The organism is Brevibacillus sp. NRS-1366, assembly GCF_050467985.1.
Genome location: NZ_JBITPN010000029.1, coordinates 57,154 through 103,305, shown reverse-complemented (window position 1 = coordinate 103,305; position 46,152 = coordinate 57,154). Strand labels below are relative to the sequence as shown.

Genomic DNA, 46,152 nt, shown 5'->3' with positions numbered 1-46,152 from the left:
CAACAATTTGAAACCGTTTCTGGGGTCACCACAAGAACGAAACTTTTCTACTTCCTTTAAGACTGAGGAACGAATTCGTTTACCATACTTCTTAACGAATGGATCCCAGTTCTTGTTTTCATCAAAGAAAATGAACGTAAGAATGTTCGTCTCCATGTCCTCATTTTACCAGCAATAAATGGGATGACTCCCCTCAGATTTTATACTTTCCGATATTATAAAAAAACCTCTATCGAGGCCTGCTCACGGAGGAGCGACCGCGTTTTAGCGGAAGGCTTTTATGCGCTCCTGAAAGTTTAAACAAGATTGCTTCCACACGGGAAGCACTTAAACTTTCCTACACGTTAACAGAAAAGGACAGCAAATTTGCTGACCTTTTTTGCTATTCTACAAGCCGTACGATCAAGGATAAAAATGCTGTGTGACCAATCCCTTCCCGTCCGCCACCTCGATCTCGGCGTAGGCTCCATTGATGAAAGTCATTTGAGGAGGTACATGACCACAATCGATATCGCAGACGATCGGCACCTGCAGCTCGCCGGCCAGCTCATAATAGACGTCCCGGGCTGTGTACCCGTCCACCGGAGTATTTGCAGGGCTTCGGCCAAACATGATGCCTGAGCAATGATCAAACCATCCAGCCAGCTTCATTTGAAGCAGCGAGCGACGTAAATCTGTCGTGCTTAGCTCACAGTTTTCTAAATACCAGACAATCGGCTGTCCCTGGATATGCCGCTCTTGAAAATGACGGATATCCCCATACGGTGTACCAATGATATGTCTGATTACATCTATGCAACCGCCAAGCAAGCGCCCTTCGATTTTCACATGATTCGGTGTAGTCGTTTTCCACTCGGTTTGTTCTGTTAAATGGAATACGCAAGGCGACGGATTATGATGCTGCCATTCCTTCTGATAGGATGCAGATGACCGCTGCACGATAGAAGCTCCCGTTTTCGTAGACAACACCTCCTGCCACATAGCGGTGGTGTCATCTGCGTACTCGCCTCGCAGATCAATCAGATTGGTTCCATGAGCGGTCGCTATCCCTGTTTTCAGCGTGATGGCAAGCAGCAAGAGGCTCGTATCTGAGTATCCGAGAATCCATTTGTTCTTGATCTTTTCAAAATCTACTTTTTCCAGCATCTCAATTAAAAGTTCTCCACCCCAAGGAGGGAAGATCATCGAAATGTGGTCATCGTTCATCATTTCCTGGAATTCATCCGTCCGCTTTGCAGCTGAGGCCGACCTGGCTTTTTCCTGCGTCCACACTGTATCTCCACACAGGACACGATAGCCTTGATCCTCCATCCGCCTGCAAGCACCCTTGAGTATATCATGCAGGGCCGTCTCCACCCCCGACGATGGCGCCGTCACTCCTATGGTTGCTCCCTTTTCTAAATACGGATATGTAATCATCTCTGCCCTCCCGACTATTCTCTCCTGGCTTGAATCATGAACGCTACTTTAGATGCACTCTTTTCTTAAGAAACATCATATCAATCGGGTTAGGAAAAAGCAGGTTTTTCAGCAAAAAAAAACTGATATCCACATGGGACATCAGTATTACAAAGAGATGACGGACTTTCTTCAATTACAACAAAACAGGGACAAAAACAAATGGGCGACATCAAGCCGCCCAAAATATGTTAACCGGGAGGGAAGTAGAGGAGTTCAAACGAACAAACGCGTTACCTGTTGCTTTTGCTAACTGCTTATTGCTTACTTGCGTCAGTCGATGTGGACTGGTCTTTAGCGCCTGCATCAGACTTGGTGTCTGTGCTGCTGTCGCCAGATGATGCATCAGTTGATGATCCGGTGCTATCAGAAGAACCTGCTGCTGGTGTCCCAGAATCAGCTTTTGAAGCATCAGATGTAGATTGGTCTTGCGAAACCGAGCTATCGGTCGATTGGCCATTGTCAGTGGAGGAGGTCCCCGGTGTGGTTGCGCTTCCCCCTTCTTGTTGTGTCGCTGGTTCAGGCGTGCCCGTTGTGCTCGAGCAGGCGACCAAGCTTCCTGATAGGAGCAATGCGACAGCTGCAATGGAGATCCATTTTTTATTCATGTTCATTCCCCTTTCGTTCCTTGGCATCGTGACCTTCTCGCTGTCACATATATATCGTAACTGCGAAAGATAACCATTCTGTGAGGAAAGTGGGAAAAAACCATGATCAAACTATGAAAAATGTATGTCCATCATCGCCATTATGGTTTCAAGCACGATCAGGTCGCTTGACGCGAAGCTGTCGTAGTCGGAATCCAAACCGTGAACGTGCTTCCATGCCCTGGCATACTTTCTACATTCCATTCTCCATCATGAAGCTCTACCAGCTCTTTGACGATCGCCAATCCCAAGCCAGTACCTTTATTGTTTTTCGAACGCCCGCGATCCACCTTGAAAAATCGCTCCCAAATCCGATTCAGATCATCTGCGGCGATTCCAATACCAGTATCAACTACCTGAATACGAACCCACTTTTCTTCGCTTTTGGCGGTTAACCGAATTTCACCTTTTTCCGTGAACTTCACGGCGTTTTTCACCAGATTCTTCAGAATTTGAGCAATCCGGTCCTTATCAGCGTAAATCCGTGGCAGCTCATCCACCACATCAACCACCATCTGAATTCCTTTTTCTTCTGCCTCCGCCCGAAAAGAAAAAGCGACCTTGTTTATGACTTCTCCAACATCGACAGGGAATTTTGCGAGATTCACTTCATTATTCTCCAGCTTCATCAGGTCCATCAAGTCATCGACGAGCCGATTCACTTGCATCGTCTCGGTGTACATCACGGCATAGTATTTTTGCCGGGCTTCTTCTTCCTCTACCAAACCGTCTTGCAATGCCTCCAAAAATCCTTGCATGGCTGTCAGAGGCGTTCGCAGTTCATGGGAGACATTGGCGAGAAAATCATTTCGTACCTGCTCCAAATGATGTCGCTCCTGCTCCACCTTTTCCAGCTTCTCTGCCATCGTGTTAATCGTGTGGGCCAGATCACCGATTTCATCCGAAGTATCTACCTGGACTCGCTCGGCGTAGTTCCCCCTTCCAATCTCTGCAGCTGTCCGCTCAATGGTTCGAAGCGGCCTGGAGATCGACCAGGATAGATAAGACACCATCGCTGTTGTGATTACTATGCCAAACAACGTCGCCCACAGAATAGATTCCCGCATCTGTCCAAAGGTACGCTCTATACCTTCGATCGGCGCATGCAGAATAATTCCGCCGTACACTTTCTCGCCTTTACCCCATGGAACAGAAACCGAGAGCATCGGGTCTTCCAAGCCTTCGATCTGCAATTCTGTCACCGCGCTCTTGCCTCTTAACACACTATCTGCGATAGACACCGCCACTGATTTTCCGGTAAACACTTCATCTTTCATGGAGGTGGCTACGATTTTTCCGTTTTCATTAAAGAGCCAGATCCTCGTATCGAAGGATTCATCCAGCATCGCGAGCTTGTCCAACAGCTCCTTGTTGATCTCATTGCTATCATAAATCTGGGTGTTCACCTTTTTCGCCAGACGCAACAACTCTTCTTGCTTGGTGTTGTAAATGTATTCCCGTGCGAAAAAAGAAAGCAAAATCCCCGATATCCCAAGTCCAACCAGTACCGTGGCTAAAAAGCTAAATAAGAGGCGACGGAAGATGCTTTTGGACATTCCGAGCATCAGTTATTCACCCCGAATTTGTAGCCGATCCCCCAAACGGTGTGAATACATTCATAAGGGAGCTTTTCCAAGCGCTGCCTAATCTTTTTGATGTGTACATCAATCGTGCGGACATCGCCAAAATAGTCAAAACCCCACACCTGTTCCAGCAATTGCTCTCTGGATAAGACACTGCCTGGTGACTTTGCCAAATGGACGAGCAAATCAAACTCTTTGGGCCGAAAACTCACTTTTTCTCCAGCAGCGACTACTTCCCGCTTGTCCACATCAATCGTTAGCTGGTCAAAAGCAAGAGGACGAAGCACTTCCTCCTCCACCTTTCCTTTTGGTTGCAAGCGGCGTAAAATAGCTCGAATCCGTGCAACCAGCTCTCGCGGACTAAACGGTTTGGTCACATAATCATCTGCTCCCAATTCCAATCCGAGCACACGATCAAACTCTTCATCTTTTGCCGTCAGCATGATGATCGGCGTATCCCATTTTTTGCGGATTTCTCGGCATGCGTCAAATCCATCCATTTGCGGCATCATGACATCCAAAATCACGACGTCCGGTGATTCCTTTTCCATCAGCTCGATGGCTTCCCGTCCATCGGTGGCGACAACTAGGTCGATTTGTTGTTTTTCAAAATAGAGGCGAATAATTTCGCGAACATTCGGATCGTCATCAGCTACCAAAACTTTTGTTTGGGCCACAGCTAATAACCTCCCTTCATTTGGAACGGCATCTGAATGTGCAGTCCATTCGGCTCAACTTTTTCCTATGGTAACATAGATCGCATGGCTTGTGGACGGATAGAAGTCCTATCCAACTGGAACTAGATGGAAAACTGGATGGAGACTTGTCCACGCGATCAACAAAAAGGCGTGCCAGAACCCAGTTGAGTTCGCACGCCCTCTTGATATTGTTTCATCATGAGTTACAGATTGCTTGTCTTTTCCTGATAAACCTCTCGCTTGCCGCTTTTTTTGCCCGGGCGCATACTGCCCCACAAAAAACCTAGTAATGCACCTGCGACAGCAGGAAGGAGCCAGCCGATTCCCTCTTTATGCAGCGGCAAATGCTTGAAAATGGAATGAATCGCCTCTACCGAAAGTCCCATGGAAGAAAATCCATCCATCAAGCTGACGATGGCAGTGGCTACGATTGCACCGATGTAAACCGCCTTGTGGCCTTTAAACAGCTTGTGGAAGAACGAGAGCAGCATCAAAACAATAGCCAATGGATAAATAGCCATCAGAACAGGAACAGAAATCGCGATTAATTGCGTGAGTCCGATGTTGGCTACACCCGCACTGAACAGGCAGAGGATCGCTGCCATCACTGGATACGAAATAGCCGGAATCCGATCTGAAAAGAAACGGCTGCACGCTGTGACCAATCCTACTGATGTTGTGAGGCAAGCAAGTGTGACGGCGGCACCCAAAAGCATTGAACCGAGCGGGCCGAACAACTGTTGAACGACCGCAGTCAATATTTGTCCCCCATTTTCTGACTGTCCAAGCGAAAAACTAGTTGCTCCCATATAGGCGAGAGCCAAATAGACAAGCCCTAAGCCGCACGCGGCAATGATGGCAGCTTTGATGGTCGACCAGGTCACTTTTTTCCGATCCGTTACTCCCTGGTTCTGGATAGCCGAGGTCACTACAATCCCGAATACCATGGCTGCCAGAGCATCTAAGGTCAAATATCCTTCCAAAAACCCTTTAAAAAACGCTGTTTCCTGGTAAGCACCTGTCGGTTGTCCCATTCCGCCAATTGGGTGGAAGAGAGACTGTACGAACATCAGGCCAATAATCAAGAGCAGGGCTGGCGTCAACACTTTTCCGATCCGATCTACCAGCTTGGTAGGATTCAGACAGAGCCAAAATGTAATCGCAAAATAAACAATCGTCGTGATAAAGAGTGGCAGCCAGCTTTCTTTCATCGACTCCGGTAAAAATGGCAAGACCCCCATTTCGAAGGTAACGGTTCCTGTTCGAGGAATTGCCAGAAACGGCCCAATTGCCAGATAAACAACAAAAGTAAAGATAACAGCAAAGACAGGATGCACCCGCCCCGCCAATGTTTGCAAGTTTCCTCCACTTAAACTGACAGCAATAACTCCTAATAAAGGCAAACCCACACCCGTTATAATAAAACCGAGCATAGCCAACCATACATTCGAACCCGCTGCTTGTCCCAAAGCAGGTGGAAAAATCATATTGCCTGCACCAAAAAACAGGGCGAATAGCATGAGGCCCACAGTGATGGTTTGTCGCGTTGATAATTCTCTCATGTTGCTCCCCTTAATATTATTTATTTTAATAAAATTTGTATAAGTATAACTTAAAATTTTATCAATCTTCAACCTTAACTTTTTTCAAAATAAATTAATAATTGGAAAGAAAGTGCCTGCATTAAAGTTGTACATTTGGTTTTTCGCGGATAATTCTTCTAATGCTATGCTCAGTCAAAAAGTACTCCTTCGCGAGGGTCTTGACCGAGATTCCTAAGCCATAAGCTTGCACAATCCTAGCATTGCGCTCTTGAAGCACCTGCTTGGACCCCGTGTACGCGCCCCATTCTTTCCTGCACTCTTCTTGAACAGGAATGTACAGATAGGTTCCTTGAACATATTTTTGAATGTCACGAAGCAGCTCTTGTGGCAGCGTCGTTTGTGCATTTTGATATTTCATTTGCTTTGCTCCTAACTATATAGCGTGATTTGCGTATATAGGGAAGCAAAGAGTTCCAGCTTTAGTATGGGATAGGCTCTAAACAAAGATCAGTCGGAACTCTTTGCCCAGAGCCATGGTCAGCTTTTCGTACAAGCACAGATATCATGCCTATCAACTCCTACTTTGTTCGGTACGATTACACCACTACAGTAACACGTTTTGTGCAAAATAAAAACACCTCCGGATCTCATCCGAAGGTGTCTGGTGAAGCGATCACGCATCAATTTTATTTTGTAAACATGCCTTTCAGGACGAACTTCACGTTAGCTGGACTTTCCGCCAGGCGGCGCATGAAGTATCCGTACCAGTCATTGCCGTATGGAACGTAGACGCGCATTTTGTAGCCTTCTCGTGCGAGGTCAATTTGGGACTGGGTACGAATTCCGTACAGCATTTGGAATTCAAACTGGGTACGAGGAATGTTGTATTCCTTTTCCAGCTGTTTCACGTATGCGATGATATTGTCATCATGGGTAGCAACCGCTGCATAGCCGCCATTTAAGAGATGCTGCTTGATAATTTTCTTGTAGTTCTCATCGACATCCGGCTTATTCGGGTAAGCTACCTCAGGCGACTCTTTGTACGCACCTTTTACCAGACGGAAGTTTACTTTTTTGTCCTTCAGGCTGTCGATGTCATCCGCAGCTTTGTACAGGTACGCCTGAATCACCGTTCCTACGTTATCGTACTCTTCCAACAGCTCGTTTAAAATCTCCATGGTTACTTGATTATGAGCATAATCCTCCATGTCGATACGTACAAAAATGTTGCCGAGTCTCTTTGCGGCATCCAATGTGCGTCTCATGTTGCTCATGCACAGTTCACGACTGATGTCGAGACCCATGGATGTCATTTTCAACGACAGGTTGCAGTCTACTTTGGACTCGTGAATCGCTTCCAATGTTTTGATGCAGTAATCAGCAGATTCATTCGCTTCTTCCACACTAAAAACGAATTCGCCCAGGTGATCCAGCGTGCACACGAGACCTTGCTGGTTCAGCTTGCGCACTGCACTGATCGCCTCAGTAATCGTTGCACCGGATACAAAGCGGCTAGCACCAAAGCGCAGGCCCCATTTTTTAGCTGCTGCGTTCAAGGTTTGGTTTTTGGATAAGAATAGAAAAAAATCCTTCATTGCTTGTTCCATCGTTGACTGTCTCCTCCTCAACGTACTCTGCTCCTTTATTCCTAGCATGAACCATGCCAACACATTTAAGTACCTATTTCGCAAGTCTTTTGGGGTTTTTACGCATTCAAGTGGCAAAACATTTCATTTTACACATGTGTACATTTCTTGTCTATTCTTGTACACTTTTGATTAAGAACTGTTGATTAAGCAACGAGAAAGAGCATTCTATCCTCTTTCTTGTTAGTTTGTATAGGAAGTGATGTTTTGAAACCGTTATTTTCACTGGATAGTGTTGTCTCTTCGATTGCGGCTCCTGTCAATCCTGCTGCTGTCAGAATACGCACTGGAGAAAAAGAAGGTGTGTGGGTGGACGGGGAACGTACGGTGAAGGTAATCGCCGTTCGTGAAACGGCTACATTAGAAGAATCCACTAGACAGATCCGTTCCTTCCTAAATGACGCGACAATGCCTGCCTTGGTTACGCTCGACGAAAATGGAGTTCCCACTGGCATCATTGATTCTCACGAACTATTCGCTTCCTTTCTCACTCTGGTTCAGAACCAGTCTGTACTGCTCGGCACCCTGATGGACACAATGAGCGAAGCGGTTACCATCGTCGATTCACGAAACGTGGTGCAGCACTGGAACCGGGCCGCCCAAACGATTTACAAAATAGATCGCACCGAGGTCATTGGAACCTCTCTGGATGAACATTTCGCCAGTGAATCGATCCGACTCTTGGACGCCCTGCGGCAAGGAACCTCTGTTCAGCGCGTGTACCATATTCCGCGACCAGACAGTCATGTGTTGATCAATGCGGCACCCATTCGGCTAGAAGGACAGATTATCGGCGCCATCTCTATCGAGCAGGATATTACCGAGCTGGTCAGACTCAACGAAGAATTGGCTCACACCACTGCCCATCTGCATAACTTGCAGCAAGAGATGAGTCGTTTCCAAGCAGCAGACGACCCTTTTTATGCAATCAAAGGTCACTCTGCTTCGATTCAGTCCGCTATCAGTTCTGCCAAAAAAGTAGCGCAGACCGATGCGACTGTGCTGATTTATGGTGAGAGCGGGGTAGGAAAAGAGCTGTTCGCCCAAGCTATCCATCAAGCCAGTCGCCGCCGGGAAAAGCCGTTCATTGCCATTAACTGTGGGGCCATTCCTGCCGCCTTGTTCGAAAGCGAGCTGTTCGGGTATCAAGGCGGAGCCTTCACGGGTGCCGAGAAAAAAGGCAAGCCAGGCAAACTTGAGCTTGCTCACGGTGGCACACTGTTTCTCGATGAAATCGGTGAGTTGCCGTTGGAGCTGCAGGTTAAGCTTCTCCGCGCCTTGCAGGAAAGGCAATTTTACCGTGTCGGAGGGACCGAGCCCATTTCTGTGAATACACGCATCGTAGCGGCGACCAACCGCCAATTGGAGCAGATGGTGTTTGACGGTCGGTTCCGCGAAGACCTCTACTATCGGCTCAATGTATTTTCGCTTGAAGTACCTCCGTTGCGTGAGAGAAGGGAGGATTTACCCGAGCTGGTACAAATTTTTATCCATGAGTATTCGGTTGCCCATGAGCATTCCGTTCCGCGTATCGCTTCCGAGGTGATGCAAGCCTTGTTCGATTACAGTTGGCCCGGCAACATCAGACAATTGCGCAATGTCATCGAGCGCCTGTCTATTCTTCAAGAAAAGGGCGTCATCCTGACTGAGCATTTGCCATCCGTGATCCGTTCCCACACAGCTGATCCACTGCCATCATCGGCGATTTCACTGGGGAGTACCTTCTCCTCTGCAATCCCGGCTCGTCCCTTAGCGCACGCTCTCTATGCCCCCGAGCCGGCCTCGTCGGAGCGAGAGCGAATTGTGGCAGCACTGGAGCGTACCTACGGCAACAAAAAGGCGGCGGCAGAACTGCTCGGTATTTCACGCGGCACTCTTTACAATAAAATGAAGAAACACAATATAAACGAGGGGTCATTCGGATGGGGCTGATCACTTGGTCTGATGAAACGTACGAAGTTCAATACGCTGGGGAGACCATCACGCTGTTACCAAAGGAATACGCATTGTTCCAATATTTATATACGTGGAAAAATCGCACCTTTTCACGGGAAAACCTGCTCGATCGCGTATGGCCGCTTGAGGATCCGACAGATCGGACAATTGATGACCACATTTATCGCCTTCGCAAAAAGCTTGCGAAATGGTCTCATTTGCTCACGATTGATACCGTCCGCAAAGTGGGGTATCGTTTGACCTGGAAGGTGCATCAGCCACCAAAGCCCTCGACCCTCAATCGTGACTTCTCGGAGAGCATTCATAAAATGCTGTCTACCTATCATGGGATGGGGATGGGCGCTGCCATGCAGACTCTTTCTAAGCATCAGGAAGTTCTCGGGTTTCAAATGGACCCTTTTTACGCGATATATCTGCGATTTATTTCGGGTGATTTCGCCTGGTTTATCGAAGACAAGACTGCTCCTATGCCAGAGAAACTGTTTTATCTCCCATCTGTATTACATGACGGAAACCGACACCCGTAAGACCATCCAGGTTTTCGAGTGGACAGTAAAGAACCAAGCACTGATGCCTCCCTCTTTCCAAGATGAGCTGCAAATCAATGCAATCGGATTGTATGCGCAGGCTGGAGAGTGGGAACGTGCAAGGCAACAGATAATAAAGGCGAGACAACTAGTAGCGAAAATGGACTCTGCGAGCTTCACTCTTTTTCTTCAAGCAGAAGAAACGATACTGGCCCTCTTTTCCGGACAGATTGAGGAGGCAGAGGAGATTATCCGTCGATCTGCAGAGGTTTTGCAACTGATCCCCATGCAGCGTGAGCTAGGCAGCTTTACTGTCATGCGGGGAATTTGTCTCTATCAGCGTCAGGAGCGTGCCAAAGCCCGGCGTATAGTGGATGAGGGTGTTGAAGTGATTCGCGCAACCAAATTTATCCCGCATTTGATTTATGCGGTGAACAACATCCTGTTATTCCTGGGGACATTTGGTTGTGATGAGGAATGGGAACGCAAATACCAAAAAATATGGGCGGCGTTATCCGAAGAATACCGGTTTGAGTATCTGAAAAAGTCAATCTTGTCACTCATTTCCCGCCCCATTTGATATGCCTCTGACAAATCCCTCTTATCATCGGTTGTAACAGAGCCGATGGAGGGATTTTTTTGCTAAAAGAAAATAGAACGTTTCGCATGCTTTTTTTCGCCTATGGACTTTCTACACTGGGAGACTGGTTTGATTTCATTGCGGTATCGATCCTTCTCGGGTTTGTCTGGCAGGCTGATCCGATGACAATGGCCCTGTTGCCGATTGCCTATGCTGCCCCCGGAATCGTGCTTGGGCAATTCGCCGGGGTTCTTGCTGATCGGGTCAACAAGGTACGGATGATGATCATCATGGATCTGATACAGGCAAGTCTTACCCTGCTTTTGCTTGCCATGCCCAATCCTTTTTGGTTCCTGGCAGTCATCGCGCTGCGCTCATGCGCCTCCGTATTCAATGATCCTGCCCAGCAAACATTGACGCGTCAAATTGTCACCCCAGAGCAGCTATTGAAAGCAACCTCCTTAAATGGAGCCGTTTTTCAATCGGGAAAGCTGATTGGTCCGCTTCTAGGCGGGATGGTGGCAGCCTTTTTTGCGCCAGCGATTTGCCTTGTCATCAACGCAGGAAGCTACCTTCTTTCAACCGCTTTTCTTTTAACCATTCGCCACGTGGAAAATTCGATTCCACGCCTTTCCTCCCGTGAAAAAGCGCAGCCGTTTCGGCAAGCTTGGCAAGAGGGCTGGAGCGTCTTCTTGCAAAACCGCGTCTTGCTCTACAGTACTCTCTTTGGGCTGGCTGCCATGACGGCGATCCAATTGGCTGACGCACAGTTTGCTGTCGTTTTCCGAGAAAAAGTACCGAACAATCCGGAAATGGTCGGATACTCAGTCAGTACCATCGGATTAGGGGCACTCCTCACAATAACCTGGCTGCATCGCCTGAAGGAAATTCGCTCGTACGGTTGGGTGTTGGGCGGCGGCGTTCTCCTGATCGGGGTTTGCTTTTCATGGATTGGGTTTTTCCAGCCAGGTGATGGGATGTACTGGATACTCGTTGCATCCCTGTTGGCAGGAGTTGGAACCGGACTGACATCAGTCGGTACGAACTACCTGGTCCAAAAAGAAACCCCTCCACAAGCTCTAGGAAGGGTCCGAGGAATTATTGATTCGCTGACGAGTGCCACCTTTATCATCGCTCCGCTCTTGGGAGGATTTTTGATGACGATTTTGGGGCCTAGTGTCGCCTTTTTACGGGTCGGTCTGTTAATTTCTATCGTCGGTGCAGGTGCGATTGTTCTCCAGAGACTGATCTGGGGCAAATCAAAACCTACAGCTACGGTTGTCTCGGAACAAGCCGGATGATTTTATCATCACCTTCTCTTGGCTCCCCGCGACTATCGCGATTGTTCGTCAACAAATAAAGGGAGCCGTCAGCCGCTTCAACCACATTTCGCAGTCGTCCGTACTCCTGTTGAAACGAGGCCGTAGCCTCACGAACCGTATCTGGCTCACTCGGGTCAATGGTGACTCGCTGCATCTGCTCTCCTCGCAGATTGGCAACGAGCAATTGGCCCGCCCACGGCCCTTTGGAAACGAACGTCATGCCAGAAGGTGCCCAAGTAATCTCCCCGCTTTGCAGGATTGGGGCTTTCATTCCTGCTCGCTGCTGATCTCCTTGAATGACAGGCCAGCCATAGTTGGCTCCCGGCTCAATACGGTTGATTTCATCATGCGCGGATTGCCCATGCTCAGAGCTGTACAGGATCCTTGTCTGCGGATTCCAGGCGATTCCCTGCGGGTTGCGGTGTCCCAAGCTGTATACCGGAGAAGCTGGGAATGGATTGTCCGCTGGAATGGTTCCATCTAGATTGATGCGCAAAATTTTTCCGGCGAGACTGGTGCGATCTTGGGCGAGCTCAGGCTTACGAGCATCCCCTGTCGTGATGTAGAGTCGCTGGTCTGGACCGATTTTTATTCGTCCCCCATTGTGAATAGCACTGCCTGGAATTTTGTCAAACAGCACCTTGTCGATCTTTGCCTGATTGTTATTTTCCCGCAGACGTAATACGCGATTGTAGACGTTTTGACCTTCTTTGTACGTATGATAGACGTACAAGTAATGATTTTGTGCAAATTCAGGGTCAAGGACAAGCCCGAGTAATCCTCCCTCTCCCTCACTGATGAAAGGCGCGGGAAAGGATATCAATGGCTCTGGCAACAGCCTGCCCGCTTGAATGACTCGTACTCTGCCTGGTCTTTCTGTAAAGAAAATGCGACCATCGTCTGCAAAATCCATTTCCCACGGTACATCGAGTTCTTGCGCCACCACTTCAACCGTGTACGGAATCATTTGCTGACTAGGCTTTGATTCGGTCACGCCACTTGCATCACAGGCCGCTGCCGGCAAGCTTAGGGCGAGCACCAATAGGCATGCCAACCATTTGTTCCACATATCATCCCTTCCTCTCCTCACGATCTGTCCAATACGTCGAAGGCAACATCTTTCTGCCAAAGAACTGTTCCATCTCTGGCAAAATCCAATTGTCCAATTGCTCCTGGCTCCCTGCTTCCACCAGACGGTTGACGAGCACGTCATGCCAAATATAATCCTCCAACAAAAAAATATGGACAGGATCATCGGTGTAATACGCGTTTCCTTTTCGCTCCGCTGAGTGCCCATACAACAATTCTTTGCCATCTATCGAGAGGACAAACCAACGCTCTTCTGTCATTTTGTTGATGTATTCATTAATCCTGTGCTTGTATAGGCCCGGCAGCGGATTTTCCACATCAAACAAGATGCCTTTGATGGAGCACCCTTCCTTTTCCTTCGCGATAAGCTCGTATTGCAGCTGGTCGTACATGGGTTCCCACATGGACAAAAGCACCTGCTCTTTTGCTCGGCGGATCATGATTCGGCAAAAAGAAAGCACGTTGTCCTCTCCTCTGACGGTTGTGAGTGAAACTTCGCTTTTCGGGTCGCGCTTTTCCATCGATCGCAATTCTTCGCCGACCTTGTTCCAGCTCTCCTCAAAAGATTGCCTAGCCTGATCAAGAAAGACGTCAACAGGCAGCGGCGAGTAGCTTTTTCCCCCGTCCTTTGCTTCTTCCATCATGACAATACCTCGTTTGACCAGTGTATCGAGTGTGTCATAGACGCGCGCCCGCGGAATACCTGACTCTTTGCTAATCTGATACGCATTGGTCGTTCCCAGGCTGACCAGGGCCATGTAAGCTTTGGCTTCGTATTGGTTGAATCCGAAAAATTGGATTTGCTCCAGTAATGTACTCACATCATCTTCTCTCCTTTTTTGCTTACGGCAAATGGTTCATCACGAACATCAGGGTAAACGGGCTCATTACCGTTGTCAGTAAAATGATCATTGCCAAACTGGTTGTATCCCGCTCCTGATCTTTTGCCAAAAGCAATAGATTCAAGGAAGTGGGCATCCCGAACATCAGGATCATCACACTTTGCTCAACTCTGTCATCTGTCATCCAAAGAGCCAGCGGCCACGCTACGAGTACAGGCAATACCAGCTTTAACAGGCTTACTTTTGCCGCATCCCAAAGACCGTCTTGTCTGTAGCGGTTCTTGCGCATCTCAGCACCAGTCAAAAGCAAGGTCAGCGGGAGCGTTGCGCTGGCAGCGAGATTGAGAAAAGCATCCAGTGACTCAGGCATGGTCAAGTCGAATCCTCTCCATAGCAATCCAGCCATCACCGCATACAAATAAGGATTTTGAAAGACACGACGAATTTTCCCTTTCCACTCGCGCTCGCCGCCCACCTGAGAAAATCCAAAGAGTGCCATATACAGGTTAAAAGCGAGAGATACCGCGACAGCATACGGTACTGCATGCTCCCCCACCGCATAGCGAATGACTGCAAGGCCAAAGTATCCTACATTCGCGAGCGTAGCAGCAAGCGCATTCCACTTCAGCGTCTCCTGTTTCCAACCGAATAACCGTCCCACCACCAACATCAACAAGATATATACCAATAAGGTCGTCACGAAAAAGTGAAGCACAATCATCGCAAGTGAATGAACGGATACCCCCGTATGTACAAATGATTGAAAAATTAAAATCGGAATAAGGTAATAAAGACAAAGCTTCGCCAGCGAACGATTTTGTTCCTCTCTTCGCTGCGCAAAAAATCCTAAAGCCATAAAGCCAAAAACGACAACCATCGCTTGCAGCATAAAAAACCCTCCTCGTAGTCACTACTCTAATAGTAACTAACAGAAGGGCTTGTTATCAATTAGAAAACCTGGCTGCGCCATGCCTTTTGGCGGAGCCGCGGTTGCACTTATACTGGATAAGAATTTTATTAATTCTTATCTGTACAAAAAAAATTGGTCCATACTGAACCAATTCTTGGATACGGTTTATTCAATTCGGACTTGCCTGCGTTCTTCAATTTGGCGATGAAGGATGTACTTGCGCAGATTGTGAAAGTGCCGTGCATTTATTCCTTTGATCGTACATCCATACAAATAGTGAGGGCCTTCAATACGCTCATGAATAATTTGAAGCTCCGCCTTGACGACTCCATCGGGACGATTCCGTCCATATAATTCAATGGAGAAAATAAGTGCTTGCTGCTCAGGAATTGATTTGTCCGCACGAAACGCCAGGCCTCCCAAGCTCAAATTCACGAGATCCACCATGTGGCTATAAACGGAAAAGAGTGAATCTGGTTCTTGGGTAGGATATTGGATCCAGCCCTTTACTTTCATATCAAATCGTGGATAGCGTCTGCGCTGCTCTCGGAACTCGATTGCTGTCGGCGAATGAAACAAAAATAGCCGATTCTGATCTTTGGCCACGATCACCGCGTCAAAGTTACTAATCGTCTCGTAATCAACAACCAGCAGACAAGGAAGCTGATCTCCCACCGTCACGTCCAGCAGAGAAGAAAAGACTACCTCAATCAAATCTCCTTCTTCATACGTCACTTGACCTTCAAACATTCGATTATTCTTTTTAAATTGTAAAATGCTTTCCATCTGCGGTCTCCACCACTTCGCACAATATTTTACCGGGTTTTCCGGAATCTTTCGCTTGATGTTTTTCGCGGAAAATAAGGTATAATGGGAACATTGACAGATAGGAGGTTACAGACCGATGAATCGTTATCAATTGGTAACACTGGCTTTAGCATTTTGCGTAACCGCCTGTCTCATCGGAGTTGGCATTGCCATCGGGGAGAAAAGCCCCCTCGGTATCCTTGGCTGTATCGTAGTTGCCTTCTCATTGATGGGATTTGGCTTTTCGTACAAGCGCAAGCATATGCGCTAACCTCTTCTCCGTTATCGCCTTACTAATAAGCTGTTCACATAAAACAGAACGGAAGGCATGCCCTTCGCCTGTTTCAGCAGTTGTTTGGCAATGGTATAAATGCGTGGCTGACTGCGATTTACCTTGCGATCTGCCAGATAAAATGCAACTAGCCCGTCCACGATCATACGGTGAAATGCAGGGTTTGGCAAGCGTCTGACGCTTGCCTTTGCTTGCTGGATGAAATACTGCAAACGCTCTGTCGCTTCTCGCTCCGATTGATAGTAACTGACGAAGTTTAAATCTCCGCCCAGCCTGTCCTCTTCTAAGTCAATCAAATAATCAAGCAAAATATGTAAACCACACATCCACGGGAAATAAGCCTCACTTACGGTTGCAATCTCCTCTTCACGCACTTGTGGATCAGTTGCCAGGCAAAACAGCGCAAAAATGCCGATCGTAGAGCCTGTGACAGCGGAAAATTCCTGCCATTGCAGATGACTGTATCGTTCCTTGTGCGTGTCCCACCATGCCAGCAACTCCCCTTCACGCAGCTGTGGCGCTATATGCTTATACACTTGCAAATCACTGTAGAGATTGGAGTATTCCAAGACCTTGGACTGAATCTTTTCGTAGGCAGGCAATTGTGCCGCATACTTTTGACAGGTCTGCACAAGTCCAGCCAAAAATCCGCCGTCATCCTTGTCTTCCCGATAAAGGTAGTAATCACGCAGAGGAGCCCCGGGTGTCAAAGCATCCTGCATGGAAACATGCAGCTGCCTAAAATCTTGCGGGTCCAGCGACGTGCTGCGATCGCACAGATTGTCCAAGTAATCACTGATTGTCTGATAGGCCACAATAAGAGGCACAATCGTTTCTACGAAAGAAACGACCTGAGCTGCGTAGACAGATCCTCCCTGACAGTGAAACTTTTTGGAGTCCATGCTGTCTTGCGCTTGCTTTCTAAGCTCCGGGTTGGGAATCGCCTGTGCCTTTTTGTACCAGGCTGCAAACTCCCGCTCCAGAACAGGTTGAACATGGCGATATACACGGTATAGTAACTGCCACGGATTACGTAGTTCGCTCACGAGCTTCCCTCCCAACACAACAATAGTGATATCTTACCACATTTAGAGGCGCGCTCCAAAAGTCAGCCTTCCATTACCCAATCCGTCTTTTGGATTCCATATAGAGCACGAAAATGAATTTCTTCGTGTTAATTCGCACCTGGGAAAGAGCCGTTCCCACTTGCCCTTCCAGCTCCCGCATCCGCTTTCGCACCTCTGTAAAATCAAAAAAGGTAGATGCGTATGTTTCAAACTTTGGATTGCCAAAGTCGGTTAGCCCAAGTGAAGCCAAGTGCGTCAAGGCCTGATAGATCGCGCGCCGTACCCGTTGCTCCGCTGCCTTCATTTCCTTTTGCGCCATAGAGCCTGCTCCCACCTTGTGGGCTGCTACCCGCAGGAAGATTTCCCTGAGCGAAGGAAATCTGGCATCTCCTGCACTCTCCTTCTCCCAGCGATATAAATATTCCATCATGTCGAGCAGGTCCTTGCTCCCATTTTCACTGATCAAGCCCAGCTCTGTGAGCAAGTATTTGGCAGCTGACACAATGGTTTTTTGCGAGTACGATTGCTCGACCCTTGCCCCGGGAGCACAGGCAGTGAGAACGCTGAGCGAACGCTGAATTCCCTCGATGGACTGCTGCAAAAGCACTCGCTCTTTGACCTTTTGCAGCACGCTGATGACTTCCAGCCGATTCACTGGCTTGGTCACATAATACTCGATTCCATACGAGTACGCTTCTGCAATCAGCTCTTTCGTTTCGATTTGGGAGATCATGACGATTTTGCCTGAGTACCCTCCCAGCTGACGCACTGTCTCAATCCCATCTCGATTGGGCATCAACAGATCAATGAGAAGTATTTCAGCCCTTTTCCACTCCAAAAAATCACGGTCAATCTGTGAGCCATCCTCCGCTTCCCCACACACTTCTCCCAAGTCGGCATCCTCAATAATCTGGGCCAGCATGAGCCGAACAGCCGGATCGTCATCCGTAATGAAAAAGCGCATATGCTCACCCTTTCTGTATTAAACTTGCGATCGGCAAGCGAATATCAAATACAGTGGTGTATCCTTGTGCCGTTTCAGAGATGTTGATGTATCCTTGTAGATTATCAATGACTTCTTTTACATAAGACAAGCCGATTCCAGTAGAGGGGTTCCCCCGCTCATCGTATTTTGTGGTGAACCCCGGAATAAACAACAGCTCCACGTCTTTTACCGAGATCCCCGGTCCATCGTCAGATACACAAAATTGAATCCACTCTTTGGTTTCATCCACAGTTACGACGAGAGCCACCATACCGTGACCTTGGATTGCTTCGACGCTGTTGGCCACCAGATTGTTCACAAGCGACAGCGTCGTGTAAATATGACAAGCCAGATAAGGCACCTCGACGTTAGTGACAAAGTGAATGTCTTTTCCGAGCAAGCGCGCGTATTTTTCGTGGGCGTGGACCACGATTGTTACCAGCTCTCCTAAAGGCATGTAATCACGCGCGTTTTCATCGGAGATCAGCTTCGAGAGACCCGCATAAATCCGCTGGTTATCCTTTTTCACCTCATGTACCTGCCCTGCGATGAGCAGCATCCTTTTGGCGTACTTATCACTGCTTCCGCTATTTGGTGGCTGGCCCTTCATTTCGCGATACAGCTCGTAGCACTCCCTCGTGATCTCCTCTACTTGATGCAGTGTTTTCTTCAAATGAATCGATTCCTCATACAAATTGGATACGAGTATCAAGACGCGTTCATTGCGAGTCCGCTGCTGCAGCTCCATCCATTTGGCCTGGCGCAACTGAATCATATTGAAGAAGCTCAGGACAAAAAAACTACGAATCAAGGCAATGACCGCAATTGGGCCGACTACCGATAAATGCCAGACACCATCCCATGTCTGTAAACGAAAAGAAAGCTCAACTAAATTCGCTGAGATTTCAGCGACTGTCCCCAATAAACCGACCAACAACGGCCGATGATGCAGCGTGTTCACACGGAAGAAGGAGAACAGGCTGGCAAATGTAGCGTAAAAAAAGAAGGCTGGCAGATGCATACGAAAGGAATACAGCCAAGAAAAGGTGTCGAGATATACCCAGTCCAAGATAATTCGAAATAGAACGACAATTACGCCCGTTAATATTCCAGCTAAAAACGAAGGGCGCAGCCACAACAAAAAAAAGAAAAAAGCGGTGGTGCCAAAGCTGATCCGAAATTCATCCTGAAACGGGTGAAACTTCAGTTCCCCTACAATCGGTACGGCAATGAGCATAAGCAAAAGAATAGATATACTTTCTCTCATGGGAACATAAGCCCGCTCTCTATCAGTTATATTCCTATTTTACTATATTTTTCTATAGATTTTTGTAGTTTTTTATAGGCAGACGCGTACAATTCAAAGGAAAGGAAAAGTACTGAACATTTAGATAAGGGGGACTCCTTTTGAAAAAACGCAGTTTGCTTCTCTCGCTTACTCTTCTCTTGACCATGTCACTGGTCACGGCATGTGGCGGCAATAATACCCAGAGCAGCGGAAATACCCAGAGCAGCGGCAACAATACGCAGAGCAGCGGCAACAATACGCAGAGCAGCAACAACAATGCGCCGACCGAAAGCAACACCCCTTCGCAGTTAGTTATTGCGACCGGCGGAACAGGCGGAACCTACTACCCGCTAGGAGGAGGTATGGCCGACCACATTACCAAAAACGCCGGAATCACTGCAACTGCAACAGCAACAGGCGCATCTGCTGAGAACATTCGTTTATTACGTGACAAGCAGGCTGATATTGCCTTTACGCAAAACGATATTGCTGAATACGCTTCAAAGGGAACCAACATGTTCCAGCAAGATGGAAAGATCGAGGCATTCCAGGCACTAGGGGCACTCTACAATGAAACCATCCAGATTGTCGTTTCCGCTGACAGCAATATCAAGAACGTAGCCGACCTGAAAGGAAAACGCGTTTCTGTTGGCGCTCCGGGCAGCGGTACCGAGGTCAATGCCCAGCAAATTCTGGAGGCATACGGCCTGACATTTGAGGATACCAAGCTGCAGCGACTATCCTTTGCTGATTCAGCCAAAGCCATTCAAAACGGTCAGCTCGATGCCGCTTTCCAGACAGCCGGTACCCCGACTGCTGCCATCACTGAGCTGGCAGCGACAAAGGGCGTGAAAATTATTCCGGTTGACGCAGATAAAATTGATGCGATCATCGCCAAGTATCCATTTTATGTAAAAACAACAATTCCTGCAAATACGTATCAGACCGTTCCTGAAGAAGTGACAACGGTTGCCGTTAAGTCTATGCTCTTGATCCGCTCCGATTTAAGTGAAGATTTGGTGTACAAGGTGACGAAAGCGATTTTTGAAAATACCGACAAGCTTGGTCACGCCAAAGCCAAGGAAATCAAGCTGGACAGTGTACTTGCTGGGGTAAGCATCCCGATCCACCCTGGCGCAAAGAAATACTTCGACGAAAAAGGCGTGAAGTAACGAGGCATGCATGTAAACACGAGGAAAGGGCGGACCGCGTTCCGCCTTTTCTCCATCCTCCTGCTGGCTGCAGTCATCTGTTTCCTCACCCTCCCCCTGTACACCGCACTGGTTATTCGGGATACGAAGACCAATCAGATCATTTGGAGCCGCAGACTTGTGGAGGATGAGGCATTTGGGATTCGCTGGACCCACTCCATACATCGCTCAGCGATTGAAGAGCATTACCACATAGTCAAAGACCAAATCATCCTATCGGAAATGACCTTTCATGACTACGGCATCGGGATGGAAAATGAACTTGCCCCCGGTGAAGAGCTGGTTATCGAAAATGGCCACTTCCTGATTCGCAACATGCATCGCGCGTTCCCTGCCCTCCACCTGTTTATTGGACAGATCCGGGCGAATCACACCTTGCTTTTCTCTGGAACGGAAATCCCCCTAGGCTCGATCGAAAAGCCAGGAGAAGCCATCACGATTCAGTCAGAAAAGCGATCCATATTGAGCGAGTTAGGAGGATACTAGATGAGTACACCCACCATGAATCAGCAAGAAATGGATAAGCTGATTGCCCAATACGACAAAGAATCTGCCGTACGCCAGCTCGCAGGTCCGATGAAGTGGATCACTTTTTGCCTTTTGGTTCTCTTTTCCCTTTACCAGCTATCCAGCACTCTCTTTTTAATGCTTCCTCCGCAAATTCATCGACCGATCCATTTGGCGTTTGGCCTTTGCCTAGTCTATCTGCTTTACGCCGGGAGAACCAAAGGGGATAAAAAGAAAGTCGGAATCATCAACATCATTCTTTCCTTGTTAGGGGTAGCCGTCTCCATGTATTGGGTCTTCGATTACGAGGGACTGGTTATTCGCACAGGCAATTACACCACGATGGATATGATCGTCGGGGGGATGGCTATTGTACTTGTGCTAGAGGCAGCTCGTCGTGTTGTTGGTATCCCCATTACCATGATTGCTACCTTATTTCTCCTTTACACGTATTTGGGACCGTACATGCCCGGTTTTTTGGAGCATAGGGGAAGTGATTTTGCCCGAATAATCGGTCACAGCTACTACACGCTGGAGGGCATCCTCGGCACACCGCTGGCCGTCTCCTCTACCTTCATCTTCCTATTTGTTTTGTTCGGTGCCTTTCTCGAAAAGACAGGGGTAGGCGAATACTTCAATGACTTGTCCTTGGTCGTTGCAGGTAGACGAATAGGGGGACCTGCCAAGGTAGCTGTCTTTTCCAGCGCCCTGCAAGGCACGATCAGCGGCAGCTCGGTTGCGAATGTCGTCACCTCTGGTGCGTTTACGATCCCAATGATGAAACGGCTCGGGTACCGCTCGGAATTTGCCGCTGCAGTAGAAGCCTCCTCCTCAACGGGGGGACAAATCATGCCTCCTGTCATGGGGGCAGCCGCCTTTTTGATGGCGGAGTTTATCGGTGTCCCCTACCTGGAAATCGCCAAATCAGCTGTGCTCCCAGCCATCCTGTTTTTTGTCGGCATCTGGATTATGACTCACTTCGAGGCCAAGCGTCTTGGATTACGAGGACTTACGAAGGAAGAGATGCCGAACAAAAAAGAAGTTCTGAAAAAAATATACTTGCTTCTGCCCATCCTCATCATTATTACAGCTTTGATGATGGATATTTCGCCAGAGTATTCCGCAATCATCGGTATTGTTTCCACGGTTGTGGTTGGAGCTTTTCGCAAAGAAACGCGCATGTCTGTCGTTGACATTTTGCAGGCACTCGCTTCTGGGGCACGTATGGCGCTGGGTGTCGTGGCAGCCACGGCATGTGCCGGAATTATCGTCGGCACGATCACGTTGACAGGAATCGGGCTGAAGCTCGCTAACGGACTTATTGACCTGGCAGGCGGACAGCTTTTCCTCACGCTGTTTTTTACGATGATTGCTTCCTTGATTTTAGGTATGGGGACGCCGACTACCGCCAACTACATCATAACGTCAACAATTGCAGCGCCAGCGCTCGTACAGTTAGGGGTTCCCGTCATCGCAGCCCATATGTTTACGTTTTATTTTGGGATCGTGGCGGATATTACCCCTCCGGTCGCGTTGGCTGCCTTTGCCGCCTCAGGCATAGCCAAGTCAAAACCGATGCAAACAGGCGTGGAGTCTACTCGCTTATCCATTGCCGCTTTCATGGCCCCTTACATCTTTGTCGTTTCCCCAGCTTTGCTCTTGATTGATACCACGTTTACCGAATCCCTCTGGGTCATGCTAACTTCCATACTCGGAATGATCGGGGTGGGAGCTGGGCTGATCGGTTTTTGGATGGCAAAGCTGAATGTGGTGGAGCGTATCCTGGCAATCGCTGGCGGGGTGCTTGCCGTCATCCCCGGATTTGAAACGGACATCGCCGGTTTTATTCTGCTCGCTGCCGTATTTACCCTGTCGTACTTCAAAAGCCGCAAACAGAAGCAGCATATACAGACAACCATGTAAACATTTCCTGCTGGATTTGTAATGAAAATCCCTCCTATGCTCAAGTTCCTGATGAAGGAACTTAAAAGCGCCCAGGAGGGATTTTTGGTTTATTGCGGGTTGCTATTGCTGTCGATTACTTTTGTCCAGCCATCTACTTGCTCTACTCGACGCTCTTTCATCAGCTTGCCGAGCGCTCGTTTGAAGCTGGACTTGCTCATTTGGAACTTGTCTCGAATGATATCGGCGTCCGTACTGTCTGTATACGGCATCGCACCGTTTCGGTTGTTCATGTACTGGAGCAGCTTATCCGCATCTTCTCCGTATTTTACTTCTTTACGTTCCTTCATGGAGCCATTCAGTCGCCCATCTTCACGAACGTAACTGACGCGGCAAGTCACCGTTTGACCCAGCCTCATGCGCCCTTCCATTTCGTCACGGTGGATAAACAAGATGTGCTCGTCCTCGGTCAATAAAAAGGCCCCTGCTTGAATAACCTTGTAGACGGTGCCTTCCACCTGCTTGTTTTTCATACTGGCATCTGCCGGAACGGCGATTTTCGTTACCTCATTTTCCGTCACCGGCTTTGCCAACAGTCTTCCGAGCTTGTCCCGCTTCAAAGCGACCAGAATACGGTCTTTTGGATGGGGCCATTCATCACTTAGCTTGGGCAGGTCATCAATGAATAAAAGCAGGTCCTTGTTAATGCCATTGTCCAAAAATACGCCCATGCGAGGAGAGATATCTACTACCTCCAGCCAGCCGTACTCACCCATGGCCACATGCGGCATATCCATCGTCGCAGCCAAGCGATTTTCATGATCGTGGTACAAAAACACTTCTACCTCTTCGTCCATATGCAAACGTCCGCGAGCCTCATTCGCATGAAGAAATACTTCATCCTTGCCCGAACGTAAAAAATATCCGATTTCCGTTTGACGTGCTACTGTCATTTCCAGGGTCATACCCGCCATCAGATTGCTTTCGGCTGCGACTTTTCGTTCCTGATTTTTTCCTTTGTACATGTTTCCTTTTCCTCGCTCTCTTCCTCTATGCACCCTAACTATACCCATCAGACAGAAGAAAATACCACAACTTTTTTCTGAAGGGCAGCAAAGTAGGCAAGTCTCTTCTCGCGGGACATACATATGTCAATAAGGGCCTTGGCTAGACCCCATGACCTGGAATTTACGATCTTGATGAAGATAGGAGTGACCTTTGACGATGCTGCTTTTGCTTGAGTATATTTTTCTAGGCATTGTGCAAGGCTTGACTGAGTTTTTACCGATTTCCAGTACAGGTCATCTTGTCTTGTTCAGGAGGCTATTCGGCCTGCAGGAAGTCGGCCTCCTGTTTGATACGATGCTCCACTTTGGGACTCTAATTGCCGTGATAATCGTCTTTTGGCCACAGATCCGTTACATTTTGACGAACCCGCTTTGCAAGCTGACCAAATTACTGGTAGTGGGTACCATTCCTACCGCTGTCATCGGGCTTGCCTTTGAAGATTATTTTGAGGAAATCTCACGGACAGGTGTAACGATCGGCTGGGAATTCCTCGCGACGGGTGTCATCCTTTGGGGTGTAGAGTCCATGCGCCGGGGACAGCGCAAATTTGATCAGATCAGCTACACGGATGCGCTCATTATCGGCACCTTGCAAGGAGCAGCGATCCTGCCTGCCATTTCTCGATCCGGCCTCACCATTGCGGGAGCCCTCATGCGGGGAATCGACCGTGCCGATGCTGCTCGTTTTTCTTTTCTGCTTTCCTTGCCTGCTATCCTGGGTGCTTGTCTCCTGCAAACCGTCAAGCTGGTAAAGGCCCCGATCGAGACTTCCTTGCTTGCACCCATGCTAGTCGGAACGATGTTTGCAGGATTAGCCGGTTATGTGGCGATTCGTTGGATGATGAAAATAATCAGTACAGGCTCCATGAAAGGCTTCGCCATTTACGTTTGGATACTGGGATTACTCATTCTCATCCTGCCATTTTTCGGCTGGTAGTCTGTGTAAAAATGGAAAAAGCCGGCTGCACCTGAGCCGGCCTTTTATCTGCTTTCTTCCTTGTCAGGATATCGGCTTGCAATCAGTTTGCCAACCAAAAGAATGATTCCATAAAACGCAGTCGCTAAAAGGGACGTAGCTAACCATGTAGCGGTTCCCAACACCAAATAAAGCGCGGCATGAGCAATGAAAATACCCGATAGCCAGACGAAGATATTCATCCGGTTCAAAAACGTCATCAGACTGCGCAAATTGGCCTTCACCTCCACCATTCCATCTACTGGTCCTGTCGAAACAGGAGGAGGCAGTGATGCCATCCTCTACTACTGTTATAGCCGATGGAAAGGGGTTTTATCCCCTTGCCGTTACCCCATCTCTTGGTTGGGATTATTCACCGCAAAACCAGCCCGCTCCAAAATTTCAGCTAAAACATCAAGAGGGGTATTTGCCACTTCCCCAAACATTTTTTGTGTATGAAGATGGATAGCATCAGGAAAATCCTCCATTAAACAGGAACGCAATTTTTTCCCACTGAAGTCTTCATCCGTAAACAGGTAGATCTCACTCGCGGTTTGTGTCTGTGTGACGAGCTGCTCTCCTTTTTCGAAACTGTAGGAGCCGTATGTGCAAATAATCGTAACGGGCTCTGCAAGCACTTGCAAAAGCCGCTCCTTATCCGTCTTCCCTTCGACGATGATGACACACTCATCCATGTCGCCATCCTCCTTTTCGCTTAAAACCTTTCTATCTGTAAGTATACCTGCAACGCTACGTGGAAACATCTTTTCGGGAAAATGTGGATGAGTAGCATCCCTGCTTGTTTGGAATCGTAAGCTTGTAGATGAACTCATATTGAAAGAGGTGGATATTGAATGTCCAAATGGAAAAGTGCAAAAAACCTGAATCAAAAAGGATTGGCTGTTGCCGGATTGACTAGCAGCACGGTTGCCGATGACACCCACACCGAGGATAATCAAGGAGCATCCCAGCAGAACGCAAACAACAACCGTGACAATCAAATGAAACAATAAAAAGGCCTCTATCTCTACCAATGCCTATTCACGGAGGAACGACCGCGTTTTAGCGGTACCCAAAAGCCGATCTCTCGGCTTTTTTTACTACCGCTCACTTCCCCTTTACTTTCCTCTTCTACCTTGCTACGCTAAAAAATAGTTGATTGAATCCTTTGAATCGTTTGCAGGACGGAGAGATCTATCGTGGAATCATCCGCATCTTTATGGAAAAACACCTCGTTCCTGAAGCTTTGGCTCGCTCAGATGACTGCCAACATCGGGGATCAGTGCTACAGCTTCGCCCTGCTCTGGTATTTGCTGCAAGCTACCAAGTCGGGAACAGCACTGAGCCTTCTCGCTATCCCGGAGATGGTAGCCGGTTTGCTTTTTTACCTGATTGGAGGCGTTCTTGCCGACCGATATAGCCCCCGGCTGTTGATGGTTGGAGCAGACCTAGCACGAATACTCGTTGTGATTACCGTAGGCATCATGGCACTGTTTGGAATCGAACAATTTTCGTTCTTTTTGATCGCGCAGTTTTTTCTTGGGTTGTTCTCCAGTCTGTTTCAGCCCGCCCGAACGGTCGCACTGAAGGCAATTGTTCCACTCGAGCATCTCGGCAGAGCGAATGCGATACTCGACACAACCTTTCGAACAGTCCGGATCCTGGCTCCGATGACAATCGGCCTCTTTGCTTCTTCCGTGCCGCTTTCCACGTTGTTTTTTGTCAATGCAGCCAGCTATCTCTTGTCCGTCTTTTTCCTGTATGCAATTAGAGGCTCACTCCATAGCCGGACAGATACTTCCGCAAGCAAAATGACGCCCAGACAGTACATGCAAGATATCACGGTCGGGATCGGCGAGTTAAAAAGAAACCACATGCTGCTCCTGATCTTGCTGTTCAGCAATCTAGGGTTTGTCGTCTGGGTTGTATGCTACAACGTTGGCTTTCCTTTTCTCGCAGAGCGCCTAGATCAAGGAAACGGGAGCACACTGGCAATATTAATGGGCTTTTATGGGATAGGGAACTTGCTAGGCAGTCTCTACATGTCGCGAGCTTACTATACCCGCCACTTGTTCGTGATATTGATAGGCTGGGGATTTCAAGCAGGCGGTTTTTTACTGTTGACGTTGGGAAGCACTCACCATTGGATTGCCTTTTTCGCGGCCGCCATCGCAGGAGTAGGTGGACCGGTTATTGGAATTCCTACGGTGACTGCCATTCAATTAAAAGCAGCTGATGAAAATACAGGCAAAGTGTACGCTATCAACATGCTGATGTTCACGTTTTTCGGGATGCTTTCCAGCAGCTTAGGGGCAATCTGGCTTGGTGTTTTGCCTGTCGCGTACTTATTCCTCATAAGCGGTCTGTTCTTGACTGGGATATGCACCATTGGATTCTGGCTCGAACGACGCTCACACACAGAGAAACACCAATCACATTCTGCGTAAGGCAGATAGATTGGTGTTTTTTTTACGAAAAAAGAATTGCAATTCACAATTACGCGTCATATAATCTGACATAAATATAAATGATGTTAGATTATCTAACACAAAAAAGGAGTGGAAGGAATGGAACCGACTCTTGCGCAACTCTCTGCTGCCATTGATGCCACATGGGTCATGGTATCCGCAATTCTGGTCATCCTCATGCAAGTAGGATTCGCGCTTTTAGAGGCTGGATCTACGCGCATGAAAAATGCAGGTCACGTCGCAGGGAAGACTGTCCTTACTTTTGGAATTTGCTCCATTGTCTTTTGGGCCTTTGGTTTTGGGCTCACATTCGGAGATGGCACCTCTTTCATCGGACTGGCCGGATTCTTTTTTGACGGAACACAAACCGACTCTTTCTCCGCTTTTTCTGCCGCTTCTGTCCCGATCTCGATCCTCTTTTTGTTTCAACTCGCCTTTGCTGCTGTGTCACTCGCTATCGCCTGGGGCGGTTTTGCCGAACGAGCCAAGCTGTCCGTGTACTTTCTTTTTAGTGTCTTGTTTACTGTCCTCATCTACCCCGTTGTCGGGCATTGGGTCTGGGGCGGAGGCTGGTTGGCCCAGCTCGGTATGCAGGACTTCGCTGGTTCGACGGTCGTCCATTTGCAAGGCGCGATCGTCGCATTAGTGGCTACGATTATGCTGAAGCCGCGGATCGGTAAATACAACCGGGACGGCAGCTCCAACCTGATTCCAGGCCATAACCAGGTCTACTCTGTCTTGGGTGTATTATTCCTCTGGATTGGCTGGTTCGGATTTAATGCAGGTTCTACGCTGGGCAGCACCTCTGGCTTTTTCGGCTACGTCGCTGTCACGACGAATCTCGCCACTGCCGCTGGAGCTGTCGCTGCTCTCGCGATTTCCTGGATTGTGATGGGCAAAGCAGACATCCCAAGCATGCTGAATGGCGTCTTGGCCGCTCTCGTGGCAATTACTGCCTCTTGCGCCTTTGTTGATCCATGGGCTGCCGTTTTGATCGGAGCCGTGTCAGGTATATTAACATTCTACACTTCAATCTGGTTTGACCGCATGGGAATTGATGATCCTGTTTTTGCTTTCTCCGTCCATGGAATAGCTGGAATCTGGGGAACATTGTCCACTGGTCTGTTTGCGACACCTGAGCTGGCAAAAAAAGTGGGTGTGGGTGGTGCAGGGTTGTTCTACGGTGGCGGTTTTCACCAGTTGGGCGTGCAAGCGCTCGGGTTGGTAGGGTCTATGGCTTATGTTTTCGTTGTCGCCTTTATTATCTTGGCTGTTCTAAAAGCAGCGATAGGGCTTCGAGTTACTGAGGAAGAAGAGGTGATTGGTCTTGATCTTAGCGAACATGGGGGATACGGCTATCCCGAACTACTCCAGCCTGAACGCGTACAACCCCAGGCAGCTGTCAGAAGCAGCACCTCTCACACTCTCTCCTGAGCAAATCGAGAGGATTCAAAAGACGGAATCTTTTCGTGAGCTGTATCTTATCCGCCAACAATTGCTGGATCCAGCTCCCTTGCGAACAGTGACGCGCTCCAAAGAACTGGCCGCGTTCTCCATCGTCGTCAATCTGATCCATGATTGTATCATTCGCCAAGGTGTTCTTCTTTCCGTTAACGAACTGGTCAAAAGAGGAGCTGGAACACCCCCTGTTCCTTTTGCCTTTTTGCAATTTGGCAGCGGGGGCCGATCCGAGCAAGCGATCATCAGCGATCAGGACAATGGCTTGGTCTATTCCCTTCCTCCTCACTTGGAGCAAAAAGATATCGAAGCGGTGCACGGGTATTTTCATCTGTTGGCAGCCACCATCGTATCCGGTCTAGAAGAAGCGGGTTACCCGCCATGCCAAGGCAATGTCACCTGTCTCTCGCAAAAATGGCGGGGCAGTGTCGAGCAGTGGATGGAACAACTGGACAAGTGGGCTTCGCACCCGATTTGGGAACATGCCCGCTATCTCTTGCTCGCAAGTGACGTACGCGTCCTTTGGGGTGAATCGACTGTTTTCGCCCCTATTTTCGTGCGGCTTAGGCAACTGCTGGCAAATAACCCCTTTCTCCTCGTCCGCTTGGTTAGCAACACTCTTCATTATCGGGTGCCGCTCGGATTGTTTGGGAGGATTCTACCGGAAGTTACTGGGCGATTCCGTGGTGCCGTCAATGTGAAATACGGCATCTATCTCCCTATCGTCAACTGCGTCCGGCATTTCGCCCTCGCCCACGGGATTTTTGCCAGCTCAACGCTGGAACGCCTTGCTCTGCTGCGGGAGCGCGGAATTTGGAGCAGAAGCTTTTGTGATGAGATAGAAGACCACTTTAGGGAGCTGCTCGGCGTGCGCCTAATTCCTCCCTTGCACTGGGAAGATGGTCAATACACAAGCAACAGCTACGTAAAATTAAGGGAACTGTCTGCTGATACAACCGTCATGGCGAAACATGCAATGAAGCTAGCCATACGCCTGCAGCAAATGACAGCTAAACTCCCGTCCGCCTTTACTGGATAGGAGGAATCATCCATGGCACAATGGGAACTATTCCGGCGTATTTGGCACTTGAACCGGGAAGCGGCAGGAGGACCAAAAACGTGGGAAACGGGACATATCGAGGGCGATAAACATCATCTGGCTTATTTACGCTCACTCACCAAGGAACGAAAACAGACAGATTCCAGTGCGAACATTCCTCTCGCTGATATGGAGGTCGTCGTAGTCGATCTGGAGACAACCGGTTTTTACCCCGACCACGGCGACGAGATCATTTCCATCGGTGCGGTTGCCATGAAGGGCGAACGGTTATTGCTAGGGGATTCCTTTTACACACTGGTCAAGCCAGGTCGTTCCATCCCTCCCCATATCCGTTCTTTGACAGACATTACAGACGACACGGTCCATGACGCACCCGAGCTGACACATGTCTTGTCCCGGTTTTTTCGCTATGTGGGCGACCGCCCTTTGGTGGCGCACCACTCCCGTCACGAACGCGAATTTCTCCGTGCCGGACTGTGGAAAACGAGCAGGCGCCCTTTCAAGCACCGAATGCTGGACACGATGTTGTTCATCCGACTTTTGAGGCGTTCCATTGGCAATGGGTCGTTGGATGCCCTCTGCGCCATGCATGACATTCCGATTTCGCGCCGGCATCATGCGTATTGCGATGCAGTGGCGGCAGGGGCTTTATGGGGTAAGTATTTGTCCCTGGCCCAAGAAGCAGGGTACATGAATTTACGGCAGGTATACGAGGCACTTCGCTAGAATGTTGATTGACATCACCTACATTTATTAAAAAGGAGCCCATACACATGGTACAAATAAGAGACGCAGTCATTGACGATTTGCCAGCAATGCTCGAAATCTACAACTATGCCATTCAAAATACGGTCGCTACCTTTGATTTGCAAGAGCAAAGCCTGGAGCAGCGGATGGTTTGGTTTAACAAGCACGGTGGTAACTACCCGCTGCTCGTCGCTGAATCACAGGGCGAGATTCTTGGCTATAGCTGCCTATCCTCCTTTCGGGAAAAACCCGCGTATGCAAAATCGACAGAGCTTTCTGTCTACGTGTCGCAAGAAAAGCGCAGCATCGGCGTAGGTTCTGCTCTGATGGCGGTCCTTCTCCAGCGCGCTGCACAACTGGGTTATCACACCGTCATTAGCGGCATTGTAGGCGGGAACGAAGCGAGCATTGCACTCCATCACAAATTTGGATTTACGTTTGTCGGCAAGTTCCGTGAGGTCGGCTATAAGTTTGGGGAATGGCAGGATGTCCACTTTTATCAGCTTATGATAGAAAAAGAAATAGACTAGGTTGTCGGTGGGGCTGTGGTGGAGGAGAGGAAATTCCTATCCATTAAACAAAAATCCGTCCTAATCATAGGGGCGGATTCTTTTTTGTTATATTCGCTTATCTCCGTATCTCACTCGGCAGAAGCAGCGTCGATTTCCTCTGCGCCAGTCATTTGCAGTAAAGCCTCATACGTCACAGGCAAAAGCGATTCGGCTATTCCTGCCGCTGTGTAAATATGGGAAAAACGCTGCAAAGATCGATCCACAAAAATCGGGACTTCAACCTCTAAGGCAAATGGACACACTGCCCCCACGCGAAAACCAGTCACGGTTTCCACCTCTTCAGGTGATGCCATCTTTGTTTTTCCTGTACCCAGTGCTGCTTTTACCCGCTTGGAATGAATACGCACATCCCCTGCTGCTACAAACAAGGCGTATTTGTCATCTGCGCGAAACAGGATGGACTTGGCTATTTGCCCAATTTCCACACCTAGAGCATGGGCAGCCACCTCTGATGTTTCTAACGGTTCTTCAAACAAAATCGGCTCCAAATCAGGCTGATATCGCTGTACGTAGCTGCGAACCTTTTCCAAAGGACTGCTCTTCATGTATCTTCCTCCTCCTGCTTAAAAAATAGGCTTTAGAAAACCTGGCTACGCCATGCCTTTTGGCGAAGTCGCGGTTGCCCTTATACTGGATAAGAATTTTACAAATTCTGATCTGTACAAAAAAAGCGGGATGGTTCCACCAGCAACGGAACCACACCGCTTTTTCCTTGGATACAAAGGCGGTATCCCCTTACTACTACCCTTTGATAAACGACTTGCGTACCCGGCTCCAAAACGTAAGCCGCTTGTACCGGGCAAACTTCACCTTTTCTTGCCCTACTCGACATGTAATTGATTGAACGTCCTTCCATACGGCCTGTTCCCGATCCAATCCGATCATGATTTCGGGATTCATGACGATCAACTCAACTTCATGATGCTTTGGCAAAACCAGCGAGCTGTTCACGGTACGATACGCCTGGTTGTTGATCGAAGCGATTTCGGACAACTGGATCGCCTCGATAGATGGATGGACAATCGCGCCGTCAACCGCTTTGTTATAAGCCGTACTGCCGGATGGGGACGATACAATCAGTCCGTCACCCCGAAACGTTTCCAGCTCATCCCCATTGATGTAGACGCAAGTCACCAGTGTAGACAAGGACGCATTGCGCAAAACCAGCTCATTTAAGGCCCATTTTTCGTACTGTTGACCATCACGTGTCACAATTCGACACTCGACCGTTGGATATTCAGCAATCGCTGGCTCTTCTTGCTCCAGCAATCGTTCCACGAAAATATCCAGTTCATCCGGCCGCCAGTCCGCATAAAAACCGAGATGCCCCGTATGGATGCCCACATATGCCGGCTCTATTCCATACTGATGGACCGCCTCCAAAAGCGTTCCGTCTCCCCCAATGGAAATGACCATATCAGGATGATCGCCAGGGCCTTCTATAAATCGGTGGGGACTGTCGGCAGCCCGTAATTTTTCTTTCAGTTCATTTTCTACTTCCCGTGTGTAATCGTCATTTCGCAGTACAGTCGCAATCTTCATGCTGATCTGCCCTCACTTTTATCCTTCCAAGCTAAAGCTCAGCTCTTTTCGTTTTTTTCACTATACCACAAAGAAATCGGATCATGCATGTATCTCCTCTTTACCATCTATCTTCAGAAAAAGATCGGTTGCGAAATTCCTGTAATCGTCTGCGCGTGGCCGGAGATAAATCATCAGGCAATTGATCCCATGCAAAAAAACGCATCTCGGCCACCTCCATCGGATCACGCCTGGGATGGTGCGATCCTGTCAAAGCGGCATGGAAAAGAGCGATGTGATCACACTTGCCTTCCCGCTCACTATAAAAAAGATGACAGAGCGTAAGCAATTCTACCGCGATTCCACACTCTTCCCGCAATTCCCTGCGGGCTGCTTCAAAAAACGACTCCCCCTTCTCTACTCCTCCCCCTGGCAAGTACCAGCCAGCAGTGTAGGTATGACGAATCAAGAGGACTCCTTTTTGTTCTGCCGTAACGATTACTCTTGTTCCCAATGTGAGCGGCTTGCGGATTTTCCAATACCATCTCGTAAGCGAATGGAACCATCCCATGTTTTTCGACTCTCCCCGAACGCTTCTTCCTGCCTTCTATCATTCTCCGTCAGGAAATTATTTCCTGCCTTTAAAAAGAAAAAGCGGGCCTATCATCAGGCCCACCCGTTATGCGAGGCGATTTTCCAATTCCTTTACGATGGCCTCTGCCTTGCGCACCCATCTGGAATCAATCTGCGCATCTTTGTCGACCGGTTCCTGAAACTGGTTCATGACCGACGAAACCAGCGGCTCTACGTACCCGATATCTTCATCTAGACCTGTCTGATAGACATGGCGCAAAACAAATGGCTCCCCTATTTCTAGCCATGCATCAGGGCTGTCCAGTTCTCCCTGCAATACTTTGACAGGCAAGCGCAGATAGACCGTATTCCGATCATCCAGTGTGCGGTCAAAAAAGCCTTGCTCATAATCCCAGTTTGCCAATGTAAAATTCGGTTGAAGCGCTTCTCGAAAGTATCCGAAAGTCCCTCTAGTACCTTGCAAGCTGCTTTTAATCGGTTTCATCTTAATCCCTGCCTTTGTTTGTGAAAAACGTCTCATGCCCGTTTTGTTTCTTCATATAGTGTGTGACAAAAAACAAGCCTCCATTCCCAAGAAGGACAGAGGCTTGTTGACACGCATCCTTTTAGATCAATACGATTGTAAGCAGTGTGAAGAGAGCGAGCGGTATGATCTTACGCCCGCAACGCCGGCGACGTTTTTTCGGTACAACGACTGGCGGTAGCGGTTGCGGCGATATGGGAAACGGTGGGCAAGGTGGAGGTGGTGGAAAAGGTGGGAACGGCGGGTACGGCTGAAATGGCGGAAATGGAGCGGGAGCGATATATGGATTAGTCCCCATAAAAGGGCTTACTTGTGGCGGAAATGGTTTCTTCCCACTGTAAGGATTCGCCTGACTGAATGGACTCACCTGGCCATATGGATAATGGTCTCCATATGGGCTAATCGGAACGCATGGAGTGGTACTATAAGGACTTACTTGCGGATAAGGAATGTTGCTGCTGCTATACGGACTCACCTGTGGAAAAGGCCTGTTGCTGCTGCTATACGGGCTCACCTGTGGAAACGGTCTGTTGCTGCTGCTATACGGGCTCACCTGTGGAAACGGTCTGTTGCTGCTGCTGTACGGATTCACCTGTGGAAACGGTCTGTTGCTGCTGCTGTACGGACTCACCTGTGGAAACGGTCTGTTGCTGCTGCTGTACGGACTTACATTTCCACCTGGGTAAGTACCTAGATCGCCGTACGGGTCGTAATCTCCATACGGATACGGATAGTAAACGTCATACGGGGATACATAAGGATCGTCGTCCCAGCCTCCATATCCATAAGTTTGATGGCCGGCGACCTGCTCCACCTCATAATAGTCGTCCTCTTCGTATTCTTCTTCCTCCGAATCAGGATCTTCCACCTCAACGTATACATTCTGATCGTCATAATCGACGATCACACCCTCAATAATCTGTCCGTCAATGGCTTCAATGCGCACTTTTTGCTCCACGTGATCTTTGCAAATGTTGTGCACATTTTCACGCATATCCTTTAACAGGCTGACGGTCTGGATGTCAGCCTGGTATAGGTTTTTCTCATCAGACTGCATGGAAACTCCTCCCCTTCTGGTGTTTCTTTATTACCATATACAAGAGCCTATGGGGAGGTGTACCGTATTCTATAAGAGACTAGCCCAATTTACAAAAGAGATGTCGTGGATGTAGATATGAATCAGTTGTCTAGAAAGCGGGAAGGCATAAATGGCGTTAACTGTTCTGTCTTTCCCTGTTCCAAATAATCAGCCATCCACTTCGCCGTTATCGGAGAAAGCAAAATCCCGTTGCGAAAATGCCCTCCCGCAATCGAGAGTCCGGCCCAGCCAGGGATCGGCCCTAAAAGCGGTTTTCTGTCTGCTGTAGCAGGACGAAGTCCACCCCAAGCTTCTAGAAATGTAGCGGCATGCAGTGCCGGAACGTATGGCATGACCCCGTTTAAAATGCTCGCCAGACCCGCTAGCGTGACCTCCCGCTGGAAGCCGCTCTCATCCTCTGTCGCTCCAATGACGATTTTGCCATCCTTTTTTGGAGTAATATAGCCAGTCGTTCCGAAGATGACTGTACGCAGCGGAATTCCTACGGAGGATACGGCAGCGATTTGCCCGCGCACGGGACGTACAGGCACTGAAACTCCCAGCATCTCCAGCATGATCCCTGCCCATGCTCCAGAAGTAATGACTGTATGCCCGGCACGAAGTGGGCCCATGGAGCTGTCTACCCCGACGACCTTCCCTGCTTTTACGGCAATCCCGCTCACTACACACCCAGATAGCAGCTTCACACCTTGCAGTCGGCATGCCGTCACCAATGCACGCAATAGGAGCCGGTTGTTGATATGACCTTCGTCTGGGGAATAGATGGCCGCCTGAGCCTTGTCAGTGAGCATCGGCTCCACCTCGGCAATCTCTTTTCCCACCAGCCAATGTACGGAATGTCCAGACTCTTTTTGCCATTGATACTTGGCTTCCAGCAGCTCCTGTTCCTGATCATTCAGAGCAACGGTCAGCAAACCTTCCAAGCTGAGCTGCACGTCTCCCGAAGTACACTCCTCCAGATCATGTGCCCACCCTGGATAGAGCGCGAGTGACTCCATTCCCATATCAAGCATCGGTCCGGGTGCCGTAAATTCCTTCAACGGAGCCAGCATCCCTGCCGCAGCAGAAGACGCCTGCCCTCCCCACTCGCCTTGTTCTACCAATGCTACCGATATGCCGCGACGCGACAGCTCGTACGCTAAACTGAGCCCAATGATACCTCCACCCACTACCAGACAATCGCTCATACTCTCTCTCCTCAAAACTTTTTATTCACTTTTGCTAATACAAAAAGCCCACCCGTTCCCCTGCAGGAAAAGGTGGGCTCATACGCATATGACAAATTTAAGCGCACGTCGGCCGGCAACCACATCCCTGCGCCGGCATGATCCGGATCAGGTGCAATGGGTCGATGGTCTGTCGCTTCCATCCTCTCAGCCCCGCGTGAAGGACTCCCCAAGTTGCTTCTACTATTATGTCGTTTCATTCATTTTCTTTAGTCAGTATAGTCCTCCGTGCAACCTTCTGACAAGTCCAACTGACACCTAATCTTCATCTTTTACATCGTAGCTCTCCGGAATCGCCTCGTGGCGGGCTGCTTCCTCGTATTCCCGCAGCTTGCGCATTTCTTCCAGATGATGCTTGAACTGATCTTTGTTGATCAAATATTCGTTGCCATCATGAACCGCACGAATCCGCCCCTGGTTAATTCTTTCCAAAATAAATGTCTCCGGGAGATCCAGATACGCTGCTGTCTCCGCAACGGTCAAGTATGTCTTGTTCTCTCGCAATCTAGCCTCCAGTTCTGCTTTCTGCTGCTCATAGCCGGGTTTGCCGAGTAGCGCAAACATGTTGGCTTTATAGGCCTCTACCCCCGGCTGATCAAACGGGTTTACCCCCAAGAGATAGCCGCTTATCCCGCATGCCTTTTCAAAAAAGTAGATCAGGCCACCGAGATGATAAGCTGTCGCCTCTGGGATTTCTACCAACAGATTGGGTACGCCTCCATCAACGTGGGCAAGTACCGTTCCTTCGAAAGCTTTTTTATTCACAAACCCCATCCGCTTCCCAGTCAGGAAATTCAATCCATCCACGTCGTCCGGGTCTTCCTGTACGGTCATGTCGATGGCTGGTTTGGTTACGGATACCGTTGTTTCAAATAAATTCCGCATGCCGTCTTGTATGTATTGCCCCAAGGAATGTAAATCTGTTGAAAATTCAGCAGAGGCCGGAAAAATCCCTTTTCCGTCTTTGCCCTCTGACTCGCCAAAAAGCTGTTTCCACCACTCAGCAAAAAAACGAAATTGCGGCTCATAGCTGACTAACAGCTCCACCATTTTGCCTTTGCGGTACAACGCGTTGCGGATGGCAGCATACTGATAGCACGGATTCTCATGCAAATCCATGACCATGTACCTTTCTCTTGCATCTGCCGCTCCCTGCATCAAGGCATCCATGTTGGCGCCGCTCACCGCGATTGGCAGTAAACCGACGGCTGTCAGAACCGAATAACGCCCTCCGATATCATCCGGGATGACAAAAGTCTCATACCCCTCTTCATCAGCAAGCTTTTTTAAAGCTCCCCGGGCTTTGTCTGTCGTAATGTAGATTCGTTTTTTGGCTGCCTCTCGACCATACTTTTTTTCTAACCAGTCGCGAAAAAGCCGAAAAGCAATGGCTGGCTCTGTCGTCGTGCCCGATTTCGAGATGACGTTGATCGACGCGTCTTTTCCTTCCAACACGTCCATCAGGTGAGAAATGTAGACCGGGCTGATATTGTTGCCTACAAAATAAATTTCAGGAGAACGCCGTTTGGACTTCGGCAGCAAATTGTAGAAGCTGTGTCCCAATATGTCAAGCACAGCCTTCGCCCCCAAATATGAACCCCCGATTCCTATTACCAATAGCACATCGGAATCAGACGAAATACGTGCCGCCGCCTGCCGAATTCGTTCGTATTCGGTGCGGTCGTATCGGTCGGGCCAATCTACCCACCCGAGATAATCTCTACCTGGTCCGGTTCTTTTGTGCAGCATCTCATGCGCCTGTCCAATCGCCGGAGCAAGCTGCTCCCATTCATGTGGTTTGACAAAAGCGCGAGCGTTGGAGTAATCAAAACGAATCGTTTGGTTCATAGCTCCCCTCCAAGGAACGTCATCTATTCCTTATCTTATCACGCAAAATGCCCATAAAGTACTTTCCGCCAAAACATCTCAAAAAGCGATGAAATGATAAATAATTCGTCACAACTGTAACCCTTTTCCAATCTTTTCGTATAACTTTTCGAGCATCGAAATAAAAGGAGAATGATCATGAAAAAACGCTGGTGGATCATTGGTTCCGTCGTTGTCCTCCTGGGCGCCGGCTTTATAGGGATCAATATGATGGGATCACAACAAGCCATGGGTATGCCCGTAAGCATCGGAACACCAACCAAGTCAACTTTGGAAAGCAAAATTCTTACCTCCGGGGTCGTCATCGCCCAGGACAAGCAAAAGCAGTACGCCAATGTAACCGGGACCTTACGGGAGTTTGTCGTAAAGGAAGGAGACAAGGTCAAAAAGGGACAAGTCATCGCTAAAATAGACACCTCTGACGTCGATAGCAAAATTCTCGACATCGAAGCGCAAATGGAGCTGGCCAAAGCGAATTTGGCGAAAGCCCAGGCAGGTAATGAACCAGAAGAAATAGCGCAGGAGAATGAACGCGTAGCGCAAGCGCAGCGCGAGTATGATACAGCTAAAAAAGAATACGACCGGATGCATCAGCTATTCGCCTCAGGCGCTTCCACACAGCAAGAGCTGGATAAAGCCAAATCACAGGTAGACTCCACTCTATCCTCGCTGAATGTTGCCAAAGAACAACTCTCTCTCAAGAAAAAGGGACCGCGCAAGGAAGAGGTTGCCTCCCAGCAAGCACAAATCAATAAGCTGCAGGTAGAACGAGGACAACTAGAAAAGGATCGCATCCAAAGCATCCTGATCGCTCCAGCAGATGGAACCATAATTGCGGTGGCTTCCGACAACGGACAATACGTGAACAAAGGCACGGAAATTTTGACGCTTGCTAACCTCGACAACTTGTTGATCCAGGCAGATATTAATGAATCAGATGTAAACAAGCTAAAGCTCGGTCAGTCCGCTACCATTGAAGGAACTACACTCGGAAAACAAAAGCTGAATGCACAGGTGACCCGTATTGCACCGACCGCTACGACTACACAAAACAGCTCGGGTCAGGGCGAAAAAACCCGCGTCAAAGTAACGCTAAAGCCTGAGGGCGAGCTGTCAGCACTAAAACCAGGCTTCCATGTGGACATCAATATTTCTGTGGAAAAAATCGACAATGCCTTGCAGGTGCCGATTGAAGCTGTTCAACAAGACGCAGATGGCAGCACATTTGTCTGGGTAGCCGAAAGCGGTGTTGCTAAAAAGCAAAAAATCGAAACAGGCACAGAAAATGAACTCTTCTCCCACATCAAGTCGGGACTTACCGGTGACGAGCAAATCATTTTGAGCCCGATTGAATCTCTCACCGAAGGCGCACCGATCATGCCAATGGGCGGTGGCGCTGCAGCGATGGGTATGTAACCCACTCCCCGCAAGAAAGGAGGTCAGCCGACGATGCTTCAAGTAGAAGGCTTGACGAAATCATACCAGACAGGCGATTCCACACTGCCTATCTTAAAAGGTGTCTCTCTGTTGGTCGAACAAGGCGAATTCGTTGCCATCATGGGGCCATCGGGATCAGGGAAATCCACATTCATGAACATGCTAGGCTGTCTGGATCGTCCGGATACAGGGACATACATTCTGGACGGCATCGAGGTAAGCAGTCTGAAGGACCAACAGCTTGCTCATGTTCGCAACCAAAAAATCGGGTTCGTGTTTCAATCCTTTAATCTTCTGGCACGCTCCACTGCTCTGCACAATGTAGAGCTGCCGATGATGTACGCCAATGTCAGCCGCACAGAACGCCGCAATCGGGCTACCGAAGCACTCAAGCGGGTTGGTCTAGCCGAGCGCATCCACCATAAGCCAACACAGCTCTCTGGTGGGCAAAAACAGCGTGTAGCCATTGCACGCGCGCTGGTGAACCGCCCCGCTATCTTGCTGGCGGACGAACCGACAGGCAACCTCGACAGCCGATCTGGCATCGAGATCATGGCCATGTTTCAGGAATTGCATGCACAAGGTGTCACGATCATCCTCGTTACGCACGAATTGGACATTGCCCAGCATGCGGAGCGAATCGTGACATTTAAAGACGGCGTGATCATCCGGGATGAACGGGTAACAGAGCGACTTTTCGCCACTCCGTCAGATGAGGTGATCGTCACATGAATTTTTTGGAGAGCTTTTCGACCGCAGTAGAAGGTATCTGGGCCAACAAAATGCGCTCCAGTCTCACCATGCTCGGCATTATTATCGGGATTACCTCTGTGATTACCGTTACAGCACTTGGGGAGGGCGGACAAAACGCTATCAACCAGGAAATGGATAAATTTGGACAGAACACCTTTAACGTCTACATCAACTGGGAGACCAAGGAAACGATGGCCTCAGACGATATGACTGTAGAGGATGCGGATGTACTGGGCAAAATCAGTCCCGCGATCGAATACCTCGTTCCTTATAATTCCTTGACCATCGAAATGAAAGGCCCTAAAAAAGAAGAGCGGGTCAATCTCTCCGCTACCACCGCTGATTATTTTGAGATGCAAAAGACAATGAAGGTGGCAAAAGGTCGCTTCTTCAATAGTGCCGATGACAAGGAGCAGCGTGCCGTCGTCGTACTGGAGGAGGCACTCGGGCAAAAGCTGTTCGGGCAAATGAATCCGATCGGACAGCGCGTTCGGTGGGGCAATAACTCTCTCGTCGTAATCGGTACATACACGGAAGAGAAGTTCAAGTTTGACATGGGTGCACAAACCTTTGGGGCCATTGTGCCGATTCGTTTCCATCAAAGCCTGCAGGAAGAGCCTTATGTCCAAACGTTTATGGGGAAAGCCATTGATAAGGCTTCTGTAGATCCGGCCATGCAGCAGGTAAAGCAGTATTTAAGCCGCAAGCATCAAAAGAAAGATCATTATATGGCACGCAGCATGCAGGAATCCGTCGACCAGTTCAATCAATTAACGGGCACGCTGACGATGATCTTTAGTGTCATTGCGGGAATCTCGCTGGTGGTCGGTGGGGTTGGCGTCATGAACATCATGCTCGTATCCGTCACCGAGCGTACGCGTGAGATCGGTATTCGCAAAGCATTGGGTGCGAGACGCAGCGATATCTTGGTCCAATTTTTGATTGAATCGGTGATCGTCTGCCTGATTGGCGGTCTGATCGGGGTCTTATTCGGTCTCGGCATTGCCGCCATAATCGCTCACTTTGCCAATCTGCCGCCGACCCTCTCCTGGAACAGCGTCTTTATCGCATTTGGTTTTTCCAGCGCAATTGGTATCTTTTTTGGCCTCTATCCTGCCAACAAAGCAGCCAAGCTGGACCCGATCGAAGCCTTGCGCTACGAATAACATAGTACGAAAAAACATGCACCTCGCGTTTTTTACGCCAGGTGCATGTTTACGTTGGAAACGTATCTGTCATCAGCTTCAAAAGGAAAAAAAGCGCAATCCCGACGCCCGCCACTGTCCACCAAATTGTTTTGCTGTCCGTCTTGTCTGCCTTGTAGATCCCACTCAGCTTCCAGGTGCCTACAGCTACGCAGAGGAGACTGATCAGGAGCAGGATTGTCCCCATGATCTCCCTCCTTTCCCTTCCCTAGCTATATGGGATGGGACGGAAAAAAATCACTCCTTTGCTTCCTTTTTGCCCAATCGATTGAGGACTTCGCGACCTCTCTTTTTGATCGATTCATCTTTTACAGTCAATTGCCGCTTTTTCATCATGCCATTTTTTGAAGTATCCGGTCGGTCGCTCTGCCGTCCATCACGCATCAGCTATACTTGCCTCCGCCCTTTTTCTCGTAGTCCGCGAGCAATTCACCAAAGCTTTTGTTACGCTCCCGTTCTTCCTGTTCACGTCTTTTTTGTTCTGCTATTTCCTGTGCCTTTCGTTCGCTGTCTGCCTTCATTTCCTTTTCCAAAAGCTTCAGCTTCCCGAGTGCATCTGCATTCAACATTTCTTTTAGACTGTTCAATCCGCCTTTTGTCTCTGCAGCTTCCACGGCTGGACGCTCATGCTTGCGTTGTTTTTTCGCCATTTCCACTTCCATCCTTTCTCTATCGCATTTACGTCCTCATTCTCTGACCCAATCCGGGTCATACTATCAGCATCTGGCACGAAGAGGAGGACATGATATGGTGCGCAATAAGGCAAAAGACTTTGGGAAAACCGCAGAAATCAGAGGTCCAAAAGCCCAATCTGAAGCTGTACGCTCTAACGGTTCCATTAATAGTGAACCACAAGAGAGGTTAAAAGAAAACCGTTAGGCAGCAAAAAACCGCCGGGCTTATCTTACGCTCGGCGATTTTTCTTGGAAAACCGATTTCGATCCCTTATTTTTCGTATCACACATTCCTGCTTGAGTAACGTCAGCTTGTCGTCAAACTGGAATGAACACCCTGCTTTGATAAGCCGTTTGGCCATATTTCTCTCCATCTGAATCCGTGGCAGCTCACGGAAGGCACCAGCCTCCATCAAGCTCGCACGGGAAAGGGAGACATGCTGCGTCGAAAATAACGCCCAAGGCGAGCGATACCCTGTCAAGCCTACACCGTATTTTTGCCTGATCGCCAGACGCTTCTCCGCTTCCAGGCAGGGCAAGCTGATCTGAGCTGGCTGACCACTGACGATTTGGCTCTCCTCCAAAAGCGAGATCATTTGAGTTTGGGTATGCGGACGCTTGATATATGGATAGTTTTCCAGCCATTCCCTGCATTCAGCATGCTGAACTGGGCTGAAGTCCGGATCATAGACCGAATAAATCCGCCTCGCTCCGAGTCCAAGCAGAACCAGCCTGCGATTCTTCTCATGGGCATGCAGGTGCACGCCGATAAACTCCCGTGGAACGATCATGGTAGGCGACAATAAAATAATCAGTTCTCCGTTCGCCTGTTTTATTCCTGTATTCAGCAGTTGAGCTAACGGCAGCACCCGCCGAAATCGTAGGCAACGCAGCGGATAATTAGCAGCAAATCGCGCAATTTTGTCCGGCACATCGTCTCGTGACGCGTTATCCAGAACGATCACTTCAAATTTCTCGAATGCAATGAACTGCAAATTAAAGCTGAACAAGGTATACAGGAGCTGATCGGCTGCGTCTCTGACTGGAATGACGACACTGGTAAGCATCGGATCTCCCCCTTTTTGTAGCATATGCGCCATACTCGATATTGGGCTGGGCGCACCGCTTTGGCAGGAGGAAAGACTTAGGTCTAGCTCGTATAAGGGGCGGATGGTTGATGCATCTTAGTCAAAGAGACATCTTCGTATGAAGGAGGTCCATGAATGGACAAGGCCAACCAGGAAAACGAAGAAATCAAAGATATCGCTCTTGATGGCACACTTCCGCATCAAATTAGTGCGCCTGACTTTAAAAATTCCTCTCGCTCGATTCAGAAGCCGTTCGTCAATGAATTTGGCGTCGTGATCGGAGACAGTCTGTACGATTCCCAAGACTCCCCCCTCAACAATTGGTCGACAGAGACTGATCCTGAGATCATGTCTGGGGACAGGTGGGTGCACCCGACGAATGACATTGGGTGGAACTCCTCTGAGAACAAGGAGCTGTTGGAAGACCAACGAATAAAAGGGGCTCGCTTCATGCATCCCACCATTGACGTGAGCAAAGGCAAGGACTAGCCCGATTCTTTGTACAAGAAGCCCATTCGGCGGATCTAACCGGATGGGTGTTTTCGTTTGTGCGCTTCCCTTTGTTTTCTTATGTTACAATGGGCTTTAATGACCGGAGAGGAGCTTGCCCATGAGCATCAACCTTGCGATAGAGCCTGCGTTTTCCCTTGCCTATCAACGCTACGCCGGATTTCTTCCTGGGGAAACACTGCGTTTGTACGTACGAACAAGCGGGCCTGGAACAGGTGGATTGTTTTACGCCATTGAAAAAGATGAAGTCATGACCGATGATGCAATCTTTGAAGTAGAAGGACTGACCTTTGTCATTCGTCCCAGCGACTTTTGGTATTTTGACGGAGGACAGCTCCTGTACAATCCTACGTACGGCGAGTATGGCTTTACTTTTACGAATCCCCGTTTGGAAGATTAAACCTGAAAAGTGTTCGCCTAAGAAACTTTCCTAGGCTTCTATCGTATAAATCAAAGACTGCCATGATGTTTGGGAGGAACCTTCATGAAGAAAAGCCGTTCGGTCCTCTTAGCCATTGGTGCCTTTTTGCTGGCCAATCTGAAATGGTTATTAGGAATTCTGAAGTTTTCTAAATTCGGCACTACCTTGTTGTCGATGGTTATTAGCTTGTGGGCCTATGCGATGTTTTATGGATGGAAATTTGCTGTTGCCCTTGTCTATTTGATTTTTGTCCATGAAATGGGACACGTGATTGCAGCTAAGCGGAAGGGCATCGCCACTTCACCCGCTGTCTTCATCCCTTTTGCAGGTGCATTTATTTCCATGAAGGACCTGCCTCGCGATGCCAGTACAGAGGCCTATCTCGCTTACGGGGGACCACTTGCGGGCATGCTTGCTTTCTTGCCTGCACTGCCGCTTTACTGGTGGACACAGGATCCGTTCTGGGCCTTAGTGATCTACCTCGGGGCCTTACTCAACCTGTTTAACCTGCTGCCTGTTTCACCACTGGATGGCGGTCGGATTGTTTCCGTTTTATCGACGAAGATTTGGTTCGTCGGATTAGTGGGACTTGGCATCATGCTGTTTGCCTCACCCGGACCAATCATGGTCTTCATCTTCATCATCGGACTCATTACGTGGTGGAGTCGATTGAGGGAGGGCTACCAGCATCAGGTCTTGCAGTATGAGCGTGACAAATTGCAAGACTTCCAGCAAGCCTTGGCCGAGTGGCCTCGCTTGGAATCAACATGGGACAAACGCGTACAATTGAATGAAGAGGTGGCGGCCCTCTCTCGAATAGAGCCGCACAAGGGCTTTTTAATCCCTTTTGTGCAGGATGAAAAGCGCCTCCAACGCGACCGTCTGCGATTGGATAAAGTGTATCTCCATCGAAAATGGGATCTGTTTAAGCAGTGGGAACGCGAGCCTGTCCTGTTCATCGACTCCGATCCTCTCCGCCCCGCCCCCTCCGAGGTACTGACTGAGGGAGAGCGAGTGGCAGGGCAACGACTCGCTGAAGTGGATGAACAGATGCACCGACTGACTACTTACTACGAGGCACCTGCTTCTACGAAGTGGAAAGTACTCGCCGCATATCTCGGCCTGGCCGCAGTCTTGTCGGGGTTCTTTGTATACGGACAACAGGTGCTGCATCCGTAAAACGAATCGTCCGGTCGGTCTCACCGGACGTTTTGACTATCTATGACCTTCTCCGGGCTCAAAAACATGAGCTACAGATATCTGAGGGTCTCTCTTCTCGAGCAACAGGTCAGAAACGCCTTCTACGGTTGTTTATCGCTTTTGTGCGTTGGTTCCAAACCAGATAAAATAGAAAGTGTACTTTCACAACATTCTAGAGAGGATGACTATTTACTTGGATAGCGTTCCGATAGTGCTCAACCTACTGCTTGTCATATTTCTTGTCTTTCTCAACGGCTTTTTCGTAGCCGCAGAGTTTGCTCTCGTCAAGGTACGGCAAACGCGCCTGACGCAAATGGTCAATGAAGGGAACAAACGAGCTGTATTCGCCCAAAAAGTAACCCAAAAGCTGGATGGATACTTATCTGCCTGCCAGGTCGGTATCACACTCGCATCGCTGGGTCTTGGATGGGTCGGGGAACCGGCCATTGCCCACATGATCGTAGAACCTTTGCTTGGTTCATCCGGTCTCCCTAGTTATCTGATCTCAGCCATCTCCTTCGGTGTGGCATTTGCGATCATCACGTTCCTGCACATCGTCTTGGGTGAATTGGCACCGAAGTCGCTGGCCATTCAGAAAGCAGAAATAACCTCGCTGTGGGTTGCAGCGCCATTGATGTTTTTCTATAAATTGCTCTACCCGGCTATTTGGTTCCTGAACGGAACAGCCAACGCCCTCATGAAACGCGTGGGCCTCGATCCCGTATCTGAACATGAAGCGGCACATACAGAGGAAGAAATTCGTATCCTGGTTAATCAAAGTCACCAAAGCGGCCATATCGACCAAACCGAATTGTCGCTGGTGGAA

At 48.9% G+C, this 46,152-nt stretch carries 51 protein-coding genes, 2 pseudogenes and 1 riboswitch (1 of these 54 only partly in view); of the genes and pseudogenes, 23 read left to right on the top strand and 30 right to left on the bottom strand.

All coding sequences use genetic code 11. From position 1 onward, the window contains the following. The 8 genes and pseudogenes from ACIFQN_RS24315 to ACIFQN_RS24280 all read right to left on the bottom strand — a co-directional run. Positions 1 to 156: pseudogene (locus ACIFQN_RS24315) on the bottom strand (IS91 family transposase); the annotation flags it as partial. Between the two features lie 246 nt (positions 157 to 402). Continuing rightward, positions 403 to 1,419, bottom strand: coding sequence for a S66 family peptidase (locus ACIFQN_RS24310; protein WP_429835622.1), 1,017 nt, complete (start codon positions 1,417 to 1,419; stop codon positions 403 to 405). A 296-nt stretch (positions 1,420 to 1,715) separates the two neighbouring features. Continuing rightward, on the bottom strand, positions 1,716 to 2,066 hold the full coding sequence (locus ACIFQN_RS24305) for a hypothetical protein (protein ID WP_429835621.1): 351 nt from the start codon (positions 2,064 to 2,066) through the stop codon (positions 1,716 to 1,718). Between the two features lie 158 nt (positions 2,067 to 2,224). Continuing rightward, entirely contained in the window at positions 2,225 to 3,670 is a 1,446-nt protein-coding gene (locus ACIFQN_RS24300; protein ID WP_429835620.1) for an ATP-binding protein, read from the bottom strand. Continuing rightward, entirely contained in the window at positions 3,670 to 4,365 is a 696-nt protein-coding gene (locus ACIFQN_RS24295) for a response regulator transcription factor (protein ID WP_429835619.1), read from the bottom strand. Before ACIFQN_RS24295 ends, ACIFQN_RS24300 begins: the two co-directional genes overlap by 1 nt. Positions 4,366 to 4,589: 224 nt before the next feature. Then, on the bottom strand, positions 4,590 to 5,948 hold the full coding sequence (brnQ, locus tag ACIFQN_RS24290) for a branched-chain amino acid transport system II carrier protein (RefSeq protein WP_429835618.1): 1,359 nt from the start codon (positions 5,946 to 5,948) through the stop codon (positions 4,590 to 4,592). Positions 5,949 to 6,069: 121 nt separating this feature from the next. Next, on the bottom strand, positions 6,070 to 6,348 hold the full coding sequence (locus tag ACIFQN_RS24285; RefSeq protein WP_429835617.1) for a CD3324 family protein: 279 nt from the start codon (positions 6,346 to 6,348) through the stop codon (positions 6,070 to 6,072). A 268-nt stretch (positions 6,349 to 6,616) separates the two neighbouring features. Further along, positions 6,617 to 7,537, bottom strand: a complete 921-nt coding sequence (locus ACIFQN_RS24280) for a proline dehydrogenase family protein (protein WP_429835616.1) — start codon at positions 7,535 to 7,537, stop codon at positions 6,617 to 6,619. A 246-nt stretch (positions 7,538 to 7,783) separates the two neighbouring features. On the opposite strand from ACIFQN_RS24280, the gene ACIFQN_RS24275 reads away from it, so the two are divergent. Genes ACIFQN_RS24275 through ACIFQN_RS24260 form a run of 4 tightly spaced genes read left to right on the top strand, consistent with a single transcriptional unit; the run spans position 7,784 to position 11,940 of the window. Continuing rightward, positions 7,784 to 9,508, top strand: a complete 1,725-nt coding sequence (locus tag ACIFQN_RS24275; RefSeq protein WP_429835614.1) for a sigma-54 interaction domain-containing protein — start codon at positions 7,784 to 7,786, stop codon at positions 9,506 to 9,508. After that, positions 9,499 to 10,059: a winged helix-turn-helix domain-containing protein gene (locus ACIFQN_RS24270; protein ID WP_429835613.1), complete on the top strand. Its 561-nt coding sequence runs from the start codon at positions 9,499 to 9,501 to the stop codon at positions 10,057 to 10,059. Before ACIFQN_RS24275 ends, ACIFQN_RS24270 begins: the two co-directional genes overlap by 10 nt. After that, positions 10,037 to 10,639: a hypothetical protein gene (locus ACIFQN_RS24265; protein ID WP_429835612.1), complete on the top strand. Its 603-nt coding sequence runs from the start codon at positions 10,037 to 10,039 to the stop codon at positions 10,637 to 10,639. Before ACIFQN_RS24270 ends, ACIFQN_RS24265 begins: the two co-directional genes overlap by 23 nt. A 59-nt stretch (positions 10,640 to 10,698) precedes the next feature. Next, positions 10,699 to 11,940, top strand: a complete 1,242-nt coding sequence (locus ACIFQN_RS24260) for an MFS transporter (RefSeq protein ID WP_429835611.1) — start codon at positions 10,699 to 10,701, stop codon at positions 11,938 to 11,940. Here ACIFQN_RS24260 and ACIFQN_RS24255 read toward each other — a convergent pair. The 4 genes from ACIFQN_RS24255 to ACIFQN_RS24240 all read right to left on the bottom strand — a co-directional run bounded on the left by ACIFQN_RS24255 (position 11,912) and on the right by ACIFQN_RS24240 (position 15,588). Then, positions 11,912 to 13,030, bottom strand: coding sequence for a PQQ-dependent sugar dehydrogenase (locus tag ACIFQN_RS24255; protein ID WP_429835610.1), 1,119 nt, complete (start codon positions 13,028 to 13,030; stop codon positions 11,912 to 11,914). The two genes, ACIFQN_RS24260 and ACIFQN_RS24255, sit on opposite strands and share 29 nt — an antisense overlap. 1 nt (position 13,031) lies before the next feature. After that, positions 13,032 to 13,871: a TrmB family transcriptional regulator gene (locus ACIFQN_RS24250; protein WP_429835609.1), complete on the bottom strand. Its 840-nt coding sequence runs from the start codon at positions 13,869 to 13,871 to the stop codon at positions 13,032 to 13,034. Positions 13,872 to 13,893: 22 nt separating this feature from the next. Continuing rightward, positions 13,894 to 14,781, bottom strand: a complete 888-nt coding sequence (locus tag ACIFQN_RS24245; RefSeq protein WP_429835608.1) for an AEC family transporter — start codon at positions 14,779 to 14,781, stop codon at positions 13,894 to 13,896. A gap of 186 nt (positions 14,782 to 14,967) precedes the next feature. Then, positions 14,968 to 15,588 (bottom strand): PilZ domain-containing protein, encoded by a 621-nt coding sequence (locus ACIFQN_RS24240; protein ID WP_429835607.1) that lies wholly within the window; start codon positions 15,586 to 15,588, stop codon positions 14,968 to 14,970. Between the two features lie 118 nt (positions 15,589 to 15,706). Here ACIFQN_RS24240 and ACIFQN_RS24235 point away from each other — a divergent pair, with 118 nt between their 5' ends. After that, on the top strand, positions 15,707 to 15,880 hold the full coding sequence (locus tag ACIFQN_RS24235; RefSeq protein ID WP_170184319.1) for a DUF5325 family protein: 174 nt from the start codon (positions 15,707 to 15,709) through the stop codon (positions 15,878 to 15,880). 11 nt (positions 15,881 to 15,891) lie between these two features. Here the strand turns inward: ACIFQN_RS24235 and ACIFQN_RS24230 are convergent, their stop codons facing one another. The 3 genes from ACIFQN_RS24230 to ACIFQN_RS24220 all read right to left on the bottom strand — a co-directional run bounded on the left by ACIFQN_RS24230 (position 15,892) and on the right by ACIFQN_RS24220 (position 19,220). Next, on the bottom strand, positions 15,892 to 16,947 hold the full coding sequence (locus tag ACIFQN_RS24230) for a tetraprenyl-beta-curcumene synthase family protein (protein WP_429835606.1): 1,056 nt from the start codon (positions 16,945 to 16,947) through the stop codon (positions 15,892 to 15,894). A 73-nt stretch (positions 16,948 to 17,020) separates the two neighbouring features. Then, on the bottom strand, positions 17,021 to 17,932 hold the full coding sequence (locus tag ACIFQN_RS24225; protein ID WP_429835605.1) for a response regulator: 912 nt from the start codon (positions 17,930 to 17,932) through the stop codon (positions 17,021 to 17,023). Positions 17,933 to 17,936: 4 nt separating this feature from the next. After that, complete coding sequence (locus ACIFQN_RS24220) at positions 17,937 to 19,220, bottom strand: ATP-binding protein (protein ID WP_429835604.1); 1,284 nt, start codon at positions 19,218 to 19,220, stop codon at positions 17,937 to 17,939. A gap of 140 nt (positions 19,221 to 19,360) precedes the next feature. Here ACIFQN_RS24220 and ACIFQN_RS24215 point away from each other — a divergent pair, with 140 nt between their 5' ends. From ACIFQN_RS24215 to ACIFQN_RS24205, 3 genes are read left to right on the top strand one after another with little or no spacing between them, the layout of a single operon-like run. Beyond that, entirely contained in the window at positions 19,361 to 20,413 is a 1,053-nt protein-coding gene (locus ACIFQN_RS24215; RefSeq protein WP_429835603.1) for a TAXI family TRAP transporter solute-binding subunit, read from the top strand. A gap of 6 nt (positions 20,414 to 20,419) precedes the next feature. Further along, a complete protein-coding gene (locus ACIFQN_RS24210; RefSeq protein ID WP_429835602.1) occupies positions 20,420 to 20,938 on the top strand; it encodes a DUF1850 domain-containing protein in 519 nt (172 codons plus the stop codon). Further along, complete coding sequence (locus ACIFQN_RS24205) at positions 20,939 to 22,882, top strand: TRAP transporter permease (protein ID WP_429835601.1); 1,944 nt, start codon at positions 20,939 to 20,941, stop codon at positions 22,880 to 22,882. A gap of 89 nt (positions 22,883 to 22,971) precedes the next feature. Here ACIFQN_RS24205 and ACIFQN_RS24200 read toward each other — a convergent pair whose 3' ends face one another. After that, positions 22,972 to 23,886: a CvfB family protein gene (locus ACIFQN_RS24200; RefSeq protein ID WP_429835599.1), complete on the bottom strand. Its 915-nt coding sequence runs from the start codon at positions 23,884 to 23,886 to the stop codon at positions 22,972 to 22,974. A 199-nt stretch (positions 23,887 to 24,085) separates the two neighbouring features. On the opposite strand from ACIFQN_RS24200, the gene ACIFQN_RS24195 reads away from it, so the two are divergent. Next, positions 24,086 to 24,865: an undecaprenyl-diphosphate phosphatase gene (locus ACIFQN_RS24195; RefSeq protein WP_429835598.1), complete on the top strand. Its 780-nt coding sequence runs from the start codon at positions 24,086 to 24,088 to the stop codon at positions 24,863 to 24,865. A 44-nt stretch (positions 24,866 to 24,909) separates the two neighbouring features. Here the strand turns inward: ACIFQN_RS24195 and ACIFQN_RS24190 are convergent, their stop codons facing one another. Both ACIFQN_RS24190 and ACIFQN_RS24185 read right to left on the bottom strand, forming a co-directional pair. Further along, entirely contained in the window at positions 24,910 to 25,182 is a 273-nt protein-coding gene (locus tag ACIFQN_RS24190) for a hypothetical protein (RefSeq protein WP_429835597.1), read from the bottom strand. 48 nt (positions 25,183 to 25,230) lie between these two features. Then, a complete protein-coding gene (locus ACIFQN_RS24185; protein ID WP_429835596.1) occupies positions 25,231 to 25,578 on the bottom strand; it encodes a toprim domain-containing protein in 348 nt (115 codons plus the stop codon). 159 nt (positions 25,579 to 25,737) lie between these two features. On the opposite strand from ACIFQN_RS24185, the gene ACIFQN_RS24180 reads away from it, so the two are divergent. The 6 genes from ACIFQN_RS24180 to ACIFQN_RS24155 all read left to right on the top strand — a co-directional run bounded on the left by ACIFQN_RS24180 (position 25,738) and on the right by ACIFQN_RS24155 (position 31,146). Continuing rightward, complete coding sequence (locus tag ACIFQN_RS24180; RefSeq protein WP_429835595.1) at positions 25,738 to 25,896, top strand: hypothetical protein; 159 nt, start codon at positions 25,738 to 25,740, stop codon at positions 25,894 to 25,896. A 186-nt stretch (positions 25,897 to 26,082) separates the two neighbouring features. Beyond that, positions 26,083 to 27,330 carry an MFS transporter gene (locus ACIFQN_RS24175; RefSeq protein WP_429835594.1) on the top strand — a complete coding sequence of 416 codons (1,248 nt, stop codon included), beginning with the start codon at positions 26,083 to 26,085 and terminating at the stop codon, positions 27,328 to 27,330. A gap of 120 nt (positions 27,331 to 27,450) precedes the next feature. Beyond that, on the top strand, positions 27,451 to 28,785 hold the full coding sequence (locus tag ACIFQN_RS24170; RefSeq protein WP_429835593.1) for an ammonium transporter: 1,335 nt from the start codon (positions 27,451 to 27,453) through the stop codon (positions 28,783 to 28,785). Further along, positions 28,679 to 29,848, top strand: coding sequence for a DUF294 nucleotidyltransferase-like domain-containing protein (locus ACIFQN_RS24165; RefSeq protein ID WP_429835592.1), 1,170 nt, complete (start codon positions 28,679 to 28,681; stop codon positions 29,846 to 29,848). Before ACIFQN_RS24170 ends, ACIFQN_RS24165 begins: the two co-directional genes overlap by 107 nt. A 12-nt stretch (positions 29,849 to 29,860) precedes the next feature. Next, a complete protein-coding gene (locus ACIFQN_RS24160) occupies positions 29,861 to 30,595 on the top strand; it encodes an exonuclease domain-containing protein (RefSeq protein ID WP_429835590.1) in 735 nt (244 codons plus the stop codon). 47 nt (positions 30,596 to 30,642) lie between these two features. Then, entirely contained in the window at positions 30,643 to 31,146 is a 504-nt protein-coding gene (locus tag ACIFQN_RS24155) for an N-acetyltransferase family protein (protein WP_429835589.1), read from the top strand. A gap of 110 nt (positions 31,147 to 31,256) precedes the next feature. Here the strand turns inward: ACIFQN_RS24155 and ACIFQN_RS24150 are convergent, their stop codons facing one another. The 8 genes and pseudogenes from ACIFQN_RS24150 to ACIFQN_RS24115 form a co-directional block, all read right to left on the bottom strand. Next, on the bottom strand, positions 31,257 to 31,733 hold the full coding sequence (locus tag ACIFQN_RS24150; protein WP_429835588.1) for a YbaK/EbsC family protein: 477 nt from the start codon (positions 31,731 to 31,733) through the stop codon (positions 31,257 to 31,259). A gap of 196 nt (positions 31,734 to 31,929) precedes the next feature. Then, a complete protein-coding gene (locus ACIFQN_RS24145) occupies positions 31,930 to 32,730 on the bottom strand; it encodes an NAD kinase (protein WP_429835587.1) in 801 nt (266 codons plus the stop codon). A gap of 100 nt (positions 32,731 to 32,830) precedes the next feature. Continuing rightward, positions 32,831 to 33,280 carry an NUDIX domain-containing protein gene (locus tag ACIFQN_RS24140; RefSeq protein WP_429835586.1) on the bottom strand — a complete coding sequence of 150 codons (450 nt, stop codon included), beginning with the start codon at positions 33,278 to 33,280 and terminating at the stop codon, positions 32,831 to 32,833. A 108-nt stretch (positions 33,281 to 33,388) separates the two neighbouring features. Beyond that, positions 33,389 to 33,787: a YugN family protein gene (locus tag ACIFQN_RS24135; protein WP_429835585.1), complete on the bottom strand. Its 399-nt coding sequence runs from the start codon at positions 33,785 to 33,787 to the stop codon at positions 33,389 to 33,391. 121 nt (positions 33,788 to 33,908) lie between these two features. Then, complete coding sequence (locus ACIFQN_RS24130) at positions 33,909 to 34,883, bottom strand: hypothetical protein (RefSeq protein WP_429835584.1); 975 nt, start codon at positions 34,881 to 34,883, stop codon at positions 33,909 to 33,911. Positions 34,884 to 35,005: 122 nt separating this feature from the next. Then, a complete protein-coding gene (thiO, locus tag ACIFQN_RS24125) occupies positions 35,006 to 36,112 on the bottom strand; it encodes a glycine oxidase ThiO (protein ID WP_429835583.1) in 1,107 nt (368 codons plus the stop codon). Between the two features lie 107 nt (positions 36,113 to 36,219). Beyond that, a riboswitch (TPP riboswitch) is annotated at positions 36,220 to 36,333 on the bottom strand. 76 nt (positions 36,334 to 36,409) lie between these two features. Beyond that, positions 36,410 to 36,634, bottom strand: coding sequence for a helix-turn-helix domain-containing protein (locus ACIFQN_RS24120; protein ID WP_429835627.1), 225 nt, complete (start codon positions 36,632 to 36,634; stop codon positions 36,410 to 36,412). Positions 36,635 to 36,649: 15 nt separating this feature from the next. Next, positions 36,650 to 37,999 (bottom strand): annotated as a pseudogene (locus ACIFQN_RS24115) (glucose-6-phosphate isomerase); the annotation flags it as partial. A gap of 177 nt (positions 38,000 to 38,176) precedes the next feature. Between ACIFQN_RS24115 and ACIFQN_RS24110 the strand changes: the two are divergent. From ACIFQN_RS24110 to ACIFQN_RS24100, 3 genes are read left to right on the top strand one after another with little or no spacing between them, the layout of a single operon-like run. Then, entirely contained in the window at positions 38,177 to 39,454 is a 1,278-nt protein-coding gene (locus ACIFQN_RS24110) for an efflux RND transporter periplasmic adaptor subunit (RefSeq protein WP_429835582.1), read from the top strand. Positions 39,455 to 39,487: 33 nt separating this feature from the next. Further along, positions 39,488 to 40,207: an ABC transporter ATP-binding protein gene (locus ACIFQN_RS24105; RefSeq protein WP_429835581.1), complete on the top strand. Its 720-nt coding sequence runs from the start codon at positions 39,488 to 39,490 to the stop codon at positions 40,205 to 40,207. After that, the gene (locus ACIFQN_RS24100; protein WP_429835580.1) at positions 40,204 to 41,394 is read left to right on the top strand and encodes an ABC transporter permease; all 1,191 of its coding nucleotides are present in this window, start codon (positions 40,204 to 40,206) and stop codon (positions 41,392 to 41,394) included. Before ACIFQN_RS24105 ends, ACIFQN_RS24100 begins: the two co-directional genes overlap by 4 nt. Before the next feature lie 49 nt (positions 41,395 to 41,443). On the opposite strand, the gene ACIFQN_RS24095 is transcribed toward ACIFQN_RS24100, so the two are convergent. From ACIFQN_RS24095 to ACIFQN_RS24085, 3 genes are read right to left on the bottom strand one after another with little or no spacing between them, the layout of a single operon-like run. Beyond that, a complete protein-coding gene (locus ACIFQN_RS24095) occupies positions 41,444 to 41,620 on the bottom strand; it encodes a hypothetical protein (protein WP_429835578.1) in 177 nt (58 codons plus the stop codon). Positions 41,621 to 41,670: 50 nt separating this feature from the next. Continuing rightward, positions 41,671 to 41,817, bottom strand: coding sequence for a hypothetical protein (locus ACIFQN_RS24090; protein ID WP_429835577.1), 147 nt, complete (start codon positions 41,815 to 41,817; stop codon positions 41,671 to 41,673). Continuing rightward, positions 41,817 to 42,083, bottom strand: coding sequence for a DUF3886 domain-containing protein (locus ACIFQN_RS24085; RefSeq protein ID WP_429835576.1), 267 nt, complete (start codon positions 42,081 to 42,083; stop codon positions 41,817 to 41,819). The genes ACIFQN_RS24090 and ACIFQN_RS24085 overlap by 1 nt, the downstream gene beginning before the upstream one ends. A gap of 97 nt (positions 42,084 to 42,180) precedes the next feature. Here ACIFQN_RS24085 and sspK point away from each other — a divergent pair, with 97 nt between their 5' ends. Then, positions 42,181 to 42,312, top strand: a complete 132-nt coding sequence (sspK, locus tag ACIFQN_RS24080; RefSeq protein WP_007783429.1) for a small acid-soluble spore protein K — start codon at positions 42,181 to 42,183, stop codon at positions 42,310 to 42,312. Between the two features lie 25 nt (positions 42,313 to 42,337). Here sspK and ACIFQN_RS24075 read toward each other — a convergent pair whose 3' ends face one another. Continuing rightward, positions 42,338 to 43,174, bottom strand: a complete 837-nt coding sequence (locus tag ACIFQN_RS24075) for a glycosyltransferase family A protein (RefSeq protein ID WP_429835575.1) — start codon at positions 43,172 to 43,174, stop codon at positions 42,338 to 42,340. 156 nt (positions 43,175 to 43,330) lie between these two features. Here ACIFQN_RS24075 and ACIFQN_RS24070 point away from each other — a divergent pair, with 156 nt between their 5' ends. The 4 genes from ACIFQN_RS24070 to ACIFQN_RS24055 form a co-directional block, all read left to right on the top strand. Next, positions 43,331 to 43,684 carry a DUF3905 domain-containing protein gene (locus tag ACIFQN_RS24070; RefSeq protein ID WP_429835574.1) on the top strand — a complete coding sequence of 118 codons (354 nt, stop codon included), beginning with the start codon at positions 43,331 to 43,333 and terminating at the stop codon, positions 43,682 to 43,684. A gap of 121 nt (positions 43,685 to 43,805) precedes the next feature. Further along, a complete protein-coding gene (locus ACIFQN_RS24065) occupies positions 43,806 to 44,105 on the top strand; it encodes an iron-sulfur cluster biosynthesis family protein (protein ID WP_429835573.1) in 300 nt (99 codons plus the stop codon). 84 nt (positions 44,106 to 44,189) lie between these two features. After that, positions 44,190 to 45,305, top strand: coding sequence for a site-2 protease family protein (locus ACIFQN_RS24060; RefSeq protein ID WP_429835572.1), 1,116 nt, complete (start codon positions 44,190 to 44,192; stop codon positions 45,303 to 45,305). 214 nt (positions 45,306 to 45,519) lie between these two features. After that, positions 45,520 to 46,152: the 5' end (the start) of a hemolysin family protein gene (locus tag ACIFQN_RS24055; protein WP_429835571.1), read on the top strand. The gene runs 708 nt beyond the window's last position; 633 of the gene's 1,341 nt are visible here — the first part of the coding sequence; the start codon lies at positions 45,520 to 45,522; the stop codon falls past the right edge of the window.

Bases quoted from the DNA above. Each gene is read 5' to 3' on its own strand.
- ACIFQN_RS24060 (WP_429835572.1), top strand. From the start codon at position 44,190: ATGAAGAAAAGCCGTTCGGTCCTCTTAGCCATTGGTGCCTTTTTGCTG.
- ACIFQN_RS24190 (WP_429835597.1), bottom strand. From the start codon at position 25,182: ATGGCATCACTGCCTCCTCCTGTTTCGACAGGACCAGTAGATGGAATG.
- ACIFQN_RS24090 (WP_429835577.1), bottom strand. From the start codon at position 41,817: ATGCGTGATGGACGGCAGAGCGACCGACCGGATACTTCAAAAAATGGC.
- ACIFQN_RS24220 (WP_429835604.1), bottom strand. From the start codon at position 19,220: ATGAGAGAAAGTATATCTATTCTTTTGCTTATGCTCATTGCCGTACCG.
- ACIFQN_RS24245 (WP_429835608.1), bottom strand. From the start codon at position 14,781: ATGCTGCAAGCGATGGTTGTCGTTTTTGGCTTTATGGCTTTAGGATTT.
- ACIFQN_RS24210 (WP_429835602.1), top strand. From the start codon at position 20,420: ATGCATGTAAACACGAGGAAAGGGCGGACCGCGTTCCGCCTTTTCTCC.
- ACIFQN_RS24155 (WP_429835589.1), top strand. From the start codon at position 30,643: ATGGTACAAATAAGAGACGCAGTCATTGACGATTTGCCAGCAATGCTC.
- ACIFQN_RS24170 (WP_429835593.1), top strand. From the start codon at position 27,451: ATGGAACCGACTCTTGCGCAACTCTCTGCTGCCATTGATGCCACATGG.
- ACIFQN_RS24310 (WP_429835622.1), bottom strand. From the start codon at position 1,419: ATGATTACATATCCGTATTTAGAAAAGGGAGCAACCATAGGAGTGACG.
- ACIFQN_RS24130 (WP_429835584.1), bottom strand. From the start codon at position 34,883: ATGCAGTCTGATGAGAAAAACCTATACCAGGCTGACATCCAGACCGTC.
- ACIFQN_RS24305 (WP_429835621.1), bottom strand. From the start codon at position 2,066: ATGAATAAAAAATGGATCTCCATTGCAGCTGTCGCATTGCTCCTATCA.
- ACIFQN_RS24095 (WP_429835578.1), bottom strand. From the start codon at position 41,620: ATGGGGACAATCCTGCTCCTGATCAGTCTCCTCTGCGTAGCTGTAGGC.
- ACIFQN_RS24105 (WP_429835581.1), top strand. From the start codon at position 39,488: ATGCTTCAAGTAGAAGGCTTGACGAAATCATACCAGACAGGCGATTCC.
- ACIFQN_RS24085 (WP_429835576.1), bottom strand. From the start codon at position 42,083: ATGGCGAAAAAACAACGCAAGCATGAGCGTCCAGCCGTGGAAGCTGCA.
- ACIFQN_RS24160 (WP_429835590.1), top strand. From the start codon at position 29,861: ATGGCACAATGGGAACTATTCCGGCGTATTTGGCACTTGAACCGGGAA.
- ACIFQN_RS24205 (WP_429835601.1), top strand. From the start codon at position 20,939: ATGAGTACACCCACCATGAATCAGCAAGAAATGGATAAGCTGATTGCC.
- ACIFQN_RS24100 (WP_429835580.1), top strand. From the start codon at position 40,204: ATGAATTTTTTGGAGAGCTTTTCGACCGCAGTAGAAGGTATCTGGGCC.
- ACIFQN_RS24280 (WP_429835616.1), bottom strand. From the start codon at position 7,537: ATGGAACAAGCAATGAAGGATTTTTTTCTATTCTTATCCAAAAACCAA.
- ACIFQN_RS24200 (WP_429835599.1), bottom strand. From the start codon at position 23,886: ATGTACAAAGGAAAAAATCAGGAACGAAAAGTCGCAGCCGAAAGCAAT.
- ACIFQN_RS24140 (WP_429835586.1), bottom strand. From the start codon at position 33,280: ATGGGATGGTTCCATTCGCTTACGAGATGGTATTGGAAAATCCGCAAG.
- ACIFQN_RS24150 (WP_429835588.1), bottom strand. From the start codon at position 31,733: ATGAAGAGCAGTCCTTTGGAAAAGGTTCGCAGCTACGTACAGCGATAT.
- ACIFQN_RS24075 (WP_429835575.1), bottom strand. From the start codon at position 43,174: ATGCTTACCAGTGTCGTCATTCCAGTCAGAGACGCAGCCGATCAGCTC.
- ACIFQN_RS24070 (WP_429835574.1), top strand. From the start codon at position 43,331: ATGGACAAGGCCAACCAGGAAAACGAAGAAATCAAAGATATCGCTCTT.
- ACIFQN_RS24180 (WP_429835595.1), top strand. From the start codon at position 25,738: ATGTCCAAATGGAAAAGTGCAAAAAACCTGAATCAAAAAGGATTGGCT.
- ACIFQN_RS24255 (WP_429835610.1), bottom strand. From the start codon at position 13,030: ATGTGGAACAAATGGTTGGCATGCCTATTGGTGCTCGCCCTAAGCTTG.
- ACIFQN_RS24240 (WP_429835607.1), bottom strand. From the start codon at position 15,588: ATGGAAAGCATTTTACAATTTAAAAAGAATAATCGAATGTTTGAAGGT.
- ACIFQN_RS24195 (WP_429835598.1), top strand. From the start codon at position 24,086: ATGCTGCTTTTGCTTGAGTATATTTTTCTAGGCATTGTGCAAGGCTTG.
- ACIFQN_RS24265 (WP_429835612.1), top strand. From the start codon at position 10,037: ATGACGGAAACCGACACCCGTAAGACCATCCAGGTTTTCGAGTGGACA.
- ACIFQN_RS24065 (WP_429835573.1), top strand. From the start codon at position 43,806: ATGAGCATCAACCTTGCGATAGAGCCTGCGTTTTCCCTTGCCTATCAA.
- ACIFQN_RS24135 (WP_429835585.1), bottom strand. From the start codon at position 33,787: ATGAAACCGATTAAAAGCAGCTTGCAAGGTACTAGAGGGACTTTCGGA.
- ACIFQN_RS24285 (WP_429835617.1), bottom strand. From the start codon at position 6,348: ATGAAATATCAAAATGCACAAACGACGCTGCCACAAGAGCTGCTTCGT.
- ACIFQN_RS24270 (WP_429835613.1), top strand. From the start codon at position 9,499: ATGGGGCTGATCACTTGGTCTGATGAAACGTACGAAGTTCAATACGCT.
- ACIFQN_RS24110 (WP_429835582.1), top strand. From the start codon at position 38,177: ATGAAAAAACGCTGGTGGATCATTGGTTCCGTCGTTGTCCTCCTGGGC.
- ACIFQN_RS24235 (WP_170184319.1), top strand. From the start codon at position 15,707: ATGAATCGTTATCAATTGGTAACACTGGCTTTAGCATTTTGCGTAACC.
- ACIFQN_RS24185 (WP_429835596.1), bottom strand. From the start codon at position 25,578: ATGGATGAGTGTGTCATCATCGTCGAAGGGAAGACGGATAAGGAGCGG.
- ACIFQN_RS24300 (WP_429835620.1), bottom strand. From the start codon at position 3,670: ATGCTCGGAATGTCCAAAAGCATCTTCCGTCGCCTCTTATTTAGCTTT.
- sspK (WP_007783429.1), top strand. From the start codon at position 42,181: ATGGTGCGCAATAAGGCAAAAGACTTTGGGAAAACCGCAGAAATCAGA.
- brnQ (WP_429835618.1), bottom strand. From the start codon at position 5,948: ATGAGAGAATTATCAACGCGACAAACCATCACTGTGGGCCTCATGCTA.
- ACIFQN_RS24145 (WP_429835587.1), bottom strand. From the start codon at position 32,730: ATGAAGATTGCGACTGTACTGCGAAATGACGATTACACACGGGAAGTA.
- ACIFQN_RS24225 (WP_429835605.1), bottom strand. From the start codon at position 17,932: ATGCGCTTTTTCATTACGGATGACGATCCGGCTGTTCGGCTCATGCTG.
- thiO (WP_429835583.1), bottom strand. From the start codon at position 36,112: ATGAGCGATTGTCTGGTAGTGGGTGGAGGTATCATTGGGCTCAGTTTA.